This is a genomic window from Neorhizobium sp. T25_13 (assembly GCF_002968675.1).
GTDB lineage: Bacteria > Pseudomonadota > Alphaproteobacteria > Rhizobiales > Rhizobiaceae > Neorhizobium > Neorhizobium tomejilense.
In genome coordinates, this window is the sequence record NZ_PVBI01000004.1 from 395,256 (window position 1) to 451,688 (window position 56,433).

56 protein-coding genes (2 of these 56 running past the window's edge) are annotated in these 56,433 nt (G+C 62.7%); 31 read left to right on the forward strand and 25 right to left on the reverse strand.

Annotated elements, in window-relative coordinates:
* A protein-coding gene (locus C5J22_RS12010) for a DUF922 domain-containing Zn-dependent protease (protein WP_245440354.1) crosses the window boundary here: on the reverse strand, positions 1–21 show its beginning. It extends 564 nt beyond the left edge of the window; only the first 21 of its 585 coding nucleotides appear in the window; the start codon lies at positions 19–21; the stop codon falls past the left edge of the window.
* 213 nt (positions 22–234) lie between these two features.
* Between C5J22_RS12010 and C5J22_RS12015 the strand changes: the two genes are divergently transcribed.
* The 7 genes from C5J22_RS12015 to C5J22_RS12045 all read left to right on the forward strand — a co-directional run bounded on the left by C5J22_RS12015 (position 235) and on the right by C5J22_RS12045 (position 6,148).
* Entirely contained in the window at positions 235–552 is a 318-nt protein-coding gene (locus C5J22_RS12015) for a hypothetical protein (protein ID WP_105438396.1), read from the forward strand.
* A gap of 66 nt (positions 553–618) precedes the next feature.
* The gene (locus C5J22_RS12020) at positions 619–1,254 is read left to right on the forward strand and encodes a TetR family transcriptional regulator (RefSeq protein WP_105400665.1); all 636 of its coding nucleotides are present in this window, start codon (positions 619–621) and stop codon (positions 1,252–1,254) included.
* 94 nt (positions 1,255–1,348) lie between these two features.
* A complete protein-coding gene (locus C5J22_RS12025; protein WP_105438397.1) occupies positions 1,349–2,191 on the forward strand; it encodes a metallophosphoesterase in 843 nt (280 codons plus the stop codon).
* A 22-nt stretch (positions 2,192–2,213) separates the two neighbouring features.
* The gene (locus tag C5J22_RS12030) at positions 2,214–3,509 is read left to right on the forward strand and encodes an ABC transporter substrate-binding protein (protein ID WP_105438398.1); all 1,296 of its coding nucleotides are present in this window, start codon (positions 2,214–2,216) and stop codon (positions 3,507–3,509) included.
* Positions 3,510–3,590: 81 nt separating this feature from the next.
* Positions 3,591–4,541, forward strand: coding sequence for a carbohydrate ABC transporter permease (locus C5J22_RS12035; protein WP_105438399.1), 951 nt, complete (start codon positions 3,591–3,593; stop codon positions 4,539–4,541).
* Positions 4,531–5,394, forward strand: coding sequence for a carbohydrate ABC transporter permease (locus tag C5J22_RS12040; protein ID WP_105438400.1), 864 nt, complete (start codon positions 4,531–4,533; stop codon positions 5,392–5,394). Before C5J22_RS12035 ends, C5J22_RS12040 begins: the two co-directional genes overlap by 11 nt.
* A 1-nt stretch (position 5,395) precedes the next feature.
* Positions 5,396–6,148, forward strand: a complete 753-nt coding sequence (locus C5J22_RS12045; protein ID WP_105438401.1) for a tyrosine-protein phosphatase — start codon at positions 5,396–5,398, stop codon at positions 6,146–6,148.
* A gap of 37 nt (positions 6,149–6,185) precedes the next feature.
* Here the strand turns inward: C5J22_RS12045 and C5J22_RS12050 are convergent, their stop codons facing one another.
* Complete coding sequence (locus tag C5J22_RS12050; protein WP_105438402.1) at positions 6,186–7,157, reverse strand: S1C family serine protease; 972 nt, start codon at positions 7,155–7,157, stop codon at positions 6,186–6,188.
* Between the two features lie 99 nt (positions 7,158–7,256).
* On the reverse strand, positions 7,257–8,051 hold the full coding sequence (locus C5J22_RS12055) for an NAD(P)-dependent oxidoreductase (protein WP_105438403.1): 795 nt from the start codon (positions 8,049–8,051) through the stop codon (positions 7,257–7,259).
* 205 nt (positions 8,052–8,256) lie between these two features.
* Here C5J22_RS12055 and C5J22_RS12060 point away from each other — a divergent pair, with 205 nt between their 5' ends.
* The 8 genes from C5J22_RS12060 (at position 8,257) to C5J22_RS12095 (ending at position 16,441) form a co-directional block, all read left to right on the forward strand.
* Positions 8,257–9,009: a FadR/GntR family transcriptional regulator gene (locus C5J22_RS12060; protein WP_105400657.1), complete on the forward strand. Its 753-nt coding sequence runs from the start codon at positions 8,257–8,259 to the stop codon at positions 9,007–9,009.
* Positions 9,010–9,086: 77 nt separating this feature from the next.
* Positions 9,087–9,992, forward strand: coding sequence for a 5-dehydro-4-deoxyglucarate dehydratase (gene kdgD / locus C5J22_RS12065; RefSeq protein WP_105438527.1), 906 nt, complete (start codon positions 9,087–9,089; stop codon positions 9,990–9,992).
* Between the two features lie 3 nt (positions 9,993–9,995).
* Entirely contained in the window at positions 9,996–11,132 is a 1,137-nt protein-coding gene (locus C5J22_RS12070) for a mandelate racemase/muconate lactonizing enzyme family protein (RefSeq protein WP_105438404.1), read from the forward strand.
* Positions 11,132–11,998, forward strand: coding sequence for an amidohydrolase family protein (locus C5J22_RS12075; protein WP_105438405.1), 867 nt, complete (start codon positions 11,132–11,134; stop codon positions 11,996–11,998). Before C5J22_RS12070 ends, C5J22_RS12075 begins: the two co-directional genes overlap by 1 nt.
* 82 nt (positions 11,999–12,080) lie before the next feature.
* The gene (locus C5J22_RS12080; protein WP_105400654.1) at positions 12,081–13,052 is read left to right on the forward strand and encodes a TRAP transporter substrate-binding protein; all 972 of its coding nucleotides are present in this window, start codon (positions 12,081–12,083) and stop codon (positions 13,050–13,052) included.
* A gap of 84 nt (positions 13,053–13,136) precedes the next feature.
* Positions 13,137–13,658 carry a TRAP transporter small permease gene (locus C5J22_RS12085; RefSeq protein ID WP_105438406.1) on the forward strand — a complete coding sequence of 174 codons (522 nt, stop codon included), beginning with the start codon at positions 13,137–13,139 and terminating at the stop codon, positions 13,656–13,658.
* A complete protein-coding gene (locus C5J22_RS12090) occupies positions 13,658–14,938 on the forward strand; it encodes a TRAP transporter large permease (RefSeq protein WP_105438407.1) in 1,281 nt (426 codons plus the stop codon). Before C5J22_RS12085 ends, C5J22_RS12090 begins: the two co-directional genes overlap by 1 nt.
* A gap of 69 nt (positions 14,939–15,007) precedes the next feature.
* Positions 15,008–16,441, forward strand: coding sequence for an aldehyde dehydrogenase family protein (locus C5J22_RS12095; protein ID WP_105438408.1), 1,434 nt, complete (start codon positions 15,008–15,010; stop codon positions 16,439–16,441).
* Between the two features lie 59 nt (positions 16,442–16,500).
* On the opposite strand, the gene msrA is transcribed toward C5J22_RS12095, so the two are convergent.
* The 8 genes from msrA to C5J22_RS12135 all read right to left on the reverse strand — a co-directional run bounded on the left by msrA (position 16,501) and on the right by C5J22_RS12135 (position 24,662).
* Positions 16,501–17,025 carry a peptide-methionine (S)-S-oxide reductase MsrA gene (gene msrA, locus C5J22_RS12100; protein ID WP_105438528.1) on the reverse strand — a complete coding sequence of 175 codons (525 nt, stop codon included), beginning with the start codon at positions 17,023–17,025 and terminating at the stop codon, positions 16,501–16,503.
* 74 nt (positions 17,026–17,099) lie between these two features.
* Positions 17,100–17,792, reverse strand: coding sequence for a hypothetical protein (locus C5J22_RS12105; protein ID WP_105438409.1), 693 nt, complete (start codon positions 17,790–17,792; stop codon positions 17,100–17,102).
* A gap of 8 nt (positions 17,793–17,800) precedes the next feature.
* Positions 17,801–18,853 carry an ABC transporter ATP-binding protein gene (locus C5J22_RS12110; RefSeq protein ID WP_105438410.1) on the reverse strand — a complete coding sequence of 351 codons (1,053 nt, stop codon included), beginning with the start codon at positions 18,851–18,853 and terminating at the stop codon, positions 17,801–17,803.
* Between the two features lie 49 nt (positions 18,854–18,902).
* A complete protein-coding gene (locus C5J22_RS12115) occupies positions 18,903–19,745 on the reverse strand; it encodes a carbohydrate ABC transporter permease (RefSeq protein WP_046608602.1) in 843 nt (280 codons plus the stop codon).
* Positions 19,735–20,667 carry a carbohydrate ABC transporter permease gene (locus tag C5J22_RS12120; RefSeq protein WP_105438411.1) on the reverse strand — a complete coding sequence of 311 codons (933 nt, stop codon included), beginning with the start codon at positions 20,665–20,667 and terminating at the stop codon, positions 19,735–19,737. The genes C5J22_RS12115 and C5J22_RS12120 overlap by 11 nt, the downstream gene beginning before the upstream one ends.
* A 14-nt stretch (positions 20,668–20,681) precedes the next feature.
* On the reverse strand, positions 20,682–21,965 hold the full coding sequence (locus C5J22_RS12125; protein ID WP_105438412.1) for a sugar ABC transporter substrate-binding protein: 1,284 nt from the start codon (positions 21,963–21,965) through the stop codon (positions 20,682–20,684).
* A gap of 49 nt (positions 21,966–22,014) precedes the next feature.
* On the reverse strand, positions 22,015–23,616 hold the full coding sequence (locus C5J22_RS12130; protein ID WP_105438529.1) for an FAD-dependent oxidoreductase: 1,602 nt from the start codon (positions 23,614–23,616) through the stop codon (positions 22,015–22,017).
* A 14-nt stretch (positions 23,617–23,630) separates the two neighbouring features.
* Positions 23,631–24,662 (reverse strand): LacI family DNA-binding transcriptional regulator, encoded by a 1,032-nt coding sequence (locus C5J22_RS12135; RefSeq protein WP_105438413.1) that lies wholly within the window; start codon positions 24,660–24,662, stop codon positions 23,631–23,633.
* 106 nt (positions 24,663–24,768) lie between these two features.
* On the opposite strand from C5J22_RS12135, the gene C5J22_RS12140 reads away from it, so the two are divergent.
* Positions 24,769–25,428 carry an SGNH/GDSL hydrolase family protein gene (locus C5J22_RS12140; protein WP_105438414.1) on the forward strand — a complete coding sequence of 220 codons (660 nt, stop codon included), beginning with the start codon at positions 24,769–24,771 and terminating at the stop codon, positions 25,426–25,428.
* Between the two features lie 64 nt (positions 25,429–25,492).
* Here C5J22_RS12140 and C5J22_RS12145 read toward each other — a convergent pair whose 3' ends face one another.
* The 8 genes from C5J22_RS12145 to C5J22_RS31140 form a co-directional block, all read right to left on the reverse strand.
* Positions 25,493–26,674: a mandelate racemase/muconate lactonizing enzyme family protein gene (locus C5J22_RS12145; protein WP_105438415.1), complete on the reverse strand. Its 1,182-nt coding sequence runs from the start codon at positions 26,672–26,674 to the stop codon at positions 25,493–25,495.
* A 10-nt stretch (positions 26,675–26,684) separates the two neighbouring features.
* Entirely contained in the window at positions 26,685–27,596 is a 912-nt protein-coding gene (locus tag C5J22_RS12150) for a dihydrodipicolinate synthase family protein (protein WP_105438416.1), read from the reverse strand.
* Entirely contained in the window at positions 27,593–28,429 is an 837-nt protein-coding gene (locus C5J22_RS12155; RefSeq protein ID WP_105400641.1) for a carbohydrate ABC transporter permease, read from the reverse strand. Before C5J22_RS12155 ends, C5J22_RS12150 begins: the two co-directional genes overlap by 4 nt.
* 1 nt (position 28,430) lies before the next feature.
* The gene (locus tag C5J22_RS12160; protein WP_105434931.1) at positions 28,431–29,363 is read right to left on the reverse strand and encodes a carbohydrate ABC transporter permease; all 933 of its coding nucleotides are present in this window, start codon (positions 29,361–29,363) and stop codon (positions 28,431–28,433) included.
* Positions 29,364–29,619: 256 nt separating this feature from the next.
* Positions 29,620–30,891, reverse strand: a complete 1,272-nt coding sequence (locus C5J22_RS12165) for an extracellular solute-binding protein (RefSeq protein WP_105438417.1) — start codon at positions 30,889–30,891, stop codon at positions 29,620–29,622.
* A gap of 85 nt (positions 30,892–30,976) precedes the next feature.
* Positions 30,977–31,783 carry an SDR family NAD(P)-dependent oxidoreductase gene (locus C5J22_RS12170; protein WP_105438418.1) on the reverse strand — a complete coding sequence of 269 codons (807 nt, stop codon included), beginning with the start codon at positions 31,781–31,783 and terminating at the stop codon, positions 30,977–30,979.
* Complete coding sequence (locus tag C5J22_RS12175) at positions 31,780–32,874, reverse strand: ABC transporter ATP-binding protein (RefSeq protein ID WP_105438419.1); 1,095 nt, start codon at positions 32,872–32,874, stop codon at positions 31,780–31,782. Before C5J22_RS12175 ends, C5J22_RS12170 begins: the two co-directional genes overlap by 4 nt.
* A gap of 17 nt (positions 32,875–32,891) precedes the next feature.
* Positions 32,892–34,616 (reverse strand): SMP-30/gluconolactonase/LRE family protein, encoded by a 1,725-nt coding sequence (locus C5J22_RS31140; RefSeq protein ID WP_172746602.1) that lies wholly within the window; start codon positions 34,614–34,616, stop codon positions 32,892–32,894.
* A 142-nt stretch (positions 34,617–34,758) separates the two neighbouring features.
* On the opposite strand from C5J22_RS31140, the gene C5J22_RS12190 reads away from it, so the two are divergent.
* The 5 genes from C5J22_RS12190 (at position 34,759) to C5J22_RS12210 (ending at position 39,156) form a co-directional block, all read left to right on the forward strand.
* On the forward strand, positions 34,759–35,910 hold the full coding sequence (locus C5J22_RS12190; RefSeq protein WP_172746603.1) for a mandelate racemase/muconate lactonizing enzyme family protein: 1,152 nt from the start codon (positions 34,759–34,761) through the stop codon (positions 35,908–35,910).
* A 12-nt stretch (positions 35,911–35,922) separates the two neighbouring features.
* Entirely contained in the window at positions 35,923–36,846 is a 924-nt protein-coding gene (locus C5J22_RS12195) for a 2-dehydro-3-deoxygalactonokinase (RefSeq protein ID WP_105438421.1), read from the forward strand.
* 2 nt (positions 36,847–36,848) lie between these two features.
* Positions 36,849–37,778: a 2-dehydro-3-deoxygalactonokinase gene (locus C5J22_RS12200; RefSeq protein ID WP_105438422.1), complete on the forward strand. Its 930-nt coding sequence runs from the start codon at positions 36,849–36,851 to the stop codon at positions 37,776–37,778.
* A 12-nt stretch (positions 37,779–37,790) separates the two neighbouring features.
* Positions 37,791–38,411 (forward strand): 2-dehydro-3-deoxy-6-phosphogalactonate aldolase, encoded by a 621-nt coding sequence (locus tag C5J22_RS12205; RefSeq protein WP_105438423.1) that lies wholly within the window; start codon positions 37,791–37,793, stop codon positions 38,409–38,411.
* 94 nt (positions 38,412–38,505) lie between these two features.
* Positions 38,506–39,156, forward strand: a complete 651-nt coding sequence (locus C5J22_RS12210; RefSeq protein WP_105438424.1) for a class I SAM-dependent methyltransferase — start codon at positions 38,506–38,508, stop codon at positions 39,154–39,156.
* A gap of 9 nt (positions 39,157–39,165) precedes the next feature.
* On the opposite strand, the gene C5J22_RS12215 is transcribed toward C5J22_RS12210, so the two are convergent.
* Positions 39,166–40,017, reverse strand: a complete 852-nt coding sequence (locus tag C5J22_RS12215) for a MurR/RpiR family transcriptional regulator (protein WP_038543847.1) — start codon at positions 40,015–40,017, stop codon at positions 39,166–39,168.
* 228 nt (positions 40,018–40,245) lie between these two features.
* Between C5J22_RS12215 and murA the strand changes: the two genes are divergently transcribed.
* From murA to C5J22_RS12265, 10 genes are all read left to right on the forward strand, one after another.
* Positions 40,246–41,502: a UDP-N-acetylglucosamine 1-carboxyvinyltransferase gene (murA, locus tag C5J22_RS12220; protein ID WP_105438425.1), complete on the forward strand. Its 1,257-nt coding sequence runs from the start codon at positions 40,246–40,248 to the stop codon at positions 41,500–41,502.
* Positions 41,499–42,383 carry an N-acetylglucosamine kinase gene (locus C5J22_RS12225; protein ID WP_105438426.1) on the forward strand — a complete coding sequence of 295 codons (885 nt, stop codon included), beginning with the start codon at positions 41,499–41,501 and terminating at the stop codon, positions 42,381–42,383. Before murA ends, C5J22_RS12225 begins: the two co-directional genes overlap by 4 nt.
* 181 nt (positions 42,384–42,564) lie before the next feature.
* Positions 42,565–43,488 carry an N-acetylmuramic acid 6-phosphate etherase gene (gene murQ / locus C5J22_RS12230; protein WP_105438531.1) on the forward strand — a complete coding sequence of 308 codons (924 nt, stop codon included), beginning with the start codon at positions 42,565–42,567 and terminating at the stop codon, positions 43,486–43,488.
* 77 nt (positions 43,489–43,565) lie between these two features.
* On the forward strand, positions 43,566–45,086 hold the full coding sequence (locus C5J22_RS12235) for an ABC transporter substrate-binding protein (RefSeq protein WP_105438427.1): 1,521 nt from the start codon (positions 43,566–43,568) through the stop codon (positions 45,084–45,086).
* Between the two features lie 36 nt (positions 45,087–45,122).
* Complete coding sequence (locus tag C5J22_RS12240; RefSeq protein ID WP_046668605.1) at positions 45,123–46,085, forward strand: ABC transporter permease; 963 nt, start codon at positions 45,123–45,125, stop codon at positions 46,083–46,085.
* Entirely contained in the window at positions 46,085–46,924 is an 840-nt protein-coding gene (locus tag C5J22_RS12245; protein WP_205837049.1) for an ABC transporter permease, read from the forward strand. The genes C5J22_RS12240 and C5J22_RS12245 overlap by 1 nt, the downstream gene beginning before the upstream one ends.
* Entirely contained in the window at positions 46,921–48,666 is a 1,746-nt protein-coding gene (locus C5J22_RS12250; RefSeq protein WP_105438428.1) for an ABC transporter ATP-binding protein, read from the forward strand. Before C5J22_RS12245 ends, C5J22_RS12250 begins: the two co-directional genes overlap by 4 nt.
* Before the next feature lie 12 nt (positions 48,667–48,678).
* A complete protein-coding gene (locus tag C5J22_RS12255; protein WP_105438429.1) occupies positions 48,679–49,704 on the forward strand; it encodes a serine hydrolase in 1,026 nt (341 codons plus the stop codon).
* Between the two features lie 10 nt (positions 49,705–49,714).
* On the forward strand, positions 49,715–50,830 hold the full coding sequence (locus C5J22_RS12260) for an anhydro-N-acetylmuramic acid kinase (protein WP_105438430.1): 1,116 nt from the start codon (positions 49,715–49,717) through the stop codon (positions 50,828–50,830).
* A 49-nt stretch (positions 50,831–50,879) separates the two neighbouring features.
* On the forward strand, positions 50,880–51,800 hold the full coding sequence (locus tag C5J22_RS12265) for a DMT family transporter (RefSeq protein ID WP_105438431.1): 921 nt from the start codon (positions 50,880–50,882) through the stop codon (positions 51,798–51,800).
* On the opposite strand, the gene C5J22_RS12270 is transcribed toward C5J22_RS12265, so the two are convergent.
* From C5J22_RS12270 to C5J22_RS12290, 5 genes are all read right to left on the reverse strand, one after another.
* The gene (locus C5J22_RS12270; RefSeq protein ID WP_105438432.1) at positions 51,797–52,540 is read right to left on the reverse strand and encodes an ABC transporter permease; all 744 of its coding nucleotides are present in this window, start codon (positions 52,538–52,540) and stop codon (positions 51,797–51,799) included. The genes C5J22_RS12265 and C5J22_RS12270 overlap by 4 nt on opposite strands.
* Positions 52,537–53,475 (reverse strand): ABC transporter ATP-binding protein, encoded by a 939-nt coding sequence (locus tag C5J22_RS12275; protein WP_105438433.1) that lies wholly within the window; start codon positions 53,473–53,475, stop codon positions 52,537–52,539. The genes C5J22_RS12270 and C5J22_RS12275 overlap by 4 nt, the downstream gene beginning before the upstream one ends.
* The gene (locus tag C5J22_RS12280; RefSeq protein WP_105438434.1) at positions 53,472–54,638 is read right to left on the reverse strand and encodes an ABC transporter permease; all 1,167 of its coding nucleotides are present in this window, start codon (positions 54,636–54,638) and stop codon (positions 53,472–53,474) included. Before C5J22_RS12280 ends, C5J22_RS12275 begins: the two co-directional genes overlap by 4 nt.
* A 93-nt stretch (positions 54,639–54,731) precedes the next feature.
* Positions 54,732–55,643, reverse strand: coding sequence for an ABC transporter substrate-binding protein (locus tag C5J22_RS12285; protein ID WP_105438435.1), 912 nt, complete (start codon positions 55,641–55,643; stop codon positions 54,732–54,734).
* A gap of 187 nt (positions 55,644–55,830) precedes the next feature.
* On the reverse strand, positions 55,831–56,433 hold the 3' portion of the coding sequence (locus C5J22_RS12290) for a GntR family transcriptional regulator (RefSeq protein WP_105438436.1). Its footprint extends 75 nt past the window's final position; only the last 603 of its 678 coding nucleotides appear in the window; its start codon lies beyond the right edge, outside the window; the stop codon is at positions 55,831–55,833.

A 56,433-nucleotide genomic window follows, 5' to 3' on the forward strand; every position in this document is an offset into this window, starting at 1 on the left:
CACCAGGACGAGACAAATCATCGCCCGGAGAATTCCTGCACCTATCCTCACCCGCATCCTCCCGCTTCGATCGCCGCAAAACTAGGGAGACGACGCCGCAGTTTCAATTGGCCAGATATGTTTCAGTGAACGCTATACATTACAACTTTGGTTCCAGGCCCTTGCCATATTTCCCTCGAAATGAATGATGACAGTTGCGTGACAAGACGTTCTGATTTGGTGCTGGAGAGTTCAATGGGAGAAAAGCGAAAGGTCTACGAGGCGCTGGTCGACGGCGCCATGGAAGGTCTGACCGACGAGGCATTGTTTAAATTTGTCACCAAACGTTGCCCGAAGACATCGAGCAAGAAGATCGTCAGGGCGGCCCTGCTCGGGTTGAGCGATCCGCACCTGCGCGACCGGAACATTCTGGATACAATCTACGCACTGGCCATCAAGCACCGCATGGACGAGTTCCGGGACGGCGAGGATGGAGATGACGAAAGGGACAGCTGGCCCGAGCCTTTCGCCCGGCCTCTCGACAAGGAAACGGCCCGCGCCGACCTGGCCTAGTCGGCCGCCTGCTGTCATCCGCCCTACACAAAATCTGCCTAGACTGCGGTTGTCGAGGGTGAGTTCATGCACGGCCGCGCCAATCTCACAGCCATGAGGCTCATGGATGCCTGCGAGCATCTGCTTTGCGAAGCCGAAGCTTTCGAGGATCTGACCGCCCGGCGGATCGCCATCGAGGCACATGCGACCCCTTCCGCCATCAGCTACCATTTCGGCTCCCAGGAAGAACTTGTCGCAGCGGTCGCAGAGCGTGTCTATCGGCGGCTCAATGCAGAACGATTGAGCCTGCTCCGCAAAGCCGTCGACCGGCGGGCGCCCGATCCGCCCGATCTCGATGAAGTCATCGCAGCTTTGGTCGGTCCCTCGATCCGCTGGAGCCTCGACCCGACCTCCAGCTATCCGGTCCTGTCGCATTTCACCTCGATGGCGAAGACCCACCGGGAACGCGCACCGCACTACCGCCGCATCATCGATAACGTCGAACATCACCGGGCTTTCGTCCCGCATCTGAAGCGGATCGCGCCCTGGCTCGACGAGGTCGATATCGGCTGGCGGCTCAATTGCGCACTCGGCATCCGCTCGCAGGTCACCCGCTCCCGCTCGCGCACCGAAGTGCTGACCAATTACGGCATCGACCTCGATGATCCGGACATCGTCATCGCCCGCATGGTCGAGGTGATCGCGCCGATGTTCCGCCGCTGAACCGGTTTCGAACGGCATTCGAAATCCGTCACGAGCAGGAAACAAACCCCTTCTAACGGTCCTCCTGACGAAACCGTCATCATGGAGGCATCCGGTGCGACGCGAAACGACATTCATCCATCTGACCGATCTGCACATCGGCACCGCCGACGACAGCCACCTCCACAGCGACACGACCGAAACGCTGCGTCAGGTGCTCGATCTGATCGCGACCGTAACTCCGAAGCCGCAATTCGTGATCGCCAGCGGCGATCTCACCAATCGCGGCGATGCGGAAAGTTTCCGTCGGCTGAAGGAGATCATCGACGCCAGGATCGATGTTCCGGTCATCTACGCGCTCGGCAATCACGACACCCGCCCCGGCTTCTACGAGGGCATGGGCATCGAGACCGACGATCCGGATGCACCCTACGACCACGACACGATCATCGACGGCATCCACATCGTCACCATCGACTCGACGACGCCCGGCCTGATTGGCGGCACGATCGATCCGGAACAGTTCGACTGGCTCGCCTCGACGCTCGACAGCCATCCCGACCTGCCGAAGCTGATCGTCGTCCACCACCCGCCGGCGCTCGGCGAGGAAGCGGATGCCGCCCATTGGCGGACGATCCACTTCCCGCAGTCGGAACGTTTCCGCGAACTGCTGAAGGGCCGCAACATCATCGGCATCCTCAGCGGCCATATCCATCACGACCGCGTCTCGGTCTGGCATGGCATCCCGGTGGTGGTCGGCACCGGCCAGCACGCCGCGACCGATATCCTGCGCACGGACATCCTGCGCATGGTGCGCGGCGCCTCCTTCGGGATCGGCACCATCCGCCCGTCCGGCCTCACCATGGCCTTCGTACCGCTGCCATCCGACCGCGCCGAACTCAATACCTATCCGCTGGAACTTCTGATGGCCCGGGCAATGCCCGTCGCCGCTGAATAACCCTCACCCGGAGACACGCAAAATGCTGCGCAGAACCACGCTCAAGCTCATGGCGTCACTCACCGCCGCCTCGATGTTTCCCTTCGGCGTTCTTGCCGAAATGCCCGCCGCGGTCGACAAGCCGGTCACGATCAGCTTCTACAACTACAACCTCGCCTCCGCCGGCATCGGCTCCGAGGCCACCAAAGAACTGATCGCTGGTTTCGAGAAAAAATTCCCGAACGTGAAAGTCGAGACGATCGCCGTGCCGTCGAACGAGATCATCAACCGCGTCCAGGCCGATATCGTCGCCGGCAAGCAGCCGGACGTCGCCCAGTTGACCTTCCGCGACCTGATCTTCATCGCCAGCGACCTTGGCGGCAATGCGCTCGAGGACATGGTGAAGCCGGCGGAACTGAAAGACCATCTCGCCGGCATGATCCCCAAGGGTCTCGAACTCGGCAAGGTCGACGGCAAGACCTATGGTCTCGCCTATACCTTCTCGACGCCGGTTCTTTATTACAACGGCGACCTCTTCAAGCAGGCCGGCCTCGACCCGAACAACCCGCCGAAGACTTGGGCCGACGTCAACATCGCCGGCAAGGCGATCAAGGAAAAGACCGGCAAGAACGGCTTCTTCCCGGGCGCCTACGGCCCGAGCGACGGCACCTTCGTCTACCAGGCGATCGTCATGTCGAACGGCGGCAAGGTGCGCGACGGCAACAAGCTCACATTCGCCGACAAGAATGCCGCCGAGGCGGTCAAGATGCTGCGCGACATGGTCGATAGCGGCGCCCATGCCAGGATCGATCCGGCCAGCGGCTCGGACACGTTTGCGGCCGGCAATCTCGGCATGTTCATCTATACGACTGCGGTGCTTGGCTCCTACAAGAAGGCCGCCCAGGGCAAATTCGACCTGCGTATCGCCCCTATGCCGTCCTTCGGCGAAAAGCCGACCGCTCCGACCAATTCCGGCAGCGCCCTGTTCGTCTTCAGCAAGGATCCGGCCAAGCAGCGTGCGGCCTACGAGCTCCTCAAATATCTGACGAGCAAGGAAGCCTACACGATCATCACCAGCAAGATCGGCTATCTGCCGCTGCGTCTCGATATCGTCGACGACCCGAACTATCTCGGCCCCTGGGTCAAGGAAAACCCGATGTTCCGCGCCAACCTGGAACAGCTGAACCGCCTCACCGCCAACGTCGCCTTCCCCGGCCCGAACTATCGCCAGGTCGAGAAGATGATGATGGACTCGGTGCGCGAAGCCGTCTTCGGCAAGGGCGATCCGATCACCACGCTGAAAGCCGCCCAGGATCAGGGCCAGGACCTGATGCCGTAACCGTTACGAGGAGATGCCGGGCGGGTCTCGCTTCCCGTCCGGCGTCGTTGCCCTCTCGCGGTCCTTTCGGGGGAAAATTCCATGACCGATATCCAGGCTGATCTCGCAAGACCGCTCATCCTTGCCCGAGCGTCCACGGCTGCCCGCCAGCGTGGTACGTTCACCGTGCAGCCCTGGCTCTATCTCGCACCGGCGCTCTGCCTCCTGATGATGTGGACCTATGTGCCGCTGGTCGAGGCGTTCCAGCTCTCCTTCTACCAGTGGAACATGCTGCCGACTTCGCCGCAGCGCTATGTGGGTCTCACCAACTATCAGCGCCTGTTCGCACTGCCCGAGATGCGAGCCGCCCTCTGGAACACGCTTTTCTACATTCTCGGCCTCTTCCCGATGTCGGTGATCATTCCGCTGTTCGTGGCGATCTGGACCCAGGACCTCGAAGGCCGAGCCCGCACGATCTATCGCGCGCTGATCTTCGTGCCGATGATCGTCGCGCCCGTGGTCGCTGCCATCCTCTGGCGCTGGCTGCTCAACGAGGATCAGGGGCTGATCACCCTCGGCCTGGAGTCGATCGGTCTCGGCCGCATCGGCTTCCTGACCGACCCGAACTACGCGCTCGCAACGCTCACCTGGATCACCGGCTGGAAACTGATCGGCTTTTCCACCCTCCTGTTTTCCGCCGCCAATGCCGGCATCAATCCCTCCTATATCGAGGCGGCGCGCATCGACGGCGCCAGCCGCTGGGGCATCATCCGCGATATCCGCCTGCCGCTACTCTCGCCGACCATCCTGCTTCTGTCGATGATGACGATCCTGTTCGGGGCGCAGTGGAGCTTTGCCTATATCAACGTGCTCACCAATGGCGGCCCGCTGAAATCGACCACCAACATCTTCTACCTGCTCTGGGAATACGGTTTCCAGACCATGTCGGCCGGCTGGAGCTCGGCGGCCGGCATGATCGCCTTTGCCGGCTTTGCGGTTATTGCGGCGGGATGCATGTGGCTGACCAAGAGGTTTGCGATCTATGACAACTGACGTTTCACCCGATCTCGCCTCACGCGCGTCTAAGGGTGCCAAGTCCGGTGGCGCCCGCCGGCTTGCGGTGCATGCTGTGATGATCCTCCTGTCTTTCCTGTCGATCTTTCCGATCTACTGGATGATCGTCACCTCGCTTCGGCCGGAAAACGAGATCTTCTCCACCTCGCTCTGGCCCAGCAACCCCTCACTCGAGAACTATGTCTTCGTGCTGACCCGTATTCCGATGATCGGCATGCTGGTCAACACCACGATCGTATCCGCGGCGACCGCCATCCTGCAGGTCGTGACCGGCCTGTTCGCGGCCTATGCGCTGGTGCGCTGGCGCATGCGGCTCTCCGGTGTCATCCACGGCCTTATCGCGCTCTCCTGGCTGGTGCCGTTCCAGGTCACGATGATCCCCAACTACGTGCTCGCCTCACGGCTCGGCCTCCTGGATACGCTCACCGGTCTCATCGTGCCGAATGCGGCGCATGCCTTCGCGATCCTGCTCCTCTACAACGCGATGCGCTCCTTCCCGACCGAGATTCTCGAAGCCGCGCGCATCGACGGAGCCGGAAGCTGGAAGATCCTCTGGCAGATCGTGGTGCCGAACATGGGCGCTCCGATCGCCTCCCTGTCGATCATCGCCTTCATCTCCGCCTGGAACGAGTATTTCTGGCCGCTGCTGCTCTCGCGCAAGCCGGAGAATTCGGTCGTCCAGATCGGCCTGCAGATGTTCATGACCCAGGAGGGCAATCTCTGGGGACCGCTGATGGCGGCCGCCGCACTCGCCAGCCTGCCGATCCTGATCATCTATCTGGTCCTGCAGCGCCACGTCATCGAATCCTTCATGAAATCCGGAATCCGCTGAGATGTTAGCCCCAGAAAACGCGCACGAACGCCTGATCGCGCTGGAAGGCGCCCACAATGTCCGCGACCTCGGCGGTTACAGGATCACAAACGGCAGCCTGACCCGCTGGCGTTCGATCCTGCGCGGCGACGCATTGCATCGCCTGAGCGCGGCCGATATCGAAACCTTGCTGGACAATGGACTGGCCACCGTCATCGACCTGCGCAACGCCCACGAGATCGCCGTTGAAGCCAACCCATTCGCGGGTCATGCCGAAGTGCGCTACCACAACACGCCGCTGTTTTCGGCGCTGGCACCGGTCGAGATGATGGCGAATGCCGTCTTGAGTTTCGACATGGGCGATCGTTATTGCCAGGCGATCGACGACTGCCAGCCGGCGATTGCCGAAGTCCTGAAGACCATTGCCGACGCGCCGGACGGAGCGGTGCTCTTCCATTGCAGCGCCGGCAAGGACCGCACCGGCGTGATCTCGGCACTGCTGCTTGCCAATGCCGGCGTCGATGAGGCAACCATCGTTGAAGACTATGCGCTGACGGCAACCATCTCCGGGCCGCTGATTGCAAGGCTACGGGAACGGGCACTCGGCCGCGGCACCTCGCCCGAGCTGGTCGATATCGTTCTTGCCTCGGAGCCACGCAGCATGCGGCAGGCGCTGGACCATATCCGTTATCGCCACGACGGTATCGGGGCTTATCTCTCTTCGCTCGGCTTCGATGAAACCGCCCGGGAAAGACTTCGCAACCGGCTGGCTTAGGGCCTCGAGGACGAGAGCCTGAAGAGAAACAGCATGCTCAGCTCTGCGGCCGCGCGGCCGGAACCAGCACGCGGTCGACGATCCGCGAGTCGAGGTCGTACACGGAGATCGGCGTCTCCTTGCCGATCCGGGTCCCGTCCAGCAGACGGATCAAATCATCGGCGCCACCGACGGGCTGGCCGTCGATGGCCAGGATGAAATCGCCCTCCTTCAACCCCGCCTGGTCGGCCGGGCTGCCGGGATCGATGCGGCGAATGCGCACCGTCGTCTCCTGCAACATGCCGGCCTTCACCGCGACGCGGCGCGGCAGAGCGGTCGTATCGACGACGATGCCGATAAAGGCGCGCCGCACGTGGCCGAAGCGCAGGATCTCCGAGACGACGAAATTGGCCGTGTTGGAGGCAACCGCAAAGGCGATGCCCTGTGCGCCGCGGATGACCGCCGTATTGACGCCGACCACCTCGCCCGAGGCCGATACCAGCGGCCCGCCGGAATTGCCCGGGTTAAGAGCCGCATCGGTCTGCACGACGTCGTCGATCAACCGCCCGGTGGACGACCGCATCGAGCGACCCAAAGCCGAGACGACGCCTGATGTCACCGACCAGTCGAAACCGAGCGGGTTGCCGATCGCGATGGCGATATGGCCGCGCCGCAGTTTCTGGGAATCGCCGAGCCGTGCCCAGGCCTGCACGTCCATGTCGGCACGCACCAGCGCGATATCCGTGTCGGCATCGCGGCCGAGCACGCTGCCCTGCCCGACAGCACCATTGGCACTGCGGATACGGACGGTCTTGGCGTCGGAAACGACGTGGTGGTTGGTGATGATCAGACCGTCGGGCGAAATCGCAAAGCCCGACCCGTGGCCGCCTTGGCCAGCAACGCCGCCGAGCCGCTCGATGCGGCTGACGGCGGGGCCGACGCGGTCAACCGCGCCGGCAACCGTCTCCGAATAGGCGTCAAGAAGCACGCTATCTTCGGGGACGGGAGGATTGATATCGATAAATCCCATCACAAGAACTCCGGAAACACCTTCCCGGAAGAGGGAAGGTTGTAGAAGAAGCTGATGTGGTGGGCCTAAAAGGCGGAAACAAGAACCCGCCGTGCGGGCTCAGTCCTCCGCGAAGATCGGGTCCTGGGTGAACATCCCGCCCTGGTAGACAGCGGCCGGAGACGTCGGTTCCGGGCGTCCCTTGGCATCGAGCTCGGCGCGGAAGCGTTCGGCATTGTCCTTGGGCTTCCAGCCGAGATAGGACGCGTGGGAATTGTCCCACCACTTGCTGTCATTGTCGGAAATGCCCCAGATGATCGGGCAGCCGAGCATCGGCGCACGGAAGACGCAGTCGATCAGCGACACGAAGTCGTCATAAGACATCCAGCCCGACAGCATGCGGTGGTTGATCGGCTTTTCGAAGCAGCTGCCGATCCTGACGAGCGCCGTCTCCTGGCCGAATTTCTCGAAATACATGCGCGCCAGAGCCTCGCCGAAGCATTTCGAAACGCCGTAGAGACCGTCCGGCTTCATCGGAGCCTTGACGTCGATATGCTCGTCCTGGCGGTAGAAACCAACGACATGGTTGGAGCTGGCAAACAGGATGCGCGGCTGGCCATGTGCGCGGGCGGCTTCATAGAGATTGTAGAGGCCGAGCAGGTTGGCGTTGAGTATCTTCGAAAACTTGTCCTCGACCGAAACCCCGCCGAGATGCAGGATACCGTCGCAGCCTTCGACCAGCTTCATGACGGCGTCGGCATCGCCGAGATCGCAGACGACCGTTTCCTCATTGGGACCGGCTGGACCGAGATCGACGATATCGGAGAGGCGAAGCGTTTCGGCAAAACCGGCGAGACGCGAGCGCATGGCGCGTCCGAGGCCGCCGCCGGCACCGGTGATCAAAAGTCTTTTCAAGAAATCATCCTCCGAAAGCGGCGCATTGGCCGCGGCAATCCAGTGATGGCCAGTCTGTCGGCCAACTTGTTCGTGACAAGCGTCGACACTTATCATACATGTTGATGAAACGTGGTCAATAAGTTGGAGCGGGTTCGGAGTGGCGCTCGACTTGACATATGGGTTGACGCGATATTGTGATGCGCCGCTGCGCAGGGAGGAACGAATGAGCGTTGAAACCAGACTCGATACCGGCAAGGGATCGAGGACGCTTGTTTCCCGCCTCGGAGAAACGCTGCGCCAGGCGATTGCGGCAGGCCAGTTTCCTCCGGGCTCACGCCTGCCGAGCGAAGCGCAGCTGACCGAGGCGCATGGCGTCAGCCGCACCGTCGTGCGCGAGGCGATCGCATCGCTGCGCGCCGACCGGTTGGTGGAAGCACGTCAGGGCGCCGGCGTCTTCGTACTGGAGCCGTCGCGCAACGTGCAGCCGGTCATGCTCTCCCTTTCGAATATCGATCTTGCCCGCGTATCCTCGATGATCGAGCTCCTGGAGCTCAGAACAGCGGTGGAAGTCGAGGCTGCGGGGCTTGCCGCCCTTCGCCGCTCCCCCGCACAGGAAGAAGTCATTCTCGATCGCCATTATGCGGTCCGCGCCTGTCTCGAGGCCGCAAAACCAACCAGCGAGGCGGATTTCGCGCTGCATCTTGCCATTGCAGAAGCCACCAACAATCCCCGTTTCCGCGAATTCCTGACCATGATCGGCCGCAGCCTGATCCCGCGCGCAGCACTGCGCCCGGACGATTCGGAGGCTGATCAGGCTGCCTATATCAAGCTGCTCGACGAGGAGCACAACGCGATCGTCGTGGCGATTTCCGACGGCGACGAGGAACGCGCCCGCGACGCGATGCGCCGGCATCTGCGGGGCGCGCAGCTGCGCTATCGCACCCTCCTCCGGGAGCTGCGCGAATCTGTAAGATGACTTGTTGACACAAGTCGAGGCGACCTGTACGACAATTTTTGTCTGGAGGAGACGCTTACAAAGGAATTTTCTGAATGATGACGCCTGAAGAAATCAAGGTTGCACTTGGTGCCGGCCTGCTGTCCTTTCCCGTCACCCATTTCGACGCGGAAGGCGAGTTCCAGCCGGAAAGCTATCGCCGCCATGTGGAATGGCTGTCGGGCTATGATGCACCGGTCCTGTTTGCCGCCGGCGGCACGGGCGAATTCTTCTCGCTGTCTCCGAATGAAGTTCCCGTCATCGTGTCGGCCGCCAAGGAAGCCGCCGGCAAGACCGCGATCGTCTCCGGCTGCGGTTTCGGCACCCATGTGGGCGTGGAAATGGCCCGCGCGGTCGAAAAGGCCGGCGCCGACGGCATCCTGTTGCTGCCGCATTACATGATCGATGCGCCGCAGGAAGGCCTTTACCAGCATGTGAAGCGCATCTGCCAGTCGGTCGGCATCGGCGTCATGGTCTATAACCGCGACAACTCGATCCTGTCGGTCGACACGCTGAAGCGCCTCTGCGACGAATGCCCGAACCTGATCGGCTTCAAGGACGGCAGCGGCGATATCGGGCTTGTCCGGCAGATCACCGCCACCATGGGCGACCGGCTGATGTATCTCGGCGGCATGCCGACCGCCGAACTTTTCGCGGAAGCCTATCTCGGCGCCGGCTTCACCACTTATTCGTCGGCGGTCTTCAACTTCGTGCCGGGTCTTGCGGTCGATTTCTACAAGTCGCTGCGCGCAGGCAACCGTGCCCGCTGCGAGGAAATCCTCAAGGACTTCTTCTATCCCTTCATGGCCATCCGCAATCGCCGCAAGGGTTATGCCGTCTCGGCCATCAAGGCCGGTGTGCGCCTGCAGGGTTTCGACGCCGGCAAGGTGCGCCCGCCGCTCGACGACCTGACGGCGCAAGAAGAAGAGATGCTCCTGAAGCTCATCGGCCCCTGGAAGCGCTAATCCATGAAGATCGCGTCCGTCCGCACCCATCTCCTCGAACACAGGCTCGACGTCGCCTTCGAAAGCGCCTCGATGCGCTTCGATCGCCGCGCCCATGTGCTCGTCGAGATCGAGTGCGACGACGGCACGATCGGCTGGGGCGAATGCCTCGGCCCGGCCCGGCCGAATGCGGCCGTGGTCGCTACCTACGCGAACTGGCTAGTCGGCGAAAATCCGCTCGAAACCGAAAAGATCTGGGCGCGGCTCTATAATGCGCTGCGCGACCAGGGCCAGCGCGGCCTCGCCGTCACGGCACTGTCCGGCATCGACATCGCGCTCTGGGATATCAAGGGCAAGCATTTCGGCGTGCCGGTCTCGATCCTGCTCGGCGGACGTTTTCGCGAGAGCGTCAAGGCCTATGCGACTGGCAGCTTCAAGCGCGACGGCGTCGACCGCGTGGAAGACAATGCGACCGACGTCGCCGGCTATTGGCAACAGGGTTTTCACGCCAGCAAGATCAAGATCGGCTTCGGCGTCGAGGAGGATCTGCGGGTCGTCCGCGCGGTGCGCGACGCCGTCGGCCCCGACATGCGGCTGATGGTCGACGCCAACCATGGTTACGACGCCATCGAGGCGATCAAGTTCGGCCAGGCGGCTGCCGAGCTCAACATCGACTGGTTCGAGGAACCGGTCGTGCCGGAACAGCTCGCCGCCTATCGCGAGGTCCGCGCCCGTCAGCCCATTCCGGTCGCCGGCGGCGAGACCTGGCACAGCCGCTGGGGTATGCGCGAGCCGGTGGAAACCCGCGCCGTCGATATCCTGCAGCCCGACCTTGCCGGCGTCGGCGGTTTTACCGAAGCCAAGCGTGTCGCCGACATGGCAGCCCTTCACGGCATCCGCGTCGTGCCGCATGTCTGGGGCACCGCTGTCCATATCGCGGCCGCCCTGCAGTTCATGGCGGCAATGATCCCGAGCCCGGTTCGGGTCAATCCGATCGAACCGATCCTCGAATTCGACCGTACCCACAATCCGTTCCGTCAGGCGGTGATCAAAACCCCGATCGAACACGAGCGCGGCGTGGTGCAGATCCCGAACGGCCCAGGCCTCGGCATCGAGATCAACCGCGACGCGCTCAAAGAATTCCGCATGGGAGACATCTGATGCTCGTCCGCACCCTTTCCGGCACTCCACCCAAGACCAGGCTGCCCAAGGGCGCGGTCGACACCCAGATGCATGCATATCTGCCGGGCTTTCCCTCTTTGCCCGGCGGCCCCGGCCTTCCGGCCGGAGATTTGCCGACCCCGGCCCAATATCTCCAGTTCATGCGCTGGATCGGCATCGATCGGGTCATCGTCACCCAGGGCAATGCCCAGCAGCGCGACAATTCCAATCTCAACGCCTGCCTTGCGGAATTCGGTTCGGTTGCCCGCGGCGTCTGCGTGATCGACAGCACCACGTCGGAAGCCGAACTGGACAGCCTCGTAGCAGCCGGCAATGTCGGCGCCCGCATCATGGACCTGCCGGGCGGCGCGGTGAATCTGTCGGAACTCGAAGCGGTCGACGCCAAGGCTGCGTCCCGCAACTGGATGGTCGCCGTCCAGTTCGACGGCAGCAATATTCTCGACCACGAAGAACGCCTGAAGAACCTGAAGTCCCGCTGGGTCTTCGATCACCACGGCAAGTTCTTCACCGGCGTCACGCCCGATAGCCCGCAGGTCGATGCCGTCAAGCGCCTCATCGACGGCGGCAAGTGCTGGTTCAAGTTCGCCGGCGTCTACGAATCCTCGAAGGCCAGCGGCCCGGATTATGCCGATGTCGCCGCGGTCGCCCGGGAAATCGCCCGATATGCACCGGAACGCATCGTCTGGGGCACCAACTGGCCGCATAACCTCGCCCGCGAACAGGCCGATTATCCGGATGACGCGGCGCTGACCGATACCGTGCTCGGCTGGTTGCCGGACGATGCGGCACGCGAGCTCGCGCTCGTGAAAAACCCCGAAGAACTTTACGGCCTGCCCGCCCGATAAACGGCACGGGAGGCCTGAGGAAGACTGATAAATTCAACGACCGGGGCGTGGAGGCTCCGGCGCTCACTCAGAGGAGGACAACATGAAACTCACGAAACTGCTCGGCCTTGCCTTCGGCCTCGCGCTCGGCGCGACGGCCGCCAATGCACAGGTTACCCTGCGTTCCGCCGACATCCATCCGGACGGTTATCCGACCGTTGATGCCGTCAAATACATGGGCGAACTGGTCTCCCAGCGCACCAACGGCCGCATCAAGATCCAGGTGATGAACAACTCGGTCCTTGGCGGTGAAAAGGACACGATCGAGCAGACCCGCTTCGGCGTCATCGATATGAACCGCGTCAATGCTGCGCCGTTCAACAACCTCGTGCCGCAGACCACCGTTCTCGGCCTGCCCTTCCTGTTCCGCTCGACCGAGCACATGCACAAGGTCGTCGACGGCCCGATCGGCGACGAAATTCTCAAGGCCTTCGAACCGCATGGCCTGGTCGGTCTTGCCTATTACGACTCCGGCGCTCGCTCCTTCTACACGACCAAGAAGCCGATCACCAAGCTTGCCGACCTGAAGGGCATGAAGATCCGCGTCCAGCAGTCGGACCTCTGGATCGCCATGATGCAGGCTTTCGGCGCCAACCCGACGCCGATGCCGATGGGCGAAGTCTATTCCTCGCTCGAAACCGGCGTGGTCGACGGCGCGGAAAACAACTGGCCTTCCTATGAATCGGCCCGTCACTACGAGATCGCCAAGAACTATACGCTGACCGAACATTCGCTGAACCCGGAAATCCTGGTCATGTCCAAGATCTCCTGGGACAAGCTGACGCCGGAAGACCAGAAGATCTTCCGCCAGGCCGCCAAGGACTCGGTCGTCAAGATGCGCGAACTCTGGACCGCCCGCGAAAAGTCCTCGGAAGCCAAGGTTCGCGCCGGTGGATCCAACGTCATCAAGGTCAACAAGGATGAGTTCTCGGCCGTTATGAAGCCGGTCTATGACAAGTTCGTCACCGATCCGAAGCAGAAGGCCCTGCTGGAACAGATCCAGGCCGTCAAGTAAGCCGACCGGAGACCGGCCCTCGCCAAGAGGGCCGGTTTTTTCTTGCATATCCGGCAGCCTTGCTGCCGCGAAGAGGACAGGATCATGAGAAAATTCATGCTGGCCATAAAGCCCTATCTGGGCGGGCTTAGCCGCATATCACTTTATATCTCCGGCATCGGCATGATCGCCATGACCCTCATCGTCGGATGGCAGGTGTTCGGCCGTTATGTCCTCAACGACTCGCCGAGCTGGTCCGAGCCGCTGTCGCTCTATCTGATGTCCTGGTTCATCATGCTCGGAGCCGCCGTCGGCGTGCGTGAGAGCGTGCATCTCGGGCTCGATATCGTCCGCTACGTCATGCCGCCGGCAATCCAGAAGGCCATGGACCTGCTGAGCCTGGGCCTGATCGTGCTCTTCGGCATCGGCATGGCCTATTATTCGACGCTGCTGGCCATGGGTACCTGGTCGGCCACCATTCCCGTTCTCGGCTGGCCGGGCGGCACCGACTTCTTCCCGATGATCGCCGGCGGCGCCATGATCTCCCTTTTCGCTCTGGAGCGCTTCGTCGACGTCGCCATCGGCGAGGAAGTTGCTGCCGACGTACTCGTGCAGGAGGCTGCGTAATGGCCTACGCCATTCTTTTCGGTTCTTTCACATTCCTCATGCTGGTCGGCATGCCGATCGCCTTCTGCCTCGGCATCGCCTCCTTCGCGACGGTCCTCTACATCGGCCTGCCGCCGATCGTTGTCTTCCAGCAGCTGAATTCCGGCATGAACGTCTTCGCCATGATGGCGATCCCGTTCTTCATCTTCGCCGGCGATCTGATGGTGCGCGGCGGCATCGCGCAAAGGCTGATCCGCTTCGCGGCAGGCCTTGTCGGCCACATGCGCGGTGGTCTCGGCCAGGTCAACGTCGTCGCCTCGACGCTGTTCGGCGGCATTTCCGGCTCGGCCGTAGCGGACGCGTCGGCCGTCGGCGGATTGATGATCCCGCAGATGGCTGCGCGCGGTTATGACAGGGACTATGCAGTCAACGTGACGGCCAACGCCGCCATCATCGCGCTGATGATCCCGCCCTCGCACAACATGATCCTCTATTCGATCGCAGCGGGCGGCAACGTCTCCGTCGCCGACCTCTTCACGGCCGGCATCGTTCCTGGCCTGTTGCTGGCCGGGGCGCTGATGATCACAGCCTGGTGGGTCGCCGTAAAACGCGGTTATCCGGCCGACCCCTTCCCGGGCTTCGCCCGCGTCGGTTATTACCTGCTGGCTTCGCTGCCCGGTATCCTTCTGATCGCCATCATCTTCGGCGGCGTCCGCTCCGGCGTGTTCACGGCAACGGAAAGCTCCTGTATTGCCGTCATCTACGCCTTCCTTGTCGCCATGCTCGTCTATCGAGAGCTGAACTGGGAAGGTTTCGTCGAGGCCGTCATGGGCGCCGTGCGCACCACCGCCATGGTACTGCTGGTCATCGGCACCGCGGCCGCGTTCGGTTGGCTGATGGCATTCCTGCAGGTCCAGACCCTGATCATCGCGGCGATCAGCGCTGTTTCGGACAACCCGATCATCGTGCTCCTGATGATCAACGTCATCCTGCTGGTCCTTGGCACGTTCATGGACATGGCGCCGATGGTCATCATCTCGACGCCGATCCTGCTCCCCGTCGTCAAGGCCTTCGGCATCGATCCGGTCCATTTCGGCGTCATCATGATCCTCAATGCCGGCATCGGCCTCAACACGCCGCCGGTGGGAACCGTGCTTTTCGTCAGTTGCGCGGTCGGCGGCATCACGATACGTGAAGCGATGCGCACAATCTGGCCTTTCTTCGGAGCCAGCATCGCAGTATTGCTGCTCGTGACTTACATCCCTGCCCTGTCGCTCTGGCTGCCAAGCGTTTTCAGGTAAGCGACTGAACAAGCTCTATCTGACGGTCCCGCCCCCATGGCGGGGCCTTTCACATGAAAGGAGAGGTCCATGACCATCTACCAGAACCTGATCGCCGGCGAATGGGTCGGCTCGGACGCCTCGAAGAACATCAACCCTTCCGACACGAATGATGTCGTGGGCATGTATGCCCAGGGCAGCGCCGAAGACGCCAAACAAGCGATCGCCGCGGCAAAGGCAGCATTCCCTGCCTGGTCGCGCTCCGGCATCCTCGAACGCCACGCGATCCTGAGAAAGACTTCCGACGAAATCCTCGCGCGCAAGGACGAACTCGGCGCGCTTCTCGCTCGCGAGGAAGGCAAGATCCTTCCCGAAGCGACCGGCGAAGTCATCCGCGCCGCCCAGATCTTCGATTTCTTCGCCGGCGAAGCGCTGCGCCTGACCGGCGAACTGGTGCCGTCTGCCCGTCCGAATATCGGCGTCGAGATCACCCGCGAACCGCTCGGCGTCATCGGCATCATCACGCCGTGGAATTTCCCGATCGCCATCCCCGCATGGAAGATCGCGCCGGCGCTCTGCTACGGCAACACCGTCGTCTTCAAGCCTGCCGATCTCGTACCTGGCTGCGGCTGGGCGATCGTCGACATCCTTCACCGCGCCGGCCTGCCGAAGGGCGTCCTGAACCTCGTCATGGGCCGCGGCTCGGTCGTCGGCCAGGCCATGCTCGACAGCCCGGACCTCGCCGGCATCACGTTTACCGGCTCCACCGGCACCGGCAAGCGCGTCGCGCTCGCCTCGATCGAGCATAACCGCAAGTTCCAGCTCGAAATGGGTGGCAAGAACCCGATGGTTGTCCTCGACGACGCGGACCTCAACGTCGCCGTCGAAGCCGCCGCCAATTCGGGCTTCTTCTCGACCGGCCAGCGTTGCACCGCCTCCTCGCGCCTGATCGTGACGGAAGGCATCCACGACAAGTTCGTCGCAGCGCTCACCGAGAAGCTGAAGACGATCAACGTCGACAACGCCATGAAGGCCGGCAGCCATATGGGCCCGGTCGTCGACGACAAGCAGCTGAAGCAGGATACTGACTATATCGAGATCGGCAAGAACGAAGGCGCCAAGCTCGCCTTCGGCGGCGAACTCGTGAAGCGCGACACGCCCGGCTTCTATCTGCAGCCGACGCTGTTCACCGAAGCGACTAACCAGATGCGGATTTCGCGCGAGGAAATCTTCGGGCCGGTCGCTTCCGTCATCCGGGTGAAGAACTACGAGGAAGCGCTGGCAACCGCCAACGACACGCCGTTCGGCCTGTCGGCGGGCATTGCCACCACCAGCCTCAAGCATGCGACGCATTTCAAGCGCAATTCCGAGGCCGGCATGGTGATGGTCAACCTGCCGACGGCAGGCGTCGATTTCCACGTGCCGTTCGGCGGCCGCAAGGCCTCGTCTTTCGGCCCGCGCGAACAGGGCAAGTATGCCGCGGAGTTCTTCACCGTAGTGAAGACCGCCTACACGCTCGCCTAAACAAAAAAGGCGCTGCCATTTCGAAATGGCAGCGCCTTCAATTCGGAAATCGAGATAGCTTATTCGGCGGCAGCAACGCTGGCGCGCTTCGGCAGCTTCCAGTTCGGACGCGGGAAATGGCATGTATAGCCATTCGGATAGCGCTCCAGGTAATCCTGGTGCTCCGGTTCGGCCTGCCAGAAATCGCTGACCGGCTCCACTTCCGTCACCACCTTGCCCGGCCATAAGCCCGATGCGTTGACATCGGCGATCGTATCTTCGGCGACGCGCTTCTGCTCGTCGTTCTCGTAATAGATCGCCGAACGATAGCTCATGCCGATATCGTTGCCCTGGCGGTTCTTCGTCGACGGATCATGGATCTGGAAGAAGAATTCAAGGATATCGCGATAGCTGGTCTTGGCCGGATCGAAGATGATCTCGATCGCTTCGGCATGGGTGCCGTGATTGCGGTAGGTCGCGTTCGGCACGTCGCCGCCGCTATAGCCGACACGGGTCGAAACCACGCCGGGCAGACGCCGGATCAGGTCCTGCATGCCCCAGAAACAACCACCGGCCAGTACGGCCCGTTCGGTAGACGTCGTCATGCTTTCCTCCTTCGGTTTTGGATTTGCACCTAAAATGGCGATCCGGCGGAAGAAATTCAATCCATCTCCACCACTCAGCCGGCCGCCGCGTCAACGATGGGACGCACCGCGGCCTCGAGGCTTTCGGATGTGGTGCCGGTGACAATGACACCGAGTAGCGGCGCTGCAATGCCCGCCACCTTCAACTTTGCCATATCGCTGGCCACGAACCGCTTCTGGCTCGGAGCGATGACCGGAATGCCGGCCTTCGAGGTGATTTCCCTGTAGCGGCCAAGATCGGTCTCGTTGAGCGGCCTGCCGTAATCGGCAAACGACGCGACGGATGCCTCCATCATCGCGCCGGGAATGGCGACGATGGTCTTCAAATCCTCGTCAGTGCTTTTCTCGCCTAGCGCCGGGATCGGGCGGAGCTTCGACTGCAGCAAATGCGGCTGAAGATGGTCGAAATAGACGTTGAAGCCTTCAAAACCCAGTTCGGCCAAGGCATCGAGTTCGTCCGGCGTCGGCACCGTCTCCTGGCCGGCCATCACCAGCAGCGGCACCCCGAGCGGCGCCAGCCTCTCGAAAAACGGCCGCTCCTCGGCAAAACTGCCGAATGTCGTGCCGGTCGCGCGGTGATAGGCGTTGAGATGCACCTTGATCGCAAAGGCCCCTGCCCCGATCGCCGCCTTGGCAAGATCGAGGTCGTGCCGGGCGAGCGAGACGATGACCGGGAATTCGCCACCGCGCAGCGCCTTGGTGAGCCTGGTTTCGGGATAGTTCGGCATGACGGCCCTCAGTTCAGACGCTGGCCGCCGTCGGCGGCGAAGAGATGGATATTGCCGAGTTCCGGCCGCACCCGGATCGTCGCTCCCGGCGACAACGATACCCGTTCGCGAAACACGCCGGTCACCAGTGTCTCGCCAAGCTTCATCGTCACCTGCGTCTCGGACCCCATCGGCTCGACCAGCACGATTTCCGCCGGCACGCCGCTCTCGTCCAGGGCAAAATGTTCGGGACGAATGCCGTAGACCGTCTTTCGATCCTTGTGCCCGTGCGCTGCCTCGGGCAGCGGCAGCAAAATACCGGGCGCGGAGAAGCCTTCAGGCGTAATCGTGCCGGTCAAAAAATTCATCGACGGCGAGCCGATGAAGCCCGCCACGAACTGGTTGGCCGGCCGGTCGTAAAGGTCGAGCGGTGCGCCGATCTGCTCGACCCGCCCGCCGTTCAGCACGACGATCTTGTCGGCCATGGTCATCGCTTCGACCTGGTCGTGGGTGACATAGATGGTGGTCGTCTTCAGCCTCTGGTGCAGGCTCTTGATTTCGCCGCGCATGACGACGCGCAGTTTCGCGTCAAGATTGGAAAGCGGCTCATCGAACAGGAAGACCTTGGGGTCGCGGACGATCGCCCGGCCCATCGCAACGCGCTGGCGCTGGCCGCCGGAAAGCTGGCGCGGGTAGCGATCGAGCAACGGCGCAAGACCAAGGATGTCGGCTGCCCATTTGACCCGTTCGGCGATCTCCGCCTTGCTGCCACCTCGGTGTTCCAGCGAGAATCCCATATTGGTCGCGACCGTCATGTGCGGATAAAGCGCATAGTTCTGGAAGACCATGGCGATGTCGCGGTCCTTGGGGTCGAGGTCGTTGACCACCCGCCCGCCGATATTCACCTCGCCGCCGGTAATTGTCTCCAGCCCGGCGACCATTCTGAGCAGCGTGGACTTGCCGCAGCCGGACGGGCCGACCAGCACCACGAACTCGCCGTCGGTGATGCCGAGGTCGATGCCGTGGATGATGTCGACGGCGCCATAGCTCTTGCGGACATTGGAAAGGGTAACTTCAGCCATCAATCAGATTTCCGTTTCTTCAGCCCCAGTGTTTCAAAAAGTGAGTTTTTCAACCCTTGAGGCCGGTATGCGCGAGCCCTTCGACGAATTGCTTCTGCGCGATGATGAAGACGATGAGAACGGGCAGCGCCGTCAGGGTTGCGGCTGCAAGCTGGATGTTCCACATCGGCCCGCCATAGGCGTCCGTGTATTGCGTCAGCGCCTGCGGCAGCGTGAATTTATCGGCACTCGACAGAAACACGATCGGTTCCAGATAGAGGTTCCAGGAGTGCAGGAAGGTGAAGATCGCTACCGACGCAAGCGCCGGCCTTGCAAGCGGCAAAGCGATCTTGCGAAAAATCTTGAAACGCCCGAGGCCATCGACCCGCGCCGCCTCTTCGAGTTCGACAGGCAGCGCAATGAAGAACTGCCGCATCACGAATGTCGCGAACACGCTCGGCGCACCGAAGATCGGCACCAGGATCAACGGCCAATGGGTGTTGACCATGCCCGCCTTCAGGAACATCTGGAAAAGCGGCACGATCGTCACTTCCGATGGGATCAGGAGCCCGAGCAGCACGACCATGAAGATCGCATTGGCGAACGGAAACTTGATCCGCGCGAAGGCATAGCCCGCCATGGAGGATACGACCATCGTGCCGATCGTCACCAGTGCGGCGATATAGGCCGAATTCCAGTACTGCTTCACGAAGGGCTGCAATTCGAAGACCTTCGAATAGGTCGTCCAGTCGTAGCTTTCCGGCAGGAGCTGCGGCGGAAAGGCAAAAATGTCGCTGATCGGCTTCACCGACGACGTCACCATCCACCAGGTCGGAAAGACGAAGGGGATCAGGAGAACGCAGAGCAGGCCGTAGAGAAACACTTGTCTGCGCGGGGAGAGCTCAGCTTTCATAAAAAACGATCCTCTTGCGCATCTGCCACTGGGCGAAGGTAAGCACGGCGACGATCACGAACAGCATGATCGACAGCGTCGAGCCGTAGCCGAAGAAATGGAACTGGAAGGCCTGCTGGTAGAGATAGTAGACGAGCACTGTGGTGATGAGCCCAGGACCGCCTTGCGTCAGCACCGCGATCTGCGCGAACACCTGCAGCGATCCGACGATGGTGATGATCGAGGTCAAAAGGATCGTCGGGCTGATCAGCGGTAGGGTGATGCGGCGGAACTGCTTGAAGCGCGGGGCGCCGTCGATGCGGGCCGCCTCGTAGAGTTCGTTCGGCACGCCCTGGAGGGCGGCGAGGAAGAGGATCATGTTGAGGCCGACATTCTTGAACACCTGCACCACGATGACCGAAATCATCGCCGTCACCGGTTCGCGCAGCCAGTTAGGCCCCTCGATGCCGAAGACGAGCAGCACGCCGTTGATGCCGCCGTTCTTCTGCAAAAGGAAACCCCAGACGATCGTCCAGGCGACCAGCGACACCACGACCGGCGAGAAGAACAGCGTACGGAAGAGGGTGATGCCGGCGAGCTTCTGGTTGAGCAGCACCGCAAGCAGCAGTGCCAGGCTCAGGTTGAAGATCACCAGCCCGGCGGAGAAGATCGCCGTCGCCCCGAGCACAGACGGCAGGCTCGTGTCTTCGAGAAGCATCTGGTAGTTCGCGAGGCCGGTATAGGTGAAGGTATTGGCGAGCACGTTCCACTCGTGCAGCGAATACCAGAAGACGAGGCAGAGCGGGATCAGCACAAAAAGCGTGATCCCGATCAGTTGCGGGGCGATGAAGAGAAATCCGGCGAGGCTGTCGCGCCGCGCGACCGTCCAGAACGACGATGAGGAGCGGCCTTCCGGACGGGCGGTTTGCTGCACGACAGCCATCGACACGAGCCCCCTTAACGCTTCAGAAGCGGGCCGATCTGGCCGCAGATCTGCTGGAGGGCTGCCGGGATATTCGCATCCGGACGCCAGACGGCATCGAGGCCCGAACGAACCACCTGCTGGATCTGCGCAAAGCCCGTATGGCCCGGAATTACCTTGCCGGTGGCGATCCCGGAGATCACGACCTTGTCGATCTGCTCCTGGCTCAGCAGCGGATTGGTCTTCTTCAGCACTTCGGCGTTCAGCAGCGACTTGCGGGCCGACGGGAAGAACTGGCTAAGCTTGGCCGAGTTTTCTGGGTTCGTCATATAGGCGACAAATTCGGCGGCCGTCTTGGCGTTCTTGCCCGACTGCATGACGCCGACACCGGCCTGGCCGATCAGCGCATAGTTGCCTGCCGGCCCCTTCGGCAGCGGCACGAGATCCCAGGCGAACGGCTTGTCCTTCGGCAGCAACGAGGCGCGGCTGATCTGGGTGATCGTCATTGCCGCATTGCCGGCGAAGAAGTCGACGCTTTCGCCGGGGCCTGGCATCGCCCTGTTCTTGAAGACGGCATCGTGAATGAAGGTCAGTGCGTCGACCATCGGCTTTTCGGTCATCGTGCAGGTCTTGCCGTCGGCGCTCCAGGGCGAAGCCCCCCAGCCGTTCCAGACGGAGGCGAGGTTCTGCCAGATCTGGTAGTTGAAGTCGCGGACGATCAGGCCGCCCTTGCCGGTCTTGCCAACGGTGGATGCGGTGGCGATGGCGTTGTCCCATGTCCACTGGTTGGCTGCGATCATTTCCGCCGGCGTCTTGGCGCCGGAAGCCTTGATGAGGTCGTTATTGACGAACATCGCAAACGGCGAGGTCGAGAACGGATAGGCAAACAGCTTGCCGTCCTTGGTCCAGCGCTCGGCGGCCGTGGTGCTCAGTTCTTCCGTATTGTAGCCCTTGGTGGCCTTGAGCGTGTCCGTCAGCGGATAGAGCGCGCCGGAATTGACGAAGTCATAGGCGGCGGTTTCGAAGATCCAGGCCATGTCAGGTGCATTGCCACCGGCGATCTGGGTCGTCAGCGCCGTCGTATAGGTATCGAAGGGCAGCGACTCATAGGTCACCGTCACGTTCGGATGGTCCTTTTTGAAGCCGGTAGCGATGTCGCTGAACAGCTTCAGATGCGCCTCGTTGGCGCTCCAGATGGTCATGCGCAGGTTGACCGCGTCCTGGGCGTTGGCGATGCCGCTCCCCACGGGCGAAATGCCGAGCGGCACGGCAACCGCGATTGCGGCTACCGCCGATTTCAATGTCTTGTAATAGTTCATTCCCGTTCCTCCTCCAAAGATTGGTTTGATAGACAGGCTCCTGGCCGTCCTAATAAGCAGCGACGTCCGGCCAGCGCATTTCGATGCCTTCACGTGTAAGCTCTCTCTGGAAATTCTGGAGCTTCTCGTCGTTTTCCTGGACCTGATGCGGCGTAAGATTTTTGTCGAGGCAATGGGCGGCAAGCATGCCGGCGACCTCTCCGATATTCCATTCGACCGGGTGCAGCCGATAGCAGCCATTGGTGATGTGGGTCGTGCCGATGTTCTTGCCGGCCGGAATGAGGTTCTTCACCCGCTGAGGCAAAAGCGCGCCGAGCGGAATCTCGAACGGGCAGGACGGCACGTCGATATAGTTGTCGCCGCCGGTCGAGGGATGCAGGTCGATGCGGTACATGCCGATGCCGATGCTGTCGCGGTAGTTGACCGCGCCCTTCTCGCCGCGCACCGAATAGGACAGGTCCTGCTCGACGATGCGGGTGACCGGCTTGATGCGGCGGCTCTCGCGGATATAGGGAGCCATGGCAAGCCCGTGCTCGGTGCCGGTAATGTCGCCGCGCAGGCGAAGCCCCGGAAAGCCCTGGCCGCCATCGACCCGCGGCGCTTCGGTCTGCAGCCAGTAGAACAGAGAATAGGAGAGGTCGGCAGCCGATTTCAGCTGCTTTGCCTTGTCCTCTTCGGAAAGGTCGATGATCGTGCCTTCCATGTAGTCGATCATCGGCCAGTTCACGAGGCAGATGTCGGAGGCGTAGGCGCCGGCCACGAAGTTGTTACGCGCCGCGATGCGCCGGAAGATCCACAGGTTCTCGTCGCCGCCGCCCTTGCGCTGGTCGGCATCGACGGCGAGCGGATCGTCATTCGGATTGGGCGTGAACGAGCGGGTGGTGAAATCGAGCGTGCGCGGATGCGGCGCGGTGAAGCCGAGCAGCGGGCCGCCCCAGAAATGCGGCTGGTACGCGCGCCAGTAATCGTAGTTCTCCGGCTTGTCGATCGTCTGGTCGCCGTCGACGTGATCGATCGCAAAGCAGATCGATACGGCCTGGACATTGTCCGGCTGCGCTTCAGACGGCGCACTCGGCTCGCCGGTGTCGGACTGGGCCTCGAAGCCCTTCACATATTCCGTGCCGGTCATCGGCAGCAGATCGCCGAGTTCCGTTGCATCGAGGATATAGGCGGCGGAGATGGTGATCTCCCGTCCGGTGTCGCGATGCCGAACGGTAACGGAGCGCACCGTATCCCCGTCGACATCGGCGGCGACCGGGCGATACGGCTGCAGCACCTTCAGCTTGCCGGCGCCGCGATAAGGCATCAGCATCGCTTCCATGACGGCGAGACTGACGCGCGGTTCGGCGCAGATACGGCTGACCCAGCCGGAACCGGGATTGAGGTCGCCCCAGGCGCGTGCGCCCTCGGTCAACGGATAGTGGTCGCGGTAGTATCGGCGGATGCCTTCCCGCAGCTTTCGGTAGGAGCGGGTAATGCCGAACTGCTCGACCCAGGTATGCTCGTCGGAGGGAACCGCCTGGCTGGTCAGCTGGCCGCCGATCCAGTCGAACTCCTCGGTCATGATCACGCTGCGGCCGGCCCGGCATGCACCAAGTGCTGCCGCAACACCGCCGAGACCGCCGCCTACCACCAGAATATCCGTATGCATCTCTGTCACGTTGATCATGTCCGTATTTTTGCGGGTCCAAGGGTTTCCCCCTCGACCGGTTCACAGGTCAGAAGAATTTGTTGGCCGGCATCGCCGCTCTCGATGCGGCGCACCAGCATCGCAGTTGCCTGCCGACCCATCTCCTCGCGGGGGATATCGAAGGCAGTGAACTGCACATGGCTGCGTTCGGCGCGGATATGGCTGCCCAGCACGACGGCGGAAAAATCGCCGGGAATGGACAGGCCCTGCGCCCGGGCAGCCGCCTCGACGCGCACCGCATCGGCGAGCTCGACGAAGAAGGCGACAGTCGCACCGCTGCCGAAAAGAGCGTCCAGTATCTCGTCTGCCGCTCGGCCCACTGTTTCGATATGCAGGACAAGCTCGAGACCGTCACCAAGGGCTCCATCAAAGCCCGACCATCGATCGGCAGTCGATTCCGCCGGTCCCGGCGGACCGATATAGGCAAGCTTCGAATGCCCGAGCACCCTTGCCTTCTCGACCAGCGCCCGCGTGCCGTTCGCATAATCGCCGCCGACATAGGGAACCGGCCCGCCGGCGTCCTCGCGTCGGCCGATCGCCACGAACGGATAGTCGCCGGATACCAGCCGCGTCAGCTCAGTGCGGTCGAATTCGCGGCCGAGCACGAGGCAGCCATCGGCGATCCTCAAGCGATTACCGTCGGCAAAGATTTTTCGATCCTGCCCGACGCCGGCCCCGGTCAGGAGCAGAAGGTCGTAATTCTGGATCTGCGCCTCTTCCTCGATGCCGAGCAGGAAGGGCGTGAAGAAGTCCGCCTGGGCGCTTGGAAAGGCCGGCTCATAGGTGAACACGCCGAGAATGCGGTTCAGCCCCTTCGCCATTCGGCGAGCGATCGGATCGGCGACGTAACCGGTGGTACGGATGACCTGCTGGACGCGCTCGCGGGTCTCCTGCGGAATACGCGCCAGAGCTGTTGGCGCGCCGTTCAGCACAAGCGAAACGGTCGCCTGGCTGACGCCGGCCAATTTCGCAATGTCATGCTGAGTCAAACGCTTAGGCGCAGCCACGCAAGGTCCTCCCTCTCTCCTCTTGACTGCTAATGCGTATTAGCAGCTAATACGTATAAACAAGATTATGACGGCGGCTGTCAAGCGGGAAAATGAAGGAAAATTGATGAGGTTTGCAGAGCATTTGAAATCGCTGGAAATTTCCGGCACCCGCGTATTCGGCGACAGCATCACCGCCGGCTTCAATGCCTCACGGGCCGAACTTGCCTGGCCGGCTCTGTTTGCCGGTGCGGTCGAAGGCTTTCCGATCCGCAATCACGCCATCCCGGGAACGGTGCTGCAGGGCTCAAAATTTGTCGATGGAAAGCCGAGACTGAACAATGGCATCGGGAGGTTTGTTCAAGCGCTTCTTGATCGGCCGCACGAGGACGCGATCCTGATCCTCTACGGCTACAATGACGCTCGCTACACTGCGGCCCCCGAAACCATGAGTGTTGCAGGCTTCGTGAGGGATTATAGCCGTATCCTGAAGGGGCTGATCGCCGCCGGGCACAGGCAAAGGATCGCGATCGGCAGCCCGCCCTATATTCCCGATGCCGGATTTTCGGTTGGAAGCGCAGGGTTCACCGGCCAGACCCGTCGGGGGTTTGAGCGTTATGTGGAAGCGGTCCGCGAGCTTGCCCGGCAATTCTCGGTTTTCTATGCCCCGGTCTACGAACGGATGATGGAGCACGGTGACGGACTCCTCGCCTCGCCCGACATCACCCACCCCAACGACGCCGGCCACCGGGTGATCTTCGAAGCGTTCCGGGATGCCGCACGGTGATGATCTCTGGCTCGCCAGCGCCTCCATGCGACGGCAAGCTCAGCAGTTACGGCGCTTGCCCATGTCACCGCCTGACGACAAACTCGAACACTTCCTCCTTCGGCTCGACGCCGAGACCGGCACCGGTCGGCACCACATAGGTGCCCTCGCCCGAAGCCATGTCGCCCTTCGTATAGGTGAGGTTCCGGTCGAAGATCGAGTGCTGGTATTCATGATAGGGCACGTTCTGCAGCGCCGACGAGGCCTGCAGGCTGGCCGCCATGAAGATGCCGACGCTGATCGATGCATGCGGCATGATGTTCATGTGGAAGGTCTGCGCCATCTGGCCGATGCGGATGAACTCGGTGATGCCCGTATGGCCCATTTCCGGCTGCACGATGCTCATCGCCCGCTTTTCAAAACGTGGCCTGTATTCGTAGGTGGTGCGCAATTCCTCGCCGAGCGCCAGCGGCACGCCGATGCCGGCCGCAACCCGCGCCTGCCCCTCGAGGTTCTCCGGCTGTACCGGCGCTTCGGCAAAGTAGAGATTGTAGGGTTCAAGCCGGCGGATGATGCGGATCGCCTCGCCCGCCTCGAATTTCCAGTGCAGGTCGACCATCAGGTCGATATCCGGCCCGACCGCTTCGCGCAGAGCCGCCATTTCCTTGACGATATCCTCCTCGGAGACCACCGCCGCAAACTTGATTCCCTTGTAGCCCTTGCCGACCCAATGTTTGGCCAGATCGCAACGCTCCTTCAGCGTCGCTTTCGGCAGGCCGGAGACATAGGCGCGGATCGTATCGTGCCGTCGCCCGCCGAGTAGCGTCGAGACCGGCACCCCGAGGTTCTTGCCGGTCAAATCCCAGAGCCCGATATCGACGCCGGCCAGCGCGTCGAGATAATAGCCGCCGAAGAAACCGCGCACCCGCATCAGGTCGTAGAGGTCTTCATGGATGACCGCCGCATCGCCCGGATCGCGGCCGATGATGACCGGGCCGAGCACGTCGTCGATGATCGCCTTGGTCGCCTCTGGCGCGACGATCCCATAACACTCGCCCCAACCGACCTTGCCGCTCTCGCCGGTGACCTTGATCAGCAGGGTCATGTCGGTCGAGGGATAGATGGTGCGGTTGCCCTTGCGGATCAGGTAACCGCGAGCGTTGATCGCCTCGCCTTCCTTCAAAGGCCCAAGATAAGGCACCTCGCGGGGAATGGAGATGATGAAGGTCTCGACCGAGACGATCGCATCGACGACGTTTTTCGGCATGGGTTCCAGCTCAGTTCGGCTTGTGATTGGTATAGGGCAGATCGGCCTCCGCCAGAAGCAACGCCAGTTCCTTGGCATCGCCCTCGTCGAATTTCGGCCCCTTGCCGCGCACGAACGTGTGCTTGATGACACCGCGCCGGCGCAGCACTTCCTTGGTCATGTGCATGCGGAAGATCGCCTGGAAATTCAGGAGCGGCAGCGAAACGTTGTAGAGTTTGCGTGTGGTCGCGACATCGCCCTTCTGCCAGGCATGGATCATCTGCGCATGGATATCGGCAAGCTCGGCAGCAGGCATGGTGCCGGCCGCACCGCGCGCCAGTTCGTCGGTGATGTAACGCCCGCCGGCACCGCCGAAGATCGCATCGAGCGAACCGTTGGCCGCCGCCTTGATCCGGGTCAGATGCTGGCCGCAGGGCGCGGTCTCTTCCTTGACGTAGCGGATTTCCGGCACGGCATTGGCAACCGCCGCCACCTCTTCCGGCGTCAGCCCCGCGCCGATCGGCTTCGGCTGGTTCTGCAGCATGATCGGCACGCCCGCATCAGCCGCCACTTCCCTAAAATAGGCAGTCTGGGCGGCGATGTCGTTGCCGAGAGACAACGGCGCCATCACCATGGCCGCCCCTGCCCTGATCTGCGCCGCCTGCGCCACGTGCTTGGCCGCAGCCTTCGGATCCGGATCGCTGGCGCCGATGATGATCGGGATGCGCCCGCCGATCCGCTCCGCCAGCAGTTCCACCTGCCGCCTGCGCTCCTCCGGCGTCAGCGTGTCCACTTCGCTGGCGACGCCAGGATAAACGACACCGTCGACATTGCTTTCCAGCGCGAAGTCGATGATCGACAGGAAGTCCGCCTCATCGATCGATCCATCGTCGCGGAACGGGGTGGGAAGAACTGGGAAAGCTCCGGCTAAAATCTTGGTCATTTGACTGCTCCGGCGGTGACGCCCTGAATGAAATAACGTTGGAGGAACATGAAGGCCGCGACGATGGGCGCAGACGCGATCAGCGATGCCGCCATGGCGCCGCCCCAGTCGGAATTGACCTCGTTGAGATAGGTGAGAAGCAGGCCCGGCCCGATGGTGCGCTTCTCGTCCGAGACGATCAGCGTCATCGAATAGAGAAGGTCGTTCCAGGACCACATGAAGGAATAGAGGAACACCGTGACGATCGGGGGGATCGAGATCGGGATGACGATCGTGTGGAAGATCCTGAGATCGCTCGCACCGTCCGCCCGCGCCGCATCGATCAGTTCGTCCGGCACCTGGGTAAAGTAGCTGTAGAGCATGTAGGTCGAGACCGGCAGCGCGAAGACGATATAGCTGAGGATCAGGCCCGGCCGCGTGTCGAGCAGGTTCAGCTCGCTCATCAGCGGGTAGATGGAGATCAGCAGCAGGCCGAACGGAAACATCTGCGCCGAGAGCATGAACAACATCACCGGCTGGCGGCCGAAATAACGGTATTTGGCGAAGCTGAAGCCGGCATAAAGCGCCAGCAGCGTCACCAGCGCGGCGCTGCAGGTCGAGGTGATCAGGCTGTTCATCAGGTACATCGGCAGTTTGCCGGTGGTCAGCGCTCGGATGAAATGCTCCAGGCTCGGCATCGTCGGAAACGGCGTCGGCACGACCCGGTAGAGCTCGGCATTCGCCTTCAGCGACGAGATCACCAGCCAGTAGAGCGGGAAGAACAGGAAGAAGCCGATCACCGCAAGGGCGGCAAAGAAGACGATTTTTGCCTGACGGGAGGAAAGGTCGAACATCTCAGTTTCCTTTCACCAGCATGCGCAGATAGAGGAAGGCAGGCGGCAGGAGCGCCGCAACCCAGAGCACGCCGACGGCAGAGGCAAAGCCGATATCCCACTGCTCGAAAGCGCGGCGATAGACCTCGACGGACAGAACCGTCGTCGCCCGCACCGGACCGCCGCCGGTCAGCGCGTAAATGGTGTCGAACTGCTGCAGATTGCCGATCACGCCGAGAACCACGACGATCATCAGGACCGGTCGCAGATGCGGCAGGATATGGTCACGCAGCACCGCCCAGTTGCCGGCGCCGTCGACGCGCGCCGCATCGATCTGCTCCTTGTCGAGGTTCTGCAAGCCCGCCAGGAAAAAGGACATGAAAAGCGGGATGGAGAGCCAGATCTTGGTCAGCACCACCGCGAGCATCGCGCCTTCAGGTGTCGACAGCCAGGCCTGCGGGTAGTCGATCAGGCCAAGCTCCATCAGGAAGGCGTTCAGCACGCCGTAGCGGGAATTGAAGATCCAGCCCCAGATGAAGGCGCTGACCGTCGAAGGCAGCACCCAGGGCAGCAGCGACAGCGACCGCAGCACCGCACGGCCGGCAAACGGCTGGTTCATGATCAGCGCCCAGCCGAGACCGGCGACCAGCGTGCCCGTTGTGGTCAACACCACATAGATGGCCGTCGTCCAGAACGCCGCCCAGACATCCGGGTCCGACGCGATCTTCACAAAATTCTCGAAGCCAATGAAACGCGGCTCCATCATCTCGACCGTGTATTCGAACAGCGACAGGCCAAGCGCCGACAGAAACGGATAGAGGATGACCGCAGCAAAGGCGATCGCCGCCGGCAGCAACAGAAGCAGCCCGATGCGGTTCTGCCCCGCTTTCAGGCCCCCTCGGTTCGCATGCGGCGAGACCGGATAGGCACCGACATTGTTTTCGATCACGGCCATAGAGGCTATTTCCTGTTCGATACACTTTCGAGTTTGGGACCTGTGCAAGTACGGTCCCCTCACCAACAAAATCTACGACTTAGCTGAAGCTAAGATCGTGATTTTGTAACCTCTCCCGCAAGGGGAGAGGTAGAACGCCGAGTTTGCGGCACCGGTATCTCTCCCCCTGCGGGAGAGAACGCGATTTCAACATCTTAGCGCAGCTAAGTGTTAGAAATCGCAAGTGAGGGGATCGCCCTCACCCGCGATCGCCGACCTATTCCGACTTCTTCGCCTTCTCCATGCTGGTCGTCAGCCGAGCCTGCATGGACTTGATGGCATCGTCGGCCGATTTCTGGCCGAGCAGCGCGCCCTGCACTTCCTCGCCGATGATGTTGGTGAGGTCGGCGGCATTGGACCAGATGCCGACTTCGTTGCGGCGGGCGTCACCCGTCGCGGCCGACCAGTTCTTGAGATAGGCGTCGTCGGCAACCGCCGCGCGGGCGGACTTGGTGACCGGCAGCGCGCTCATCTTCAACGGAAGGTCCGTCTGCACCTTGTCAGAAATGATGTAGGTCAGGAACTTGTCGGCCGGATCGTCGGCCTTGGCCTTGCCGCCGGCGGCGAACTGCACGAGCAGATGTCCCCACTGGACGGAAACGGACTTGTCGCCAGCCTTCAGCACAGGTGTCGGCATCGGCAGCACGTTGGCATCGAATGCCTGGCCCTTGCCGGAGAAATCCCGCAGGAAAGTGCGGGTCTGCGGGGCGTCGAGATAGAAGGCTGAAGCGCCCTGCGCCAGCAGGCGGCGCGAATCCGGGCGGTCTATTTCCGGAGCCGCCAGGCGGTCCTTCAACAGGCCGACCATGAAGCCGAGCGCATCGCGGCTCTTCTGACTGTCGACGACGACCTTGCCGGCGTCGTCGATGATCCGGCCGCCATGCACCCAGTTCCAGACCATGAAGTCGATCAGGATCGAGCCGTTATTCTTGGTCGCCATGGAGTACGGCACCGAGTTGGGCACTTTGTCGCGCACCGAGACCAGGGCTTTCTTGAAGTCGTCGACGGTCTTCGGCGCGTCATTGATGCCGGCCTTGGCGAGAACTTCCTTGTTGGCCACCATGCCGATCGAACCGGACAGAAGCGGCAGCGCAAGCTGCTTGCCGTTGATATTGCCCATGGCGAGCGCATCCGGCGCGAAAGCCGCTTGCAGCTTGTCCTTGCCGTAGACCGTGTTCAGGTCGACGAGATTGTCGAGGCTCGCGAAAGTCGGCAGCCAGCGTTCAGAAAGCTGGGCGACATCGGGCAGGGTTTTCGACCGGGCGCGCAGAAAGATGTTCTTCTGCATGTCGCCCCAGGCAAAGCCGAGCGGCTCGACCGTCAGCTTCTCGGTTTTCTGAAAATTGTCCAGGACGCCCTGGACGATCGCCTTGTTGGCTTCTTCCGCGTAAGTGAAGCTCATGAAGCTCAGGTCGGCTGCCTTGGCGACACCCGAGCCGAGCGCAAGCGCGACGGCGGCGGTGCCGATCAGTCTGGTAAAGGTGTTCATCAAATCCTCCCGAAACGATGATGATGGAACTCTGTTTCAACCCGAAAAAGGTCAAGCGGCGAGCGCCGTATCCGCCTTGCCCTCGTTAGACGACGCCTCCATCGACGATGAATGTCTGTGACGTGATGAGGCGGGAATCGTCTGCCGCCAGGAACAGCGCCATGCGGGCGATATCGGGCGGCAGCAGATGCTCCTTGAGGCACTGGACCTCGAGGTATTCGGAAAACTTGCCCTGGTAGACACGCTTGGCGCGCTCCACCTGGCGCTCGGTCAGCACCCAGCCGGGCGCGATCGAGTTGACGCGGATATTGCGTGTCCCCAATTCGCGGGCGAGCGACTTGGTCATGCCCATGACGGCGGATTTGGCGGTCGTATAGAAGATCAGCCCGGCCGCGCCGCGCATCCAGGAGATCGAACCCATGTTGATGATCGACCCGCCGCCGACCTCCGCCATTTCCGGCACAACGGCCTGGACCGCGAAGAACTGATGGCGCAGGTTGGTCTGGAAACGCTCGTCCCAATAGTCCGGCGTCACGTCTTCGAGCGGCATGCGGTCGTCATTGCCGGCATTGTTGATGAGCACCCGGATCGGTCCGATTTCGGATCGCAGCGCCTCGATCCCGTCCTTCAAGGCGTCGATGTCGCGCAGGTCCGCGGTACCATAGAACGGCTTGTTGCCGGTCTTTCTCACGACTACCTCGGCCGTCTCGTCGGCAACATTGGCATTAAGGTCGAGGAACCCGACCTTGCAGCCCTGGGCGCAAAAATGCTCGACCAGCGAAGCGCCGATGCCCGAACCGCCGCCGGTGATCAGCACGCCCCTGCCCTTGAGGCTGGGGTACTTCGCGGCCTCGACCTCGGCCTTTGCGATGAGTTCCGGATGGATGCTCATGCGGCCTCCAGGGCGACTGGACGCGCCGAAGCCAGTGACAGGCCATCAGCGGAAAAGACGTGGATCATGGCCGGATCGACATACACGCCGATCGGTTCCCCGCGCTTGACGGCCCGGTCGCCGGAAAGCCGCACCACGACCATCTCCTCGGAGCCTTCGAGCGCCACATAGGCATAGGTGTCGCTGCCGAGATGTTCGGTCATGGTGACGGTCCCAGCGAGCGAATCCGGGGCGCCACGGCTCACCAGTTCCACATGTTCCGGCCGGATACCGATCTCAGCCGGCGCTGAAGACAGGTTGCGCGGCAAGCGGACTTCGCCGCCCGGGACAGTGAACGCGCCCTCGCCCTTTCTGGCACCGAGCTTCAGGAAATTCATGCGCGGCGATCCGATGAAGCCCGCAACGAAGCGGTTCACCGGCTTGTTGTAGAGATCGAGCGGCGAGCCGATCTGTTCGACACGGCCGGAATTCAGCACCACGATCTTGTCGGCCAGCGTCATCGCCTCGATCTGGTCGTGGGTGACATAGACCATCGTGGTCCCGAGCGTATCCTTCATGCGGGCGATCTCGATGCGCATTTCCACGCGCAGCGAGGCGTCGAGGTTGGAAAGCGGCTCGTCGAACAGGAAGATACGCGGTTCGCGAACGATGGCGCGGCCGATCGCGACGCGCTGGCGCTGGCCGCCGGAAAGCTGGCGGGGCTTGCGCTCCAAATAGGTGTCGATGCGGAGTTTCTTGGCGGCCTGGGTGACACGCGTCTCGATCTCCGGCTTCGGCGTGCCGGCAAGCCGCAGCGCATAACCCATATTCTCGGCAACCGTCATATGCGGATAGAGCGCATAGGACTGGAAGACCATGGCAATGCCGCGCTTGGCCGGCGGCACGTCGTTCACCAGCTCGCCGTCGATCGCCATCTTACCCGAGGTGATTTCATCGAGCCCGCAGATGAGCCGCAGCAACGTCGATTTTCCGCAGCCGGACGGGCCGACGAAGGCAACGAATTCTCCATCTTCGACCGTCAGGTCGATGCCCTTCAGCACCTCGGCCGAACCGAAGGATTTACGGATGTCTTTGAGTTCAAGCTTGGCCATGGGTGTCTCTTGATGTCTCAGCCCGCGAACATCTGGGCTGCCTGGCCCTTGATGCCGGTATCGATGGAAAACACGCTGCCGGAGAGCGGCGCTTCGGAAAGCTGGGCGGCCGAAAGCCGGATGCGGGCGGATGTCACGAACAGGGTCTGCATGTCGGCACCGCCGAAGACGCAGCTTGTCGGGCGCGGGATCGGCAGGTTGATCACCCGCTCCACCTTGCCCTGCGGGTCGTAGCGGGTAACGCACCAACCGTCCCAATGGGCGATCCAGACGAAACCCTCCGCATCGACCGTCATGCCGTCCGGCTTGCCTTCGGATTCCGGCACCGTGATGAACACACGCCGATTGGCGACCTCGCCGCTTTCGATATCGAAATCATAGGCATAAACGGTCTGCCGGTTGGTATCAGTGAAGTAGAAGGTGCGGTCGTCCGGGCTCCAGCCGAGACCGTTCGAAACGTGGAAACCGCGATCCATCTCCCGCGAGCGACCGTCCGGATCGATCCTCCAGAGCCGCCCCTGGTCCGGCGTCGTGTCGATCGCGAGCGTCCCCGCCCAAAGCCTGCCGCGACGGTCGCATTTGCCGTCGTTGAAGCGATTGCCGGGACGGTCGACCTCCGGCCGCGAGATCGTGGTGATGTCGCCGGTCGAGAGATCGACGCCGCGGATCTCGCCATGCATGGCGGCAACGAAACCGCCACGGGAGCGAGGGATCACGAAGCCGATCAGTTCCGGCACCTGCATGGACGTATAGGTGCCCTTGGCGGGATCGCCGGTATGGACGGCGGGCGCCAGGATATCGACGAAATAGAGCTTCTTGTGCTCCGGCGACCAGTGCGGACCTTCGCCAAGGAACGTACTCGCCGGAATGACGCAGCGCACGTCGGCGCGATCGGGGCCGAGAGGACGCGGCTTGACCGCAAGCGACATGGGAAACTCTCCAAAATTGCCGGATGTGCGGCGCGCCGCCTCGATGACGTCGCGGCCGAAAGCGTGCAGCCGGTCGACCGGCAGGCGGAAGGACGGGCCGATAATGCCGATCGCGCCGATCGGTTCGCCGCGATGGTTGAGGACGGGTGCCGCGACCGAGGAAATGCCGATATGCTGCTCATCGACCGAGACGGCGTAACCACGCGCCTTGGTGAGGTCGAGCTGGCGGCTCAGCTCCTCGGCATTGACGATTGTGTTCGGGGTCAGCCGTTCCAGTTCGATGCCGTCGAGCAGCGCGCGGCGTTTTTCGAGCGACAAATGCGCCAGGATCGCCTTGCCGAGGCCGCTCGCATGCGGTGCTGCGCGCGAGCCGACGCCGTTGTTGAGGCGCAGCGGTTGCGGCACTTCCCGCTGGTCGATGTAAAGGATGCTGCCGCCGTCGAGCACGCCGAGGCGGATCGCCTCGCCCGTCAGGTCGCGAAGTCGCGCCAGTTCCGGTTCGGCCGCGCCGCGCAGATCGAAATTGTCCCAGACCTTGTGTGCCCATTGGAACAACCTCGGCGCCAACCGGTAAACCTGGTCGCGGGTATCGAAGTGGAGCAGCCGCTCGTCGACCAGCGCCTGCAGCAGCCGGTGCAGCGTGCCCTTCGGCAATTGAGTCTGGTCGAGCAGTTCGGTGAAGCGCAGGCCGCGGGCTTCCGCCGCCACGGCATCGACAATCTGGATGCCGCGCGTCAGCGCCTGAACACCCGGCACGCCGCCCGTATCGTTGGCGACATCCTTGTCGATCGCTTCCAATTGTACCTTGGCCATGCCCTCTCCCTGGACGACGATTTTTGATGCCGCTCCCACAGCACGCCGCCTCGCTCTTGCCAAGAGAGTTATCTTGGAACTAAGTTCCATGTCAACAGCGAAACTGAAGCGGCAAGGAAGTTGCCGTCCATGGGAGGATATCTTGCGCATTACCAAAGTGGACCATTGGCTGGTCCGTATGCCGTTCACCGAGGACATTCTCTGGGGTTCCGGGCGGCGAATCGGCACGACCCGGCTGATCTGCCGCATTGAGACCGATGCCGGGATCATCGGCTGGGGCGAGACCATTTCGCTGATTGCCAACGTGCCCGCAGTCTTCGCCGATATCGTCGCACCACTGGCGATCGGCTACGCGGTCGCGGATGCGGAACGTTTCCACCGCCACGTGCTCGGCGCCGGCTTCTATCACCACAAGCGCGCCGCCGTGATGGCGATCTGCGCCATGGAAATGGCGATGTGGGATGCGCTCGGCAAACAGGCGAACCTGCCGCTTTATGCGATGTGGGGCGGCCGCTGGCGCAAGGATGTCGAAGCCGCCGCCTATCTCTTCACCAACGACCGCAAAGGTCTCGCGGAGCGGCTGAAGCGCTTCCTCGATCTCGGCTACACCACCTTCAAGGTGAAGATCGGCTTCGACGAAAGGAGCGATATCGCGCTCGCCGAGATTTCGCGGAAGGTGATCGGCGACCACCCGCTGCGGCTCGACGTCAACGGCGCCTGGAACCCGGCGACCGCAAAACGCCAGCTCGAAAAACTGAGAGCCTTCGATCCGGCCTATGTGGAACAACCGCTGGAGCTCGACGATCTCGCCGGCCATGCGGCGCTCGTTGCCCGCTCAACGGTGCCGATCGCGCTCGACGAAAGCGCCTATACGCTGTCCGATGTCGGAAACATCATCCGCGCCAATGCAGCCGATGTCGTAATGCTCGACCCGCACGAGGCCGGCGGCCTGTGGCAGACGATCAAGGCCGCGGCCATCTGCGAGGCGGTCGGCATCCCGGTGACGCTGCATTCCGGCGCAGAACTGGCGCTGTCGCAATCGGCCTATATCCATCTCGCGGCATCGCTGCCGAACATGTCGATCGCCATCGATACCGAGCGCGCCTATCTCGGCGGCGATATCTCGCCCAATCCGCCGGTCTTGAAAGACGGCCGTTTCCAGGTGCCGGAAGGGCCGGGCCTCGGCGTCGAAGTGGATATCGAAATGCTCGAAAAATACCGCGTGCCCGGCATTGCCGGCGCCTATCTCGATACCGAGCGCAAGGACTGGTTCCCGGTCAAGCCTGCCTATTAGGATGATTCCCCCATGTATATTGCAATCGAATGGACCTCCGCCGCCTTCCGTGCGCTGCTTCTCGACGACGACACGGTGCTCGGAGAAAGGAAAAGCGACCGCGGCACGACCAAGGTTACGGCCGGCGGTTTCGAAACCGCACTCCGGGAAGAACTCGGCGATTGGAGCGAGAAAGCAGAAAAAATCCTGTTTTCCGGCATGATCACCAGCCGCAACGGCTGGATCGAAAGCCCCTTCGCCCCAGTGCCGGCTGGGCCTGCGGATTTGTTGGCCCAGGCGGTTGCGCATGAGGTCGAAGGTCTACCGCCGTTGACCTTCCTGCCCGGCATTGCCCAGACCAAACCCTTGCCCGACGTGATGCGCGGCGAGGAAATGTCGCTCTTCGGCCTCAAGGAAACCGACGGCATCTTCGTGCTGCCCGGTCCTCATGCCAAATGGGTGACAATGGAAGGTGGTCGCATCACCGCGATCACCACCTACATGTCCGGCGAAATCCTCAATCTGCTCAAGAAGGATTCGCTTGTCTCGCGCCTCATCCCGGCAACCTACGAGGAGCGTCCGGACGCCTTTCGCCGCGGCGTCCAGACAGCGCTTGAGCAAGAGACGCTGCCCGGCCGCATCCTCGCCCGCGTCTTTTCAGCGCGCAGCCTAGTCCTGTTCGACCGTCTGGTGCCGGAAGAGATCGCCGACTACCTCGCCGGCCTGATGATCGGCGCGGAAATTTCGGAAGCGCTTGGGCAGGACAACCCGAGGAAAATCAACATCGTCGGTCACGCCGCGCTCGCCGAGCGTTACAGGACGGCGCTCGAGATCTTCGGGGCGCAGACAAATCTCGTCACGCCCGACATCGCCGCCGGTTTCCGCCGGGTCGCCTCTCGACAGGGTGATACGTCACGGGCTATCGAAGGGGCGAAAGCCGCTTCGGGAGAAATGTGACCATGCCCAAACCCACCTCGATCATCCTCGATTGGGGAACGAGCTCGCTGCGCGCCATGCTGGTTTCGGAAACAGGCGAAACGCTCGATACCCGCGATACGTCGAGCGGCGGCATCCAGTTCGTCAAGAACGGCGCCTTCGAGCAGGCGTTGATGGAAACGGTGGGCGAATGGTTTTCGGCGCATGGCCCCCTGCCCGTCCTGGCAAGCGGCATGATCACCAGCCGCAACGGCTGGGTCGAAGTACCCTACGTGGATACGCCCGGCGGGATCGCCGAGCTTGCGGCCGGCACGCGCAAACTCGCTCTTCAGAACGGCGCGGTCATCACCTTCCTGCCCGGCATGCGCGATCCGGCCGCAAAACCCTTTCCGGATGTGATGCGTGGCGAGGAAACCCAGATCGTCGGCTACGGCCTCGGGCGCGACCGCACCCTGGTCCTGCCCGGCACCCATAGCAAATGGGCACGGGTCAGGGACAACCGCATCGATGGTTTCCAGACCTACGCGACCGGCGAGGTATTTTCGCTCCTGACCAAACATTCGTTCATCGCCAAGGCTCTCGAGCCGCAGCCGGGCGCCGAGCCGGACTGGCAGAGCTTCGATCGCGGGGCGGAATTCGCAGCGAGCGATTCGGCCGCCGCCGATGCCTTCCTGTCGGCGATCTTCAGCGCCCGCACCGGCATTCTCGACGGCAAATTGAAGCCCGAGGATATCCTCGATTACGTCTCCGGGCTCGTCATCGGCTCGGAATTCCGCCAGGCGCGCGCTGCCGGCTGGTTCAAGAACGGCGATACGATCGGCATCGTCGGCAACAACGTGCTCAACAGCCGCTACGGCCGGATCGCGCCCCTGTTCGGCCTGACGGTCGAACCCGCTCCGGAAAACGCCGCGAAACGCGGCATCATGCTGATCGCGGCCGAAGCCGCGCAATAAAGGAGTTTCGAGATGACCTTCCAAGAGGCGCTCAAGGCATGCAATCTCGTCGCCATCCTGCGCGGCATCAAGCCGGAGGAGGCTGAAAGTGTCGGCGAGGTACTGGTCGAGGCAGGCTGGCGGATCATCGAAGTCCCGCTGAATTCTCCCGACCCGCTGAAGAGCATCGAAAAGCTGGTCAGACGTTTCGGAGACCAGGCACTGATCGGAGCCGGCACCGTACTGACCCCGGCCCAGGTCGCCGACGTCGCTGCGACCGGCGCCAAGGTGATCATCTCTCCGAACGCGAATGTCGAAGTCATCAAGGCCAGCCGCGCGGCAGGTATGGTGAGCCTGCCGGGCGTCGCAACCCCGACGGAAGCCTTCGCGGCGATCGAGGCCGGCGCCAGCGGCATCAAGGCCTTTCCGGCGGAAGCGATCCCGCCCTATGTCATCAAGGCATGGAAGGCAGTATTGCCGAAGGATATCCCGGTGCTCGCCGTCGGCGGTGTCACGCCCGAGAATATGGCTGTCTACGCGCAGGCGGGCACAGCCGGTTTCGGCATCGGTTCCTCCCTTTACAAACCGGGTGTCGACCTCGCCTCCATCGGGCAAAAGGCGAGAGAATTCATCGACGCGATGCGTGCGCTCTGAGGTCTGAGCCTCCGTCGCAAAACCGTCGTGAAGCGGAACTATCGTTTTCGTCCTGAGTTTCAGCCCAATTCGCGGCACACCGGAGGGGACGATCTTGGCAGTTATCCGCAACAGCGCCGAACATCAGCAGAAGGTGTATGAACGGTGGGCGCCGGTCTATGACCGGGTCTATCGAGGCTTGCTGCGCGACGGGCATCGCACCGTCGCAAAGCTCGCCGCCGAAGCCGGACGGGACATCCTCGAAGTCGGTGTCGGCACCGGGCTGGTATTGCCCTATTATCCGAAACATTGCCGGGTCACCGGCATCGATCTTTCCGAACACATGATCGCCAAGGCGCGCGAGAAGGTCGCGTGCGCCGGCCTCGCCCACGTTCAGTCGCTGCATGTCATGGATGCGCACAATCTCGAATTTGCCGATCGTTCGTTCGACGCCGTCTGCCTGCCCTTCGTCATCACGCTGATCCCGGATCCCGAACGTGCTCTTGACGAGTGCGCCCGCGTGCTACGCCCGGGCGGCGAGATCATCGTTGCGAGCAAGCTCGGCGACGGGCGCGGTCTGCAAGGGGCGATCGAGGAAGCCGTAGCGCCGCTGGTGCATCGGGTCGGGTGGAGCTCGTCCTTCCGCATCGCCCGGATTGTCGAATGGGCGAAGCGCCGAGGCGATTTCGAGGTGGCGGAAATCCGTCGCGTGTTCCCGAACGGTTTCTTTAAGGTCATGCGCCTGAAGCATCGCCTGGCCGCGTGAACTCGAGGATCACTTGGCCTTCAGGACCGAGACCGCAAGTTCGCTGTTGTGGACGTATTCGTTGGCATCCGGCTGGCGTTGGACCAGCAGGATGAACAGCAAGTCCGTCAGCATCAGCTGCGCATCGCGCGCGGTGATGGAGGATGAACGCACCCGCTCCTCGTCCGCGACCGTATAAAGTCGGATATCTGCCGCCTGCATCAGCGGATTGCCATTGAGACCGGTAATGGCGATCACCGTCGCGCCGCGTTGGCGCGCCAGTTCGGCGATCCTCAGCGTCTCGAAACTGGTGCCGGAATAGGAAAGCGCCAGCAGCACGTCCTGGCTGTTGAGCGTCGAGACATTCGCCATCTGCACATGGCTGTCGCTGTCATGCAGCACGTTGCGCCCGAGCTTCATCAGCTTGTAGGAAAAGTCGCGGGCGACCAGCGACGATGCCCCGACGCCGGCCATATGGATGCGTCGCGCATCGTTGAGAGCCGTCAGGGCCCGCTCGATCTCCTGCTCATTGTTGACCGCAAGCGTCTGCTGCATGGACAGCATCTTGCTGCCGATCAGCTTCTGCAGGATCGTCAGATAACTGTCCCCGACCTCGATCGAGCCGTGGATCATGCCGGGAGGCGCATGCCATTCCTGCGCCTTCGCCTCGCTGACGGCGAGTTTCAGCTCCTGGTATCCGGCAAAACCCAGCTTCTGGCTGAACTTCACGACGCTCGACTGGCTGCGCCCCGTCTCGGCCGCAAGCGCTGCCGAGGAAAGCCGCAGCATCTGGTCCGGATTGTCGAGGATGAACTGGCCGATCTCCCGGTCTGCCGGTGCCATATCCTCGAGCTGCGCGTTGATCTTCTTTAAGACTGACATGCGTTCCTTCGGAAGCTCCGCGATACGGCCTTGGGTCGGGTGGAGGATATCACCGGAACGGTCCTCCGCAACAGCGTTTCCATTCCCGAGCCGAGGATGGATTATCGCAGATAATGCCGCACAAAGGAATAAAAAATTCCGAATGATTGACAGAGACGCGCCGTAGTTTAGTTTCCAGGAAGCGCAGATTGATTTGAGATTCACCGCACCTCTTCGACAGGTTTCGTCATGGACAGATTACGGATCGTCGGCGGTCATCGGCTCCAGGGAGCCGTCACCATTGCCGGGGCGAAAAACGCGGCGCTCCCGCAGATCGCGGCGACGTTGCTGAGCCCCTACCCGGTCGAACTCACCAATCTGCCACAGGTCAGCGATGTGGAAAACATGCTGGGGGTCGTCGAGCTGCATGGCGCCGCCGTCACCCGCACCGGCCATTCCACCATCGTCGATGCCAAGGCAATCGTCTCGAAAGTGACCTCCTACGACACCGTTCGCAAGATGCGCGCCACCGTGCTCGTCCTTGCACCGCTGCTCGCCCGCTTCGGCCAGGCACGCGTATCTCTGCCGGGCGGCTGCGCCATTGGTGCGCGTCCGGTCGACATGCATATCAAGGCGCTCGCCGCACTGGGGGCGGACATCGATATCGAGAACGGCCTGATCGTCGCCTCGGCACCGGGCGGATTGAAGGGCGGTCGGATCGTGCTTCCCTCCCCCTCCGTCGGCGCCACGGAGACGGCGATGATGGCCGCCACCGCCGCCAAGGGCGAAACCGAAATCCTCAACGCCGCCCGCGAACCCGAAGTCGCCGATCTCGCCGCCTGCCTGATCGCCATGGGCTCACGTATCGAAGGCGCCGGCACCCACCGCATCCTGGTCCAGGGCTCAACCACCTGGCAGCCGGCGAAACATCACGGCATTCCCGACCGCATCGAAGCCGGGACCTACGCCGTAGCGGCCGCCATCACCGGCGGCATGCTGGAACTCACCAACGCACGGCTGGAAAACATGGCCTCCATCGTACAGGTGCTGGAGGCGATGGGCGTCAGCATCTGGCCGAGCGATCGCGGCCTAGTCGTTTCGCGCGAAGGTCCGCTGAAGGCAACCGATATCACCACCGAACCCTATCCGGGTTTCCCGACCGATCTCCAGGCGCAGTTCATGGCGCTCGCCGCCTGTGCCGAAGGCGCTTCGCTGATCCGCGAAACCGTCTTCGAAAGTCGCTTCATGCACGTGCCGGAGCTGATGCGCCTCGGCGCCAATATTGCACTACAAGGCACCACCGCATTGGTGCGCGGTGGCGCACCGTTGAAGGGGGCGCAGGTGATGGCGACGGATCTGCGCGCCTCCGTCTCGCTGGTACTCGCCGGGCTGGTCTCGTCGGGCGAAACGACCATCAACCGCGTGTACCACCTCGACCGCGGTTACGAACAACTCGACCGCAAGCTTGGCCAATGCGGAGCCGATATCGAGCGGATCAGCGCATGACAGCCCGAACCGAACGCTTTTTCCTGGGTGTCGATGGCGGCGGTACCGGCTGCCGCGCCCGTATCGAGGACGAATCCGGCTCCGTTCTTGGACAGGGTCTTTCCGGCCCTGCCACGACGCGGCTCGGCATCGAACAGGCCTGGGCCTCGATCTCGCGCGCGTTCAATGCCGCCTTCGACGAGGCCGGGTTCGGGTCCGACGAGATAGGCCGCACCCATGTGGGCATCGGGCTTGCCGGCACCGGCCGCAAGGGTTCGGTCGAGGCCTTGAAGGCGATCCCGCACCCGTTCGCCAGCATCGATTTCGTCAGCGACGGAATGGGCGCCTGCCTCGGTGCCCATTCCGGCCGCGACGGCGCGATCGTCATCGCCGGTACCGGCTCGATCGGTCTCGGTTTTGCAGAAGGCCGCAGCCTGCGAGTCGGCGGTTACGGATTTCCCATTTCCGACGAAGGCAGCGGCGCAGATCTCGGCCTCAAAGCCGTGCAACTGGCGCTTCGCGCGCATGACGGACGTGTCGAGAAAACCGCTCTGCTGATCGAGGTCATGCAGCGCTTCCAGAACGATCCTTTCGAAGCCATAGCCTGGATGGACCGTTCGTCCGCCACGGACTATGCCTCGCTTGCGCCGATGGTGATGCGGCATGCGGACCAAGGCGATTCCGCCGGCCGCCGCATCGTCCAAAGTGCTGCCGAACAGATCGACACGCTGGTCCGCACGCTGTTCGATCAAGGCGCTCCGCGCGTTACCCTGCTTGGCGGCCTGTCGAGCCCGCTCGAGGCCTGGCTGGCGCCCGACGTCCGCCGCCGCCTGAAGCCCGCCGACGGCGATGCAGTCTCAGGCGCGATCATCCTCGCCCGCCAGGCTGTCAAAGCCTCCTGAACCGCGATCCCGCCTCCTGAGAAGGCTGGGCGACATGGAATAATATATTCCAATTTTCAATTGACTCATGGAATGGATGATCCTAATCCTTTGAGAAAGAGTAACAAAGGGTGAGGAGCAACATCGTATGACGCCGATCCTGCGAAGCGCTGCACCGCACTCCGATCTCGAAGGCAGGGTCATGAGCGACGAACGGCTGATATCCGAACTGGAAAGACTGGTTTCGGAAGACCGCAATCCCCGCTCCATGGATATCGATCTGCTGCCGACAGTCGATGTCCTGCGTGAAATAAACGAGGAAGATCAGGGCGTTCCCGCAGCCGTCGAGAAGGTGATCCCGCAGATCGCCGAGGCCGTGGAAGAAATCGTTCGCGCTTTCCAGAAGGGAGCCCGGCTGGTCTATATCGGTGCCGGCACCAGCGGCCGCCTCGGCGTGCTCGATGCTTCCGAATGCCCCCCGACGTTCAGCGTCCCGGAAGGCATGGTCGTCGGCCTGATCGCCGGCGGCAGCCACGCCCTGCAGCACGCCGTCGAAGGCGCCGAGGACAGCCCGGAACAGGGCCAGCAGGATCTTGTCGCCATCGGGCTGACCGCAGACGACGTCGTTGTCGGCATCGCCGTTAGCGGCCGCACCCCTTACGTCATCGGCGCCCTGAACTATGCCAAAGGGCTTGGCGCGAAGACGGTCGCCCTCTCCTGCAATCCCGACGCCGTCATCGCAGACATTGCCGATATTGCCATCTCGCCGGTGGTCGGCCCGGAAATCCTCACCGGCTCGACGCGGCTGAAATCCGGCACGGCCCAGAAGCTCGTGCTCAACATGCTGACCACGGCGAGCATGATCCGCATCGGCAAGAGCTATCAGAACCTGATGGTCGACCTGCATGCCAGCAACCAGAAGCTCGTCGCCCGCGCCGCCCGCATCGTGATGCAGGCGACCGGCTGCACGACGGAAGAGGCGCGCCGCGTGCTTGACCTCACCGGCAACGACGTCAAACTGGCGATCCTGATCGCGCTGACGGGAATGGATGTCGATACGGCGCGCGTGGCGCTCGACGATGCCGGAGGCTTCCTCCGCAAGGCAATTGATGGGAAGACAGCGTAAAGCTGCTGAATGACGGCCGCTGCTCGAACGTGGCTGGGTCGAGACGACGAACAGATATCAAAAGAGGGAGAATAAAAATGGGAAGACATCTTTCGACTAAACTGCTGTCCGGCCTTGCGCTGGCCGTCACCATCGGCGCCACCGCGATCGCCTCGCCGGCATCGGCCGCGTCGCTGAAAATGGCCTGGAAGCAGGATGCAACCGGCCTTGATCCGCACAAGCAGACTGCATTTTCCTCGATCCGCCTGCTGGAACTGATCTACGAGCCGCTCGTCCGCCTCAACAAGGACCTGCAGATCGTCCCGGCCGTCGCAGCCTCCTGGGAATTTGCAGCCGACGCCAAGCAACTGACCTTCAAGCTTAATCCGAACGCAAAATTCCAGGACGGCAAGCCGGTGACCGCCGCCGACGTGAAGGCCTCGTTCGAGCGCCTGCTCGACGAAAAGACTGCCGCCGCCGCGCGCGCCAACTTCCTGTCGATCGCCTCGATCGAGACCCCGGACCAGACGACCGTCGTCTTCAAGCTGTCGCAGCCGGACGTGCCGCTCCTGACCGCCATTGCGAGCATCAACGCCGCCATCGTACCAGCCGCTGAAATCGCTGCCGGCACCATCGGCACCAAGGCGCTCGGCTCCGGCCCGTTCAAGCTCGACAAGTGGGAGCCTAATTCCAAGGAAACGCTCTCCGCCAACAAGGACTGGGCCGGCGGCAAGGTCGCGATCGACGGCATCGACATCAGCGTCCTGCCCGACGAAACGGCTATCCTTGCCGCGCTTCGCACCAAGCAGGTCGATTTCGCGCTGATCAACGATCCGCTGGTCGCAACCCTCGTGCCCAAGGAACCAAGCCTTGTGCTCAACCGCACGCCGGTTCTCGCCTACCACGTCCTGCAGATGAACCCGTCCCGCAAGCCGATGGACGTGCTCGCCGTGCGCCAGGCAATCTCCTGCGCCATCGACCGCAAGGACGTGCTCGACACGGCTTCGGTCGGCGAAGGCAAGGTCACCGGCCCGCTGACCATGCCCGGCTACACGTCCGATGCCAGCACGCTGTTCTGCTACAAGCAGGATATCGCCAAGGCGAAGAAGCTGATGGCTGACGCGGGTTTTGCGAACGGCTTTACCGCGACCGTGATCGCCGCCAATGGCGAACCCGCGACCGCGGCCGCCGAAGCGCAGGTCCTCCAGTCCCAGCTCGCCGAAATCGGCGTCAAGCTCAACATCAAGATGATGGAGCTCAACGTCTATGTCGATGCCTGGCTGAAGGGCGACTTCGACATGGCGGTGGCGCTGAACGGTGGCCGTGCCGATCCTTATTCCATGTACAACCGTTACTGGACCAAGACCGGCAACCTGCAGAAGGTCACCAACTACATCGACGACACGCTCGACAGCCTGATGCAGAAGGGTCGCGTCGAGACCGACCCTGCCAAGCGCAAGGTCATCTTCGCCGACTTCGAAAAGCACCTCGTCGAAGTCGCCCCCTGGGCCTGGCTCTACACGTCCTACAGCTACACGGCACAGCAGAAGAACGTTCAGGGCTTCGTGCCGACGCCGGAAGGCTCGCTGTTCGGCCTGAGCAAGGTCACGTTGCAGTAATCGCGAAAGCATGACGGATACGAGGTTGGTAGGCGAATGAGTTACCTGGCGCGACGGCTGTTGACGTTTCCGCTCGTGATGCTCGGGGTCTCCATCCTCGTGTTCGTCGCAATTCGATTGGTGCCGGGTGACGCAATCACCGCGATGCTCGGCACCGAAGCCGGCCTGCTGACGCCGGCGCAGAGGGCGGCGCTCTCGGCCTATTTCGGCATCGACAAGCCGATCCTGGTGCAATACTGGAGCTGGCTTCTCGGGGTCCTCCAGGGCGATCTCGGCATTTCCGTGATCCACGGCAAGCCGGCGCTCACCATCATCCTCGAACGTTTTCCGCTGACGCTGCAGCTGGCATTGATGTCGATGTGCGTGGCACTTCTGGTCGGTCTGCCGGCCGGCGTGTTCGCCGCCACCCGCAACGAAAGAATGTCCGATTTGGCGGTACGCATCTTCGCGATGATCGGCCAGTCGACACCCAATTTCGTCGTCGGCCTGCTGATCATCTATGCGTTGTCGGCCGGTTTCGGCATCCTGCCGGCCATGGGTGAGTTCACGCCGTTCCTGACCGATCCATTCCGCAATCTCGGCCAGATGATCCTGCCGGCGATCACGCTCGGTTTCGCCTTCGCCGCCTCCGTCACCCGCATCTCGCGCTCCGCGATGCTCGACGTGCTCAGCGACGACTATGTCCGCACCGCCCGCTCCAAGGGCGTGCCGAAACGCAGCGTCATCTGGCGCCATGCCTTGCCGAACGCACTGATCCCGGTGGTCACCTTGAGCGGCGTCGAATTCGGCTATCTGCTCGGCGGCGCCGTGCTGGTCGAACAGATCTACGCCCTGCCCGGTCTCGGCCGACTGGTGCTCGAAGCAATCCTGCAGCGCGATTATGCGCTGGTGCAGGGCTGCGTGCTGTTCATTGCCTTCAACTTCATGGTGGTCAACCTGCTCGTCGACCTCGCCTATGTGACGCTCGATCCGCGCATCCGGCTCGGTGAGGGCAACTGATGTCGATGCTGCGTGCAATTTTCAGCCATTCCAGCGGCAGGATCGGCGGCACGATCGTCGTGATCTATGTCGTCGTCGCGCTACTCGGCATGTCCGGCATCACGCCTCACAATCCGCTGCAGCAGTTCCGCATCGACCGCCTGCATGCGCCGAACGCGGCCTACTGGATGGGCACCGACCTATTCGGTCGAGACGTTGCCAGCCGGCTGATGAACGGCATCGGCCAGTCCTTCCTCGTCGCCTTCTGCTCGGTGGCGCTGGCGACGCTCGCCGGCACCGTGCTCGGCCTCACCGCCGCCTGGTTCGGCAAGGCCTGGGATGGCCTCGTCATGCGCATCATGGACGTGCTGCTCGCTTTCCCGGCCATTCTGCTCGCGCTCCTGATCATCGCCGTTGTCGGCCCCGGCACCTGGACGAGCGTGGCTGCGATCGCCATCGTCTACACGCCGATCTTTACCCGCGTGGTGCGCGGCCCGGCGCTCTCGATCAAGGCTCGCGAATTCGTCGACGCTGCCCGCACCTTCGGTTCGAGCCGACGCTATATCCTGACCCGGCATCTGCTCCTCAACCTGGTGGCACCACTGACCGTTCAGGTGACGCTGGCGCTCGCCTGGTCGCTGCTGACCGAGGCAGGCTTGAGCTTCCTCGGCCTCGGCACCCAGCCGCCGGCCTCCTCGCTGGGCCTGATGCTTGCCGACAGCCGCAACCTGATGGAAAACGCACCCTGGCTGCTGATCTTCCCGGCGGTCGCCATCATGATCAGCATTCTCGGCTTCAACCTGCTCGGTGACGCCTTGCGCGACATCCTCGACCCCAAGACGCGGAGGTCCGCGCCATGACATCGCTTCTCTCGGTATCCGGTCTGCGTGTGGGCTTCGGGCGTGATCCGAAGCAGAACGAGATCGTCAAGGGCGTCAGCTTCGACCTCGACGCCGGCGAGACGCTGGCGATCGTTGGCGAAAGCGGCTCCGGCAAATCGGTCACGGCGCTCTCCATCAACCGTCTCGTCGATTTCGGCGGCGGCCGGATCATCGGCGGTTCGATCACCCTGAAACGGGCCGATGGCAGCGTGCTCGACATCACCAAGGCTGAAGAGCCGGTGCTCGAAAAAATCCGAGGTTCCGAGATCGGCATGATCTTCCAGGAGCCGATGACCTCGCTGAACCCTGTGCTGACGATCGGTCGCCAGATCGAGGAATCGTTTCGGCTGCATCGCGGGCTAACGGGGCGTCAGGCGACGGCTGCGGCCAAGGACGCACTCGACCGGGTGCGCATTCCCGATGCGGCGCGGCGCCTCAAATACACGCCGAACCAGCTTTCCGGCGGCATGCTCCAGCGCGTCATGATCGCCATGGCGCTCGCCTGCAATCCGCGCCTGCTGATTGCCGACGAGCCGACGACCGCGCTCGACGTGACCGTCCAGGCCCAGATCATGGCGCTGCTCGGCAAGCTGAAGCGCGAGACCGACATGGGGATGATCTTCATCACCCATGACATCGGCCTCGTCGCCGGCATTGCCGACAAGGTCATGGTCATGCAGGCCGGCGAAGCGGTCGAGCAGGGACCGCTCGGCGACGTCCTCGACCAGCCGAAACATCCCTATACCCAGCATCTGCTCAGCGCCGTGCCGCATTTCGAATCCGGCCGCGCCGCCCGTTCCGATTTCAGCCGCCAAGAATCCGAGGCGATCGTGCCCGCGCTGAAGGTCGATGGCCTGACGGTGCGCTTCAAGGTGGCAGGTAGCATTCTCAGCCGTTCGCCGGGCTCTGTCCATGCGGTCGAGAATGTCGGCTTCGACCTGATGCCGGGCGAGACACTGGCGATCGTCGGCGAAAGCGGTTCCGGCAAGTCGACCACGGCCCGCGCCATCCTGGGGCTCGTCAAGCCGACCCGCGGCAGCTTTTCCGCCAATAACGGGACGATCGTCGACGGCAGCGATCCCTCCGTGCAGATGGTCTTCCAGAACCCCTACGCTTCGCTCAACCCGCGGCTGCGGATCGACAGCATCCTCGCTGAACCCGTGATCGCCGCCGGCGGCCGGATCGATGCGGAAACGCGGGCGAAAATGGTCGCGCTGCTCAAGCGCGTCGGCCTGCCCGAAAACAGCCTCCTGCGATACCCGCACGAATTCTCCGGCGGCCAGCGCCAGCGCCTCTGCATCGCCCGCGCGCTGATGCTCAATCCATCGATCGTCGTGCTCGACGAGGCGGTTTCGGCGCTAGACGTTTCGGTTCAGGCCAAGGTGCTGGAACTGCTGGTCGACCTGCAGCACGAATATGGGCTCGCCTATCTTTTCGTGTCGCACGACATGGCGGTCGTCGAGCGCATTGCCCACCGCATCGCAGTGCTTTATGCGGGCCAGATCGTCGAGATCGGCAATGCCGCGTCGGTCCTGTCCAACCCGCGGCATTCCTATACCAAGCGGCTGATTTCCGCCGTACCGAGCATCGAGCGCCGCAACCAGCATTTCGAACTCGATACGCGCCAGGTCCCGTCGCTGGTTCGGCCACCGGGTTTTGAGCCGCCACCCGCCGAGTGGCAGGCCTATGGACCGGATCACCGGGCGCGGGCGGAAGCCTGAGGATGTAACGATATGAAAGACAAAGCTTCCGCCAGTCCCGAACTCGCCGCCGTCTTCGAGCGCGCCTTCGCCCCGCTCGAAAAATCCGTCGCCGACAAGCGTATTCCGGGCGGAGTGCTCGGCATCGTCGACCTGAAACACGGGCGCATGACCCACGCCATCGGCTCGGCGCAGGTCGTTCCGATTGAACGTCCGATGACCTTGGACACGTGGTTCGATCTCGCTTCGCTCACCAAGGTGATCTTCACCACGAACCGCATCCTGAAGCTCGCCGACGAGGGCACGATCGATCTCGACGCGCCGCTCATCACCCTGCTGCCGGACCTTCGCCAATACAATGCTGAGGCCTGGGAGCGGAAGATCACCTTCCGACAGTGCCTCGGCCACCAGACGCCGTTTCCGGGTGTCGAGCCGATCTACACCTATGGCCGCGATCCGGACCTGCTGCGCGCCTTCATCCTGCAGCGGGAATGGAAAGCCGGTCCGCCGGTCTATTCCGATATCAACTTCATTCTGCTCGGTTTCGCGCTCGAACGGCTGGCGAAGAAGACGATCCGCGACCTCGATCCCGGCCCGGGCTTCTCCTGGTCTGCCGATCCGGAAAATTCCGCCGCCACCGAAGACTGCGCCTGGCGGCAGCGGATCCTGTCGGGCGAAGCGCACGACGAAAATTGCGCGGCGCTGCAGGGTTCCGGCCATGCGGGCCTGTTCGGCACGGTGATGTCGGTTCTGGACTTCGCCGAAAGCCTGCTCGACGGCACCGGAGCGTCCAGCAATGCGATCGCGCTGATGCGCGCACCACTCTCGAACAGGCGGACCCATGGCTGGGAACATCCCTATGCCGATTGGTGGGGTGGAAGTCTGTGCAGCCCCGGAACGATCGGCCATACGGGCTTTACCGGCACAAGCCTGCTGATCGATTTCGACAAGGGCCGTGCCGTGACCCTGCTCACCAACCGCATCCACCCGACCCGCCATTTCGACAGCGGCATCCTGCCGCTCAGGCAGGCAGTCTGCAATCTCGTGAACCAAACCTGAGGAGCTGATCATGGAGCCAATCTGGGCTGTCGGCCTGATGACCGGAACCGTCCTCGACGGCAATATCGACGTGGCGCTCCTGAAGACGGACGGCGAGACGATCGACACGTTTGGCGCCTATACTCTCGCCCCCTACCCGCCGGAAATCCGGACTCTCCTGGAGGAAGCGCTCGCTCAGGCCCGCGTCTGGAATTTCGAAGGACCCGATCCGGCAATCTTCCGCGAGGCCGAACAGGCGCTGACAAAGGCGCAGTCCTACGCCGTCAGGGAACTGGTCGAGAGCACTGGCTTGACCATGGCCGATATCGGCATCGTCGGTTTTCACGGCCAGAGTGTGCTGCACCGGGCACCCACCAAAGACAGGCTCGGCGACACCCGCCAGCTTGGCGATGGCGAGCTGATGGCCTCGATCCTCGGCACCAAGGTCGCCTACGACTTCCGCTCGGCGGACGTGCGGGCCGGCGGCCAGGGCGCACCGCTTGCCGCTGCCTATCATTCGGCTCTGCTGCGCGGTGTCGATACGAGCGGCGATACGGCGGTGCTCAATCTCGGCGGTGTCGCCAACGTCACCTGGTGGGACGGCCAGGATCTGATGATCGCCTTCGACACCGGCCCGGCCAATGCACCGCTCAACGATTTTATCAAGGCACGGGGCCTCGGCGAGATGGACCGCAACGGCGCGCTCGGCGCCTCCGGCAAGGTCGACGAGGACCGCCTCGCAAAGCTTCTCGATCATCCCTATCTCACGGCGCCCTACCCGAAATCGCTCGATCGTTTCGATTTCACCGCCGCCATGGCGGACGGTCTCGACGACGCCACCGGCGCAGCAACCCTTTCGGCCTTCACCGCATCTGCGGTCGGCAAGGCGCTCGACCTGCTGCCGCACCGGCCGAAACGGCTGATCGTCAGCGGCGGCGGCCGTCACAACCCGACGATCATGTCGATGCTCGAAAGCCGTGCCGGCGTGAAGGCCGTTTCCGCCGATACGCTCGGCTGGCGGGGCGACGCGGTCGAGGCCGAGTGCTTCGCGTTTCTGGCGGTTCGCGTGTTGCGCGGCCTGCCGATCAGTTTTCCCACAACCACCGGTGCACCAAGGCCCTTGCAAGGTGGCAGGCTCGCCGGGTAAGTCCCGGCTTTCGAAATTGCAGGATCAGAGTCGGGAGCGCTCGCGCAGCATGAACAAGAGAGCGGCCTCGGCGATAGCGGGCAATGCGGTACTGGCAGGCATACTGCTGATGCTGCTCGGCGATTTCATGTTCGCCCTCAACGATGCCATGGGCAAATGGCTGGTGGCGAGCTTTTCGGTTGGACAGGTTCTGCTGATCCGGTCGGTCGGCGCATTTTTCGTTCTCGGCCCGATGCTCGCTCGCCAACCGATTTCGGCACTCTACAGGGTCGAGAAGCCGCCGCTGCATGTGCTGCGCATCGTTCTGGCGACCGCAGACACCGGGCTTTTTTATGCAGCCGTCGCCTACCTGCCGCTCGCCGACGTGATGACCTTCTACATGGCCGGGCCGATCTATGTGGCGGCCCTGTCGCATTTCCTGCTCGGCGAGCGCATCGGGTGGCGGCGCTGGCTCGCCGTCCTGATCGGCTTCATCGGTGTGGTGATCGCCCTTCGTCCCTCCTCGGAAATGCTGTCATTGCCCTCGATCTTCGGGCTGATCGGCAGTCTTTCCTTCGCGCTGACGCTGGTGCTGAACCGCACGCTGCGCTCGACCCCGGATGCGACGCTTGTTACCTGGCAGACGCTAGCCTGCCTCGTGGCCGGTGCGTTTCTAACCGTGGGCAACTGGAGCCCGTTCAATACCGGGGAGCTGCTTGCCCTTCTGCTGCTCGGCATCGTCTCCTGCGGCGCGCATCTGCTGATCACCCGCTCGCTGAAACTGGCGCCGGCCTCGGTTCTGGCGCCGCTGCAATATACGCTGCTGCTCTGGGCGATCGTGCTCGGCTGGATTTTCTTCGGCGATTTCCCGGATGTCCAGACGTTGACAGGCGCCGGCATCATCGTCATCGCCGGACTGTTCATCTTCCATCGCGGCAGCCTGAAACAGGATGTCGAACCGGTCGTGCCGACCGATTCCAGCCACGGCTAGGCGGTACCCGTCCGGCGGGCGATCATGGCCTCGATCGCCGAGAGCCCATCATAGATCACCACGGCCAGCGCCCCGACGATCAGCCCGCCCTGCAGCACGAAGGCGAGGTTGTTGGATTGCAGTCCGGCGATGATCACTTCGCCGAGCGTCTTTGCCGCGACCGTCGAACCGATCGTCGCTGTCGCGAGACTGATCACCACCGAAAGCCTGATGCCGGCGACAACCACCGGCAAGGACAGTGGCAATTCGACCTGAATGAGCCGCTGGAAAGGGGTCATGCCGGAACCACGCGCCGCCTCCATCACCGATCGCGGCAGATTGGTGAGCGCGGTCAGCGTATTTTCAAAGATCGGCAGAAGCCCATAGAGAAACAGCGCGATCAGCGTCGGCTTCTCGCCGAAGCCGACAGCCGGGACGGCAAGCGCCAGAACCGCAACCGGCGGAAACGTCTGGCCGATATTGACGAGGCTGCGGGAAAGCGCCAAGAACTCCGCCCCGAAAGGCCGGGTGACGAGGATCGCCAGCAGCACGGCGATGATCGTCGCAGCCAATGTCGCGATCAAGACCGTCCGCAAATGCAGCAGCGTCAGGCTGAGCAGACTGCCCTGATTGTAGATCGCCGGGGCGTTCGGCTGCACGAGCGGTTTCAGCAGCGGCTCGAAACTGCCCGGCGATACCAGGAAGGCGATCAGCACGAGAAGCAGAAGGCTGCGCAGGATGGTCGGCACCCAAGCCCTCATCGTGGCCTCGCGGCGCGCTTGAGGATCGCGTCAAGCGTCACCCGCCCCATCGGAGCGCCGCTCTTGGAGATGACCGGAAGCGCATCGCGGCCGCTCCAGATCAGGTCGGCAAGCGCCTCCTGCTGGCTCCTGTCCTCGCGGATCGGCTCGCCTTCCGCCTCGCCCGGCTCTGCCGCAGCGCCAGCCTTTGCAATCGAAAGCAGCCGGAACGGCCGTTCCGCGTCGCCAATCAGCGTCTCGACGAAGGGCGTGGCCGGAGCACGGACGAGTTCGGCAGGCGGCCCGTATTGCACCACCCTGCCCTTGTCCATCACGGCAATCTTGTCAGCGAGATGGAAAGCCTCGTTCATGTCATGGGTGACGAGCACGATCGTCGTGCCGAAATATCTCTGGATCGCCAGGAGATCCTCCTGCGCCTTGGCCCGGATGATCGGATCGAGCGCCCCGAAGGGCTCGTCCATCAACAGCACGTTCGGTTCGGCGGCTAACGCCCGTGCCACCCCGACGCGCTGCTGCTGGCCGCCGGAGAGTTCGTGCGGATAACGTGGCCCGAACGTCTTCGGCTCGAGCTGGAAGAGCGTCAGCAATTCCTCGACCTTGGCGTCGATGCGAGCCTTCGTCCAGCCGAGCAGGCCGGGCACGGTCGCAATGTTTTGCGCCACCGTCCGGTGCGGGAAAAGCCCATGGCCCTGGATGGCGTAGCCGATCCGGCGACGCAACTCGTAGCCCGGGATGGACCGGTTGTCCTCCCCGTCAAGCCGGATGGATCCTTCGGTCGCCTCCACCAGCCGATTGATCATCCGGATCAACGTCGTCTTTCCGGAGCCGGACGTGCCGACGACGACCGTGACGGTGCGGGGCTCGATCACCATCGAGACATTGTCGACGACGGCGATACCGTCATAGCGCTTGGTGATGGCGTCGATCTCGATCATGCGGATCTGGCTCCGTTGGGGACGCGGGAGTTCATCTCGATCAGCGCGTCGAGGACGACGGCCGAAGCAAAGGCGAGCGCCACAGTCGGCACGGCGCCGAGCAGCACAAGGTCCATCGCCGTCTGGCCGATGCCCTGGAAGACGAAGACGCCGAAACCGCCGCCGCCGATCAGCGCGGCAATCGTCGCCATGCCGATATTCTGGACGAGCACGATGCGGATCGCGGTCAGGATCACCGGCAGCGCCAGCGGGAACTCGATCTTGAATAGCCGCTGCCGGCCGGTCATGCCGATGCCGCGGGCAGCGTCGTTTGCCGCGCGCGGCACGCCCGCAAGCCCGACAACGGTGTTGGCGACGACCGGCAGGAGCGAATAGAGAAACAGCGCGACAAAGGCCGGCGCTCCCCCGATGCCGCGGATGCCGATCGCCGCAGCCCCCGGCACATTGGCGGCGATCCAGCCGAGCGGCGCGATCAACAGGCCGAAAAGCGCGATCGACGGGATGGTCTGAACGAGGTTCAGCGTGTTGAGTACGCCATCCCTCAGCGGCGCCACCCGATGACAGAGGATGCCGAGTGGCAGCCCGACCAAGACTGCGGCAAACAGCGAGCCGAGCGCCAGTTCCACATGCTTGCCCGCCTCGACCCAGAAGACGTCGGCGCGGCCGGAATATTCCTTCATGATCGACAGCCCGTTCCAGCTTCCCGACATCAGCAGCGTGCCAATCGCCGCCGCGGCCAGGACCAGAAACAGCACCCGCACCGCCGGCGGCGGATCGAGCCGCGTGATCGCATCGGCAGCCAGAAGCGCAAAGGCGAACAGCAGTATCCAGAAGCCCGAGGCGGGCGAGACGCGGGCATAGGTATTGCCGGCCGGCGTCAGGAATGTCGCGGCGTAGCCGATCGAAAGTGTCAGCGCCGCGAGCGCCGCGACGGCTGCAAGCAGCTTTATCCAAGGGGAAGTGCGAAAGAGCGCAGCGGCGGTTGCAAGAACCAGAACCACGACAAGGCCCCAGCCCGCCCAAGCCGGCAGTGACTGAAGCATCGCCTCCGCTTGGCCCTGTACGATCCGATTGGGCTTGAGCGTCGCAAACGACGCCCAGAGCGCGCCGTAGGCGGCGAGAAGGGTGATGACGACGCCGAGCTTATCGAACTGAACTCTCAAACCGTCCCTGCCTATAAGCAACCTGCGACCGATGAAAAAGCCGGACGCTGGAGCGCCCGGCCCATGTTGACACGAAACGGGTCCAAAAAGGAATTACTTCAGGAAGCCGTTTTTCTTGAGAAAATCCTCGGCAACCGCCTTGGCCGGTTCGCCACCCACCTGCACGCGACCGTTGAGGTCCTGCAGCGTGACGAGATCGAGCTTGGCGAAGACCGGCTTCAGCACCGCCTCGATGGTCGGGTTCTTCTTGAGCACCTCTTCGCGGATGATCGGAGTCGGCTGGTAGACCGGCTGGACGCCCTTGTCGTCTTCGAGAACAACGAGCCCGGAGGGCGCGATACCGCCATCGGTACCGTAGACCATGGCGGCATTGGCATTGTTGGTCTGATTGGCGGCCGCACCGATGGTTGCCGCCGTATCGCCGCCCGAGAGCGTGATCAGCTGGTCGGGCTTCAGCTTGAAGCCGTAGGTGGTCTGGAAGGCCGGCAAGGCGGCGGCCGAATTGACGAATTCGGAGGAGGCCGCCAGCACGATCTTGCCGCCGCCGGCGACATATTTGCCGAAGTCGGTCAGCGTCTTCAGCTTGTTGGCATCGGCAACGTCCTTGCGCACCGCGATCGCCCAGGTGTTGTTGGCCGAAGACGGCGTCAGCCAGACGATCTTGTTGGCGTCGTAATCGAGCTTCTTGACCGCTTCATAGGCCTTTTTCGGGTCCTTCCAGGCCGGATCGTCGCCCTTCTCGAAGAAGAAGGCGCCGTTGCCGGTATATTCCGGATAGATGTCGATTTCGCCGGCGGTGATCGCCTTGCGCACGACCGGCGTCGCTCCGAGCTGGATGCGGTCGGTGGCCTGGATGTTGTTCGCCTTCAGCATGGCAAGGATGATATTGCCCAGCACGCCGCCTTCGGTATCGATCTTGGAACTGACGACGACCTGGGCATTCGCCATGGTGGCCGAAACGCCAAGCGCGAAAGCAATGCCTAAAAGCTTCTTTTTCAAAGACATGACAGAATTTCCCTCCGGATCGCCAGTCACCACCTCGTTTGACTTGGCTTGGAACACATAAAAGCCAACCTTATGTAGGGCGACTTACGGAATGTGCGAGTTCTGGAAGGGCGCGCCGTGCAATATTTTGTGCGGTGCATTTTTACACGCCGATCGACCTAGTTCATAAGATTGGCCGCCGCTGACTTCACGCCTGAGACACGCGGATCAGATGTTTCTCCCCCGAGCGAATGACGTGATCTCGCATCAGGCGCTCGGCGAGGTCGGGATCGCGGTCGGCGATCGCATTGGCAATGGCCTCATGCTCCTCCACCGCCAGAAAGCGCTCCCGCTCCTCCGACAGCACGCTGAGACGGGCTGCGTGGGTGTAGATGCTCTGGCCGCCCTGCAGGCGACGCAGATAGCCGCAGCCGGATGCTTCATGGATGACGTTGTGGAAGCGCTCGTTGAGGGCGATGAGCTGCAACACGTCCACCGTCTTGAGGCCGGCCCGCATCTCGACGATGAGCTCGCGCATCAGGGCCACGTCCTCATCCTTCACCCGCTTGGCGGCCTGGCGAGCAATCATGCTCTCGAGTGCTGCACGCCCCAGCATCATCTCTTCCGCTTGGCCGGCATTGAAGGTGACATAAATCCCGCGGCGAGGCTCCGACCGTACCAGCCCTTCGGCCTCAAGCACGCGCAAAGCCTCCTTCAGCGGTGTCGTGCTTATGCCGAGCTGGCCGGCGAGGTGACGCTCGTTCAGCTTCTCGCCGCTCTTCAGCCGGCCGGAAAGAATGGCATCGCGTAC

Excerpts from the sequence above, each read along its gene's own strand:
- C5J22_RS12095 (WP_105438408.1), top strand. The coding sequence starts at position 15,008 with ATGACCATCTACCAGAACCTGATCGCCGGCGAATGGGTCGGCTCGGAC.
- C5J22_RS12270 (WP_105438432.1), bottom strand. The coding sequence starts at position 52,540 with ATGAGGGCTTGGGTGCCGACCATCCTGCGCAGCCTTCTGCTTCTCGTG.
- msrA (WP_105438528.1), bottom strand. The coding sequence starts at position 17,025 with ATGACGACGTCTACCGAACGGGCCGTACTGGCCGGTGGTTGTTTCTGG.
- C5J22_RS12140 (WP_105438414.1), top strand. The coding sequence starts at position 24,769 with ATGAGGTTTGCAGAGCATTTGAAATCGCTGGAAATTTCCGGCACCCGC.
- C5J22_RS12285 (WP_105438435.1), bottom strand. The coding sequence starts at position 55,643 with ATGTCTTTGAAAAAGAAGCTTTTAGGCATTGCTTTCGCGCTTGGCGTT.
- C5J22_RS12200 (WP_105438422.1), top strand. The coding sequence starts at position 36,849 with ATGCCCAAACCCACCTCGATCATCCTCGATTGGGGAACGAGCTCGCTG.
- C5J22_RS12275 (WP_105438433.1), bottom strand. The coding sequence starts at position 53,475 with ATGATCGAGATCGACGCCATCACCAAGCGCTATGACGGTATCGCCGTC.
- C5J22_RS12175 (WP_105438419.1), bottom strand. The coding sequence starts at position 32,874 with ATGGCCAAGCTTGAACTCAAAGACATCCGTAAATCCTTCGGTTCGGCC.
- C5J22_RS12260 (WP_105438430.1), top strand. The coding sequence starts at position 49,715 with ATGGAGCCAATCTGGGCTGTCGGCCTGATGACCGGAACCGTCCTCGAC.
- C5J22_RS12020 (WP_105400665.1), top strand. The coding sequence starts at position 619 with ATGCACGGCCGCGCCAATCTCACAGCCATGAGGCTCATGGATGCCTGC.
- C5J22_RS12125 (WP_105438412.1), bottom strand. The coding sequence starts at position 21,965 with ATGAACTATTACAAGACATTGAAATCGGCGGTAGCCGCAATCGCGGTT.
- C5J22_RS12050 (WP_105438402.1), bottom strand. The coding sequence starts at position 7,157 with ATGGGATTTATCGATATCAATCCTCCCGTCCCCGAAGATAGCGTGCTT.
- murQ (WP_105438531.1), top strand. The coding sequence starts at position 42,565 with ATGAGCGACGAACGGCTGATATCCGAACTGGAAAGACTGGTTTCGGAA.
- C5J22_RS12070 (WP_105438404.1), top strand. The coding sequence starts at position 9,996 with ATGAAGATCGCGTCCGTCCGCACCCATCTCCTCGAACACAGGCTCGAC.
- C5J22_RS12120 (WP_105438411.1), bottom strand. The coding sequence starts at position 20,667 with ATGGCTGTCGTGCAGCAAACCGCCCGTCCGGAAGGCCGCTCCTCATCG.
- C5J22_RS12195 (WP_105438421.1), top strand. The coding sequence starts at position 35,923 with ATGTATATTGCAATCGAATGGACCTCCGCCGCCTTCCGTGCGCTGCTT.
- C5J22_RS12145 (WP_105438415.1), bottom strand. The coding sequence starts at position 26,674 with ATGCCGAAAAACGTCGTCGATGCGATCGTCTCGGTCGAGACCTTCATC.
- C5J22_RS12265 (WP_105438431.1), top strand. The coding sequence starts at position 50,880 with ATGAACAAGAGAGCGGCCTCGGCGATAGCGGGCAATGCGGTACTGGCA.
- C5J22_RS12030 (WP_105438398.1), top strand. The coding sequence starts at position 2,214 with ATGCTGCGCAGAACCACGCTCAAGCTCATGGCGTCACTCACCGCCGCC.
- C5J22_RS12075 (WP_105438405.1), top strand. The coding sequence starts at position 11,132 with ATGCTCGTCCGCACCCTTTCCGGCACTCCACCCAAGACCAGGCTGCCC.
- murA (WP_105438425.1), top strand. The coding sequence starts at position 40,246 with ATGGACAGATTACGGATCGTCGGCGGTCATCGGCTCCAGGGAGCCGTC.
- C5J22_RS12240 (WP_046668605.1), top strand. The coding sequence starts at position 45,123 with ATGAGTTACCTGGCGCGACGGCTGTTGACGTTTCCGCTCGTGATGCTC.
- C5J22_RS12235 (WP_105438427.1), top strand. The coding sequence starts at position 43,566 with ATGGGAAGACATCTTTCGACTAAACTGCTGTCCGGCCTTGCGCTGGCC.
- C5J22_RS12105 (WP_105438409.1), bottom strand. The coding sequence starts at position 17,792 with ATGCCGAACTATCCCGAAACCAGGCTCACCAAGGCGCTGCGCGGTGGC.
- C5J22_RS31140 (WP_172746602.1), bottom strand. The coding sequence starts at position 34,616 with ATGGCCAAGGTACAATTGGAAGCGATCGACAAGGATGTCGCCAACGAT.
- C5J22_RS12225 (WP_105438426.1), top strand. The coding sequence starts at position 41,499 with ATGACAGCCCGAACCGAACGCTTTTTCCTGGGTGTCGATGGCGGCGGT.
- C5J22_RS12060 (WP_105400657.1), top strand. The coding sequence starts at position 8,257 with ATGAGCGTTGAAACCAGACTCGATACCGGCAAGGGATCGAGGACGCTT.
- C5J22_RS12160 (WP_105434931.1), bottom strand. The coding sequence starts at position 29,363 with ATGGCCGTGATCGAAAACAATGTCGGTGCCTATCCGGTCTCGCCGCAT.
- C5J22_RS12215 (WP_038543847.1), bottom strand. The coding sequence starts at position 40,017 with ATGTCAGTCTTAAAGAAGATCAACGCGCAGCTCGAGGATATGGCACCG.
- C5J22_RS12110 (WP_105438410.1), bottom strand. The coding sequence starts at position 18,853 with ATGGCTGAAGTTACCCTTTCCAATGTCCGCAAGAGCTATGGCGCCGTC.
- C5J22_RS12250 (WP_105438428.1), top strand. The coding sequence starts at position 46,921 with ATGACATCGCTTCTCTCGGTATCCGGTCTGCGTGTGGGCTTCGGGCGT.
- C5J22_RS12115 (WP_046608602.1), bottom strand. The coding sequence starts at position 19,745 with ATGAAAGCTGAGCTCTCCCCGCGCAGACAAGTGTTTCTCTACGGCCTG.
- C5J22_RS12090 (WP_105438407.1), top strand. The coding sequence starts at position 13,658 with ATGGCCTACGCCATTCTTTTCGGTTCTTTCACATTCCTCATGCTGGTC.
- C5J22_RS12255 (WP_105438429.1), top strand. The coding sequence starts at position 48,679 with ATGAAAGACAAAGCTTCCGCCAGTCCCGAACTCGCCGCCGTCTTCGAG.
- C5J22_RS12045 (WP_105438401.1), top strand. The coding sequence starts at position 5,396 with ATGTTAGCCCCAGAAAACGCGCACGAACGCCTGATCGCGCTGGAAGGC.
- C5J22_RS12245 (WP_205837049.1), top strand. The coding sequence starts at position 46,085 with ATGTCGATGCTGCGTGCAATTTTCAGCCATTCCAGCGGCAGGATCGGC.
- C5J22_RS12080 (WP_105400654.1), top strand. The coding sequence starts at position 12,081 with ATGAAACTCACGAAACTGCTCGGCCTTGCCTTCGGCCTCGCGCTCGGC.
- C5J22_RS12155 (WP_105400641.1), bottom strand. The coding sequence starts at position 28,429 with ATGTTCGACCTTTCCTCCCGTCAGGCAAAAATCGTCTTCTTTGCCGCC.
- C5J22_RS12040 (WP_105438400.1), top strand. The coding sequence starts at position 4,531 with ATGACAACTGACGTTTCACCCGATCTCGCCTCACGCGCGTCTAAGGGT.
- C5J22_RS12205 (WP_105438423.1), top strand. The coding sequence starts at position 37,791 with ATGACCTTCCAAGAGGCGCTCAAGGCATGCAATCTCGTCGCCATCCTG.
- C5J22_RS12130 (WP_105438529.1), bottom strand. The coding sequence starts at position 23,616 with ATGCATACGGATATTCTGGTGGTAGGCGGCGGTCTCGGCGGTGTTGCG.
- C5J22_RS12150 (WP_105438416.1), bottom strand. The coding sequence starts at position 27,596 with ATGACCAAGATTTTAGCCGGAGCTTTCCCAGTTCTTCCCACCCCGTTC.
- C5J22_RS12035 (WP_105438399.1), top strand. The coding sequence starts at position 3,591 with ATGACCGATATCCAGGCTGATCTCGCAAGACCGCTCATCCTTGCCCGA.
- C5J22_RS12085 (WP_105438406.1), top strand. The coding sequence starts at position 13,137 with ATGAGAAAATTCATGCTGGCCATAAAGCCCTATCTGGGCGGGCTTAGC.
- C5J22_RS12170 (WP_105438418.1), bottom strand. The coding sequence starts at position 31,783 with ATGAGCATCCATCCGGAACTCATCGCAAAGGCCGAGGTCGAGGCCGCG.
- kdgD (WP_105438527.1), top strand. The coding sequence starts at position 9,087 with ATGACGCCTGAAGAAATCAAGGTTGCACTTGGTGCCGGCCTGCTGTCC.
- C5J22_RS12165 (WP_105438417.1), bottom strand. The coding sequence starts at position 30,891 with ATGAACACCTTTACCAGACTGATCGGCACCGCCGCCGTCGCGCTTGCG.
- C5J22_RS12015 (WP_105438396.1), top strand. The coding sequence starts at position 235 with ATGGGAGAAAAGCGAAAGGTCTACGAGGCGCTGGTCGACGGCGCCATG.